General features: G+C 66.9%; 57 protein-coding genes (2 of these 57 running past the window's edge). 30 read left to right on the top strand and 27 right to left on the bottom strand.

Annotated features, from left to right (window positions below; genetic code table 11):
* From A9Z05_RS36370 to A9Z05_RS22020, 8 genes are all read right to left on the bottom strand, one after another.
* Window positions 1-628 carry the 5' portion of a hypothetical protein gene (locus A9Z05_RS36370; RefSeq protein WP_141723460.1) on the bottom strand. The gene continues 494 nt to the left of window position 1, outside the view, so 628 of the gene's 1,122 nt are visible here — the first part of the coding sequence; it begins with the start codon at window positions 626-628; its stop codon lies off the left edge, out of view.
* A 95-nt stretch (window positions 629-723) separates the two neighbouring features.
* Window positions 724-1,788 (bottom strand): TFIIB-type zinc ribbon-containing protein, encoded by a 1,065-nt coding sequence (locus A9Z05_RS36375; protein WP_141723461.1) that lies wholly within the window; start codon window positions 1,786-1,788, stop codon window positions 724-726.
* 298 nt (window positions 1,789-2,086) lie between these two features.
* Window positions 2,087-3,319, bottom strand: coding sequence for an MFS transporter (locus A9Z05_RS21995; protein WP_069619923.1), 1,233 nt, complete (start codon window positions 3,317-3,319; stop codon window positions 2,087-2,089).
* 173 nt (window positions 3,320-3,492) lie between these two features.
* Window positions 3,493-4,326, bottom strand: coding sequence for a shikimate dehydrogenase (gene aroE / locus A9Z05_RS22000; RefSeq protein ID WP_069620114.1), 834 nt, complete (start codon window positions 4,324-4,326; stop codon window positions 3,493-3,495).
* Window positions 4,326-5,546: a CaiB/BaiF CoA-transferase family protein gene (locus A9Z05_RS22005; protein ID WP_069619924.1), complete on the bottom strand. Its 1,221-nt coding sequence runs from the start codon at window positions 5,544-5,546 to the stop codon at window positions 4,326-4,328. The genes aroE and A9Z05_RS22005 overlap by 1 nt, the downstream gene beginning before the upstream one ends.
* A complete protein-coding gene (locus A9Z05_RS22010; protein WP_069619925.1) occupies window positions 5,546-6,004 on the bottom strand; it encodes a MaoC family dehydratase in 459 nt (152 codons plus the stop codon). Before A9Z05_RS22010 ends, A9Z05_RS22005 begins: the two co-directional genes overlap by 1 nt.
* 2 nt (window positions 6,005-6,006) lie before the next feature.
* Complete coding sequence (locus A9Z05_RS22015; RefSeq protein WP_050015379.1) at window positions 6,007-6,399, bottom strand: VOC family protein; 393 nt, start codon at window positions 6,397-6,399, stop codon at window positions 6,007-6,009.
* Window positions 6,396-7,346, bottom strand: coding sequence for a ketopantoate reductase family protein (locus A9Z05_RS22020; RefSeq protein ID WP_069619926.1), 951 nt, complete (start codon window positions 7,344-7,346; stop codon window positions 6,396-6,398). The genes A9Z05_RS22015 and A9Z05_RS22020 overlap by 4 nt, the downstream gene beginning before the upstream one ends.
* A gap of 81 nt (window positions 7,347-7,427) precedes the next feature.
* Here A9Z05_RS22020 and A9Z05_RS22025 point away from each other — a divergent pair, with 81 nt between their 5' ends.
* Entirely contained in the window at window positions 7,428-8,348 is a 921-nt protein-coding gene (locus A9Z05_RS22025) for a LysR family transcriptional regulator (protein ID WP_069619927.1), read from the top strand.
* A gap of 129 nt (window positions 8,349-8,477) precedes the next feature.
* Here the strand turns inward: A9Z05_RS22025 and A9Z05_RS22030 are convergent, their stop codons facing one another.
* Complete coding sequence (locus A9Z05_RS22030) at window positions 8,478-9,059, bottom strand: TetR/AcrR family transcriptional regulator (RefSeq protein WP_069619928.1); 582 nt, start codon at window positions 9,057-9,059, stop codon at window positions 8,478-8,480.
* 255 nt (window positions 9,060-9,314) lie between these two features.
* On the opposite strand from A9Z05_RS22030, the gene A9Z05_RS22035 reads away from it, so the two are divergent.
* Complete coding sequence (locus A9Z05_RS22035) at window positions 9,315-10,418, top strand: alpha/beta fold hydrolase (RefSeq protein WP_069619929.1); 1,104 nt, start codon at window positions 9,315-9,317, stop codon at window positions 10,416-10,418.
* A gap of 52 nt (window positions 10,419-10,470) precedes the next feature.
* On the opposite strand, the gene A9Z05_RS22040 is transcribed toward A9Z05_RS22035, so the two are convergent.
* Window positions 10,471-11,391, bottom strand: a complete 921-nt coding sequence (locus tag A9Z05_RS22040; protein WP_069619930.1) for a LysR family transcriptional regulator — start codon at window positions 11,389-11,391, stop codon at window positions 10,471-10,473.
* 112 nt (window positions 11,392-11,503) lie between these two features.
* On the opposite strand from A9Z05_RS22040, the gene A9Z05_RS22045 reads away from it, so the two are divergent.
* Window positions 11,504-12,118 (top strand): NIPSNAP family protein, encoded by a 615-nt coding sequence (locus tag A9Z05_RS22045; RefSeq protein WP_069619931.1) that lies wholly within the window; start codon window positions 11,504-11,506, stop codon window positions 12,116-12,118.
* A gap of 38 nt (window positions 12,119-12,156) precedes the next feature.
* Here the strand turns inward: A9Z05_RS22045 and A9Z05_RS22050 are convergent, their stop codons facing one another.
* Entirely contained in the window at window positions 12,157-13,365 is a 1,209-nt protein-coding gene (locus A9Z05_RS22050; RefSeq protein WP_069619932.1) for an acetyl-CoA carboxylase biotin carboxylase subunit family protein, read from the bottom strand.
* 37 nt (window positions 13,366-13,402) lie between these two features.
* A complete protein-coding gene (locus A9Z05_RS22055; RefSeq protein WP_069619933.1) occupies window positions 13,403-14,347 on the bottom strand; it encodes a hypothetical protein in 945 nt (314 codons plus the stop codon).
* A 164-nt stretch (window positions 14,348-14,511) separates the two neighbouring features.
* On the opposite strand from A9Z05_RS22055, the gene A9Z05_RS22060 reads away from it, so the two are divergent.
* Complete coding sequence (locus A9Z05_RS22060; protein ID WP_069619934.1) at window positions 14,512-15,387, top strand: LysR family transcriptional regulator; 876 nt, start codon at window positions 14,512-14,514, stop codon at window positions 15,385-15,387.
* An 18-nt stretch (window positions 15,388-15,405) separates the two neighbouring features.
* Here the strand turns inward: A9Z05_RS22060 and A9Z05_RS22065 are convergent, their stop codons facing one another.
* Window positions 15,406-16,674, bottom strand: a complete 1,269-nt coding sequence (locus A9Z05_RS22065; RefSeq protein WP_069619935.1) for an ATP-grasp domain-containing protein — start codon at window positions 16,672-16,674, stop codon at window positions 15,406-15,408.
* A 53-nt stretch (window positions 16,675-16,727) separates the two neighbouring features.
* Window positions 16,728-18,179, bottom strand: a complete 1,452-nt coding sequence (locus tag A9Z05_RS22070) for an MFS transporter (RefSeq protein ID WP_069619936.1) — start codon at window positions 18,177-18,179, stop codon at window positions 16,728-16,730.
* A gap of 404 nt (window positions 18,180-18,583) precedes the next feature.
* On the opposite strand from A9Z05_RS22070, the gene A9Z05_RS22075 reads away from it, so the two are divergent.
* Both A9Z05_RS22075 and A9Z05_RS22080 read left to right on the top strand, forming a co-directional pair.
* On the top strand, window positions 18,584-19,705 hold the full coding sequence (locus A9Z05_RS22075; protein ID WP_069619937.1) for a TauD/TfdA family dioxygenase: 1,122 nt from the start codon (window positions 18,584-18,586) through the stop codon (window positions 19,703-19,705).
* Between the two features lie 96 nt (window positions 19,706-19,801).
* Entirely contained in the window at window positions 19,802-20,752 is a 951-nt protein-coding gene (locus tag A9Z05_RS22080) for an ABC transporter substrate-binding protein (RefSeq protein ID WP_069619938.1), read from the top strand.
* 105 nt (window positions 20,753-20,857) lie between these two features.
* Here A9Z05_RS22080 and A9Z05_RS22085 read toward each other — a convergent pair whose 3' ends face one another.
* The 6 genes from A9Z05_RS22085 to A9Z05_RS22110 all read right to left on the bottom strand — a co-directional run bounded on the left by A9Z05_RS22085 (window position 20,858) and on the right by A9Z05_RS22110 (window position 26,334).
* A complete protein-coding gene (locus A9Z05_RS22085; RefSeq protein WP_069619939.1) occupies window positions 20,858-21,397 on the bottom strand; it encodes an AidA/PixA family protein in 540 nt (179 codons plus the stop codon).
* Between the two features lie 60 nt (window positions 21,398-21,457).
* The gene (locus tag A9Z05_RS22090) at window positions 21,458-21,961 is read right to left on the bottom strand and encodes an inclusion body family protein (RefSeq protein ID WP_069619940.1); all 504 of its coding nucleotides are present in this window, start codon (window positions 21,959-21,961) and stop codon (window positions 21,458-21,460) included.
* A gap of 294 nt (window positions 21,962-22,255) precedes the next feature.
* Entirely contained in the window at window positions 22,256-22,639 is a 384-nt protein-coding gene (locus tag A9Z05_RS22095) for a GtrA family protein (RefSeq protein ID WP_069619941.1), read from the bottom strand.
* A 12-nt stretch (window positions 22,640-22,651) separates the two neighbouring features.
* Entirely contained in the window at window positions 22,652-23,695 is a 1,044-nt protein-coding gene (locus A9Z05_RS22100; RefSeq protein WP_069619942.1) for a glycosyltransferase family 2 protein, read from the bottom strand.
* A 24-nt stretch (window positions 23,696-23,719) separates the two neighbouring features.
* Window positions 23,720-25,099, bottom strand: coding sequence for a glycosyltransferase family 87 protein (locus tag A9Z05_RS22105; RefSeq protein WP_069619943.1), 1,380 nt, complete (start codon window positions 25,097-25,099; stop codon window positions 23,720-23,722).
* Entirely contained in the window at window positions 25,096-26,334 is a 1,239-nt protein-coding gene (locus A9Z05_RS22110) for a glycosyltransferase family 87 protein (RefSeq protein WP_069619944.1), read from the bottom strand. The genes A9Z05_RS22105 and A9Z05_RS22110 overlap by 4 nt, the downstream gene beginning before the upstream one ends.
* 1,050 nt (window positions 26,335-27,384) lie before the next feature.
* Here A9Z05_RS22110 and A9Z05_RS22115 point away from each other — a divergent pair.
* From A9Z05_RS22115 to A9Z05_RS22185, 15 genes are all read left to right on the top strand, one after another.
* Complete coding sequence (locus A9Z05_RS22115) at window positions 27,385-27,576, top strand: Flp family type IVb pilin (protein ID WP_069619945.1); 192 nt, start codon at window positions 27,385-27,387, stop codon at window positions 27,574-27,576.
* A 148-nt stretch (window positions 27,577-27,724) separates the two neighbouring features.
* Complete coding sequence (locus A9Z05_RS22120; protein ID WP_050015343.1) at window positions 27,725-27,916, top strand: Flp family type IVb pilin; 192 nt, start codon at window positions 27,725-27,727, stop codon at window positions 27,914-27,916.
* An 82-nt stretch (window positions 27,917-27,998) separates the two neighbouring features.
* On the top strand, window positions 27,999-28,217 hold the full coding sequence (locus A9Z05_RS22125; RefSeq protein WP_069619946.1) for a Flp family type IVb pilin: 219 nt from the start codon (window positions 27,999-28,001) through the stop codon (window positions 28,215-28,217).
* Between the two features lie 28 nt (window positions 28,218-28,245).
* The gene (locus tag A9Z05_RS22130) at window positions 28,246-28,785 is read left to right on the top strand and encodes a prepilin peptidase (RefSeq protein WP_069619947.1); all 540 of its coding nucleotides are present in this window, start codon (window positions 28,246-28,248) and stop codon (window positions 28,783-28,785) included.
* A 43-nt stretch (window positions 28,786-28,828) separates the two neighbouring features.
* Complete coding sequence (locus tag A9Z05_RS22135; protein WP_069619948.1) at window positions 28,829-30,229, top strand: ATP-binding protein; 1,401 nt, start codon at window positions 28,829-28,831, stop codon at window positions 30,227-30,229.
* Between the two features lie 35 nt (window positions 30,230-30,264).
* Window positions 30,265-31,104, top strand: coding sequence for a Flp pilus assembly protein CpaB (cpaB, locus tag A9Z05_RS22140; RefSeq protein ID WP_069619949.1), 840 nt, complete (start codon window positions 30,265-30,267; stop codon window positions 31,102-31,104).
* A gap of 104 nt (window positions 31,105-31,208) precedes the next feature.
* On the top strand, window positions 31,209-33,128 hold the full coding sequence (locus tag A9Z05_RS22145; protein ID WP_069619950.1) for a type II and III secretion system protein family protein: 1,920 nt from the start codon (window positions 31,209-31,211) through the stop codon (window positions 33,126-33,128).
* 20 nt (window positions 33,129-33,148) lie between these two features.
* Window positions 33,149-33,445 carry a hypothetical protein gene (locus A9Z05_RS22150; protein WP_069619951.1) on the top strand — a complete coding sequence of 99 codons (297 nt, stop codon included), beginning with the start codon at window positions 33,149-33,151 and terminating at the stop codon, window positions 33,443-33,445.
* A 25-nt stretch (window positions 33,446-33,470) separates the two neighbouring features.
* On the top strand, window positions 33,471-34,742 hold the full coding sequence (locus A9Z05_RS22155; protein ID WP_069619952.1) for a pilus assembly protein TadG-related protein: 1,272 nt from the start codon (window positions 33,471-33,473) through the stop codon (window positions 34,740-34,742).
* A gap of 13 nt (window positions 34,743-34,755) precedes the next feature.
* The gene (locus A9Z05_RS22160; RefSeq protein WP_069619953.1) at window positions 34,756-35,289 is read left to right on the top strand and encodes a TadE/TadG family type IV pilus assembly protein; all 534 of its coding nucleotides are present in this window, start codon (window positions 34,756-34,758) and stop codon (window positions 35,287-35,289) included.
* Entirely contained in the window at window positions 35,286-35,729 is a 444-nt protein-coding gene (locus A9Z05_RS22165) for a TadE/TadG family type IV pilus assembly protein (protein WP_069619954.1), read from the top strand. The genes A9Z05_RS22160 and A9Z05_RS22165 overlap by 4 nt, the downstream gene beginning before the upstream one ends.
* A 22-nt stretch (window positions 35,730-35,751) precedes the next feature.
* On the top strand, window positions 35,752-36,960 hold the full coding sequence (locus A9Z05_RS22170) for an AAA family ATPase (RefSeq protein ID WP_069619955.1): 1,209 nt from the start codon (window positions 35,752-35,754) through the stop codon (window positions 36,958-36,960).
* An 18-nt stretch (window positions 36,961-36,978) separates the two neighbouring features.
* The gene (locus A9Z05_RS22175) at window positions 36,979-38,346 is read left to right on the top strand and encodes a CpaF family protein (RefSeq protein WP_069619956.1); all 1,368 of its coding nucleotides are present in this window, start codon (window positions 36,979-36,981) and stop codon (window positions 38,344-38,346) included.
* A 34-nt stretch (window positions 38,347-38,380) separates the two neighbouring features.
* The gene (locus A9Z05_RS22180) at window positions 38,381-39,358 is read left to right on the top strand and encodes a type II secretion system F family protein (RefSeq protein ID WP_069619957.1); all 978 of its coding nucleotides are present in this window, start codon (window positions 38,381-38,383) and stop codon (window positions 39,356-39,358) included.
* A gap of 36 nt (window positions 39,359-39,394) precedes the next feature.
* Entirely contained in the window at window positions 39,395-40,369 is a 975-nt protein-coding gene (locus A9Z05_RS22185) for a type II secretion system F family protein (RefSeq protein ID WP_069619958.1), read from the top strand.
* Between the two features lie 266 nt (window positions 40,370-40,635).
* On the opposite strand, the gene A9Z05_RS22190 is transcribed toward A9Z05_RS22185, so the two are convergent.
* The 5 genes from A9Z05_RS22190 to A9Z05_RS22210 form a co-directional block, all read right to left on the bottom strand.
* Complete coding sequence (locus tag A9Z05_RS22190) at window positions 40,636-41,592, bottom strand: transporter (RefSeq protein ID WP_069619959.1); 957 nt, start codon at window positions 41,590-41,592, stop codon at window positions 40,636-40,638.
* A 37-nt stretch (window positions 41,593-41,629) separates the two neighbouring features.
* The gene (locus A9Z05_RS22195) at window positions 41,630-42,157 is read right to left on the bottom strand and encodes a flavin reductase family protein (protein ID WP_069619960.1); all 528 of its coding nucleotides are present in this window, start codon (window positions 42,155-42,157) and stop codon (window positions 41,630-41,632) included.
* 5 nt (window positions 42,158-42,162) lie between these two features.
* Window positions 42,163-43,401: a styrene monooxygenase/indole monooxygenase family protein gene (locus tag A9Z05_RS22200; RefSeq protein WP_069619961.1), complete on the bottom strand. Its 1,239-nt coding sequence runs from the start codon at window positions 43,399-43,401 to the stop codon at window positions 42,163-42,165.
* A gap of 64 nt (window positions 43,402-43,465) precedes the next feature.
* Window positions 43,466-44,254, bottom strand: a complete 789-nt coding sequence (locus A9Z05_RS22205) for an SDR family oxidoreductase (protein WP_069619962.1) — start codon at window positions 44,252-44,254, stop codon at window positions 43,466-43,468.
* 40 nt (window positions 44,255-44,294) lie between these two features.
* A complete protein-coding gene (locus tag A9Z05_RS22210; protein WP_069619963.1) occupies window positions 44,295-45,542 on the bottom strand; it encodes a dienelactone hydrolase family protein in 1,248 nt (415 codons plus the stop codon).
* A gap of 350 nt (window positions 45,543-45,892) precedes the next feature.
* Between A9Z05_RS22210 and A9Z05_RS22215 the strand changes: the two genes are divergently transcribed.
* The gene (locus A9Z05_RS22215; protein ID WP_069619964.1) at window positions 45,893-46,918 is read left to right on the top strand and encodes an AraC family transcriptional regulator; all 1,026 of its coding nucleotides are present in this window, start codon (window positions 45,893-45,895) and stop codon (window positions 46,916-46,918) included.
* Window positions 46,819-47,577, top strand: a complete 759-nt coding sequence (locus A9Z05_RS22220; RefSeq protein ID WP_256122066.1) for a GNAT family N-acetyltransferase — start codon at window positions 46,819-46,821, stop codon at window positions 47,575-47,577. The genes A9Z05_RS22215 and A9Z05_RS22220 overlap by 100 nt, the downstream gene beginning before the upstream one ends.
* A gap of 24 nt (window positions 47,578-47,601) precedes the next feature.
* Here A9Z05_RS22220 and gcvA read toward each other — a convergent pair whose 3' ends face one another.
* On the bottom strand, window positions 47,602-48,480 hold the full coding sequence (gene gcvA, locus A9Z05_RS22225) for a transcriptional regulator GcvA (protein WP_069619966.1): 879 nt from the start codon (window positions 48,478-48,480) through the stop codon (window positions 47,602-47,604).
* A 127-nt stretch (window positions 48,481-48,607) separates the two neighbouring features.
* Between gcvA and argH the strand changes: the two genes are divergently transcribed.
* The 7 genes from argH (at window position 48,608) to A9Z05_RS22260 (ending at window position 55,826) form a co-directional block, all read left to right on the top strand.
* Window positions 48,608-50,041 carry an argininosuccinate lyase gene (gene argH / locus A9Z05_RS22230; protein WP_069619967.1) on the top strand — a complete coding sequence of 478 codons (1,434 nt, stop codon included), beginning with the start codon at window positions 48,608-48,610 and terminating at the stop codon, window positions 50,039-50,041.
* Window positions 50,035-50,928 carry an amino acid ABC transporter permease gene (locus tag A9Z05_RS22235; RefSeq protein ID WP_069619968.1) on the top strand — a complete coding sequence of 298 codons (894 nt, stop codon included), beginning with the start codon at window positions 50,035-50,037 and terminating at the stop codon, window positions 50,926-50,928. Before argH ends, A9Z05_RS22235 begins: the two co-directional genes overlap by 7 nt.
* Window positions 50,929-50,969: 41 nt before the next feature.
* Window positions 50,970-51,737 carry an amino acid ABC transporter ATP-binding protein gene (locus tag A9Z05_RS22240; protein ID WP_069619969.1) on the top strand — a complete coding sequence of 256 codons (768 nt, stop codon included), beginning with the start codon at window positions 50,970-50,972 and terminating at the stop codon, window positions 51,735-51,737.
* Window positions 51,738-51,828: 91 nt separating this feature from the next.
* Window positions 51,829-52,662 carry an ABC transporter substrate-binding protein gene (locus A9Z05_RS22245; RefSeq protein ID WP_084044382.1) on the top strand — a complete coding sequence of 278 codons (834 nt, stop codon included), beginning with the start codon at window positions 51,829-51,831 and terminating at the stop codon, window positions 52,660-52,662.
* Window positions 52,663-52,669: 7 nt separating this feature from the next.
* A complete protein-coding gene (locus A9Z05_RS22250) occupies window positions 52,670-53,542 on the top strand; it encodes a polysaccharide deacetylase (protein ID WP_069619970.1) in 873 nt (290 codons plus the stop codon).
* Entirely contained in the window at window positions 53,539-54,447 is a 909-nt protein-coding gene (locus A9Z05_RS22255; RefSeq protein WP_069619971.1) for a polysaccharide deacetylase, read from the top strand. The genes A9Z05_RS22250 and A9Z05_RS22255 overlap by 4 nt, the downstream gene beginning before the upstream one ends.
* Window positions 54,444-55,826, top strand: coding sequence for an MmgE/PrpD family protein (locus A9Z05_RS22260; RefSeq protein ID WP_069619972.1), 1,383 nt, complete (start codon window positions 54,444-54,446; stop codon window positions 55,824-55,826). The genes A9Z05_RS22255 and A9Z05_RS22260 overlap by 4 nt, the downstream gene beginning before the upstream one ends.
* A gap of 78 nt (window positions 55,827-55,904) precedes the next feature.
* Here the strand turns inward: A9Z05_RS22260 and A9Z05_RS37015 are convergent, their stop codons facing one another.
* On the bottom strand, window positions 55,905-55,925 hold the 3' portion of the coding sequence (locus A9Z05_RS37015; protein ID WP_006397039.1) for a hypothetical protein. It continues 150 nt past the right edge of the window; 21 of the gene's 171 nt are visible here — the last part of the coding sequence; the start codon falls outside the window, past its right edge; its stop codon occupies window positions 55,905-55,907.

Genomic DNA, 55,925 nt, shown 5'->3' on the forward strand with positions numbered 1-55,925 from the left:
GCGTCTTGGACTGACAAATAAAAGAAAGCAATTGCAGGATGAATTGCTCCCTATATTTGACTTGATGCCCGGAAAACGGGAAATAACATGCGTCTTTAAAAAACAAGTCTCTTCCGAAAAATTCCTTCCAGTAATTATAGGCATATTCGTTTGGGCTATTTGAATTAATTATCGATGAATAGTACCTGGCAAGTATATCGCGATGATTGTGAATTTTATCTTGAATTTCTCCCCAACCAAAAAAATGAACGGAAAATAGTCCCGTCTCCCTATGCTCTTCCGTTATCTTTCTCGCCACCTCTTCCAAGCCCGGATCATTGGGTGTTGTGGTCGCAAAAATGAAGGAGGCTAGCTTCGGATTAAACTTCAATGCTTTCGCGACTTCATCTCTGACCTCTTGCGCCGAGACTTGCGGTTGGGAATGGATGTCTTTCTTCTTGCATTGTATGCCACACCATCTTTCGTCTTGTGTGCGGCCATATACATCGACCCCATGCTGAGGAAAACCTGTCCTCCCATGCTTCTGTGTTGTCGGGTCGCCCCACTCGGCAGAAAACACATCCCTACAAAGAGATTCAAACACTTCCCAATTAGCAGGAGGAGGCAATTGATAGATCGCGTAGCCCATGATTTTGCCTATATTTTATGAGACTCTACTATCCAGCGGGTGGCGCCCGCAGTGTGTTGACAAATGGCTTGGCATAGATGGAAGCAAAGCTGCAATCAATCGTCGCCGAAGTATTTGCCATCGCAGTGTTCACACCCTGACGCGTAGCTATGGTCTCGCTCTTGAGTCATTGGATCATTGCAATATCCACATCTGTATAAACGATCGAATATGTTGAAGCAATTCGTGCAAAGGTACTTGCCGTTATAGCTGCAAACTGTGTGATAACCTTGACATTCGTCACAGTTCGCTGGGGTGTTGGCATCCATGTAATCGTCTGGTCCGTAAATAGCCTGTTCAAGCAGGTCGAATATATTGTCCTCGTCAACTCTGTGACCGCATTTAGTGCATGTAAAATCCGAAGCCTGCTCGAGGATTTGATCTGGCTCTTGGCAGTTTGGGCATTTTATTGCCATCACGGTTTCTTGACGAAGGCATACATGACAGTAATTCCTTCGCACCTCAGGTATCGCGCCATCGATAACTTGCCGCTCAGACGATGGCTGCTTGCAGCGAATACATACAGAGAATACAGCTCCGCCTCGCGCCTTACCGTCGATCTTCTGCCTGAGACTGGTGAATTTCACACTGGCATAGTGTTTCGTTAATGACAGCCGTCGTTCCATACGGCTGAACTCCTGAGCGAACGGAGCGAACTCATCTCGGAACAAGTCGGTTACAAACCGATGCAGTTCGAACCATGCCTCCGCCTGCTCAAGTCGAATAGCTTCCTTTTCTTTGGGGCTGCTCGCATTGTGGTAGAAGTGGACCATACGGTTTCGATGCTTCCGAACCTTATCGAAAGCATCTCTTGTGCTTTGACGCAACCCCTTGCCCAAAGCGCTACCAAGTCTCTTGCAGGCGTCGTCGAAGCCCACAGACACGAAATCACCGGACAGATACTTCTGCCGGTCCGGGTCTTGGTTCGCGATTACCAACGACCAATGATCGACTACGAGCGGAGCTTTCAGAAATATTTCAACGGCGGTGTAAAAGTTGATGACTGAATGCTTCGCGTCGGTGTCGATTTGCGAGATAGCTTTCTCAAGAAATTCGAGACCGTTTTTGACTAGGTTCTCGAAGTCGGTGTTCTTGTCGGCTTGGTTTTTTTGGGTGGCCATGTTGCACGAATCGGGCGATTCAGCGTGAGGTGGAGTAGGTTAGTTTAGCCCAAACCCACGGGTTACCGGACCTAACAGTGGTTTATATACGGAACCGACATCGATAATGCGCAGCGGGGTATTAATGGCGGCTTTGGAGTCAGAAGCTGCCGCAGTGGTCGCGCGAAGTCGAACGACGGAAACGGGTCGACAGCTGACGATCGGAAAGGCCGCGAGCATAGGAGTGCGTAGGTTTGCGTACTACACCTGTCGGATAGAGAGCAGGTGCTGCTGCATCGCCGCGTGGGCCCGCCGCACCTCACCGCCCATCCACCGCCCGCGCCGGAACCGCTGCCACCCCCAAATTCGCGTCACCAATTCTCGGCAACCACACAAACGCAATCGTAACCAGCGTGACGCCGACGCCAAGCATCGGCACCACCATCGGCCATGCGCCCGACAGATAGCGCGGATCGGTGAAAACCGCTGCCGTCTGTCCCACGCTGAAAGCGAAGAACATCATGATGAAGCCGGACCACGATACCGCGCGGCCGGCAAGATGAGGCAAGCCGCTGACCGCTCCAGCCTGCCCGCACGGCTGATGAATCCCGTGGCCGAGGCAATACACGCCATGCCCGACAAGTAGCGGCCAGATGCTGCCGGGAAGCAGCGCACACCCCAAAGCCTGGATCACCGCACCGGAGAGGCTCAACGTCGCCCCCTGGCGCACCGTTCGCAGCATGCTTTGACGTCGCAGCAACTGCCGGCAGCCAAAGGTACTCAGCACATAGACGAGCGTCCCGCTCGCCGGAATCCAGCCGTATCGCTGCGGCGAGATGCCGAACTGCCGGATGTAAATCGTTGGAGAAAGCAGAAGAAAACAGAACATGCCGGTGTACGTCGACGCGGCCAGCAGCGTCCATACCCTGAACGGGGCATTGCCGAATATCTCGCGCACGTCCCCGGTCGAATTCCGGCGCGGCGCGATTCTAGCGGCGCTTTCCTCGAAGCCGTACCAGCACATGGCGAGCAAGCCGAACGCGTAGAGGCTCATCCCCGCGAGTACCCATCGCCAGCCGGCATGCTGCGTGACATACGCACCGACGATCGGGGCGAGGAACGCCATCATCCCCATTCCCATGAAACCGCGCGCCATCACGTACGGGCCGTCGCCTGCCGAATACCGGTCGCGCACGGTCGCACGGGCGCATACCAGTATCGCGGCCATGGCAAAGCCCTGCATCGCCCGCGCGGCCACCAGCATCGCGGCGGTCGACGCGAGCGCCGCCGCCAATGCGGTCAGCGCATAGAGCGCCAGCCCGGTCAGCAAGACGGGACGACGGCCGAACCGGTCGGACAGACTGCCCATCGGCAACTGTCCGACACCGAATATCAATGCGAAAACGGTGAGGCTGACGCTGGCGGAGCCCAGCGTTGCGGCGATTTCAGGCAGTGCCGGCAGGTAACTGTCGGTCGCCACCGGCTGGGCCGCCAGCAGCAGCGGCAACATGAGCGCGAAGTTCAGGCGAGCGGGGCGCGTGGTGTCCGGCATGACGGTGTTCGGCACGGTCTCGGGCGTGGGAAGAGGGCGGCGGCAAGGCAAGGTTGCTCGGCGCAGCTCGTTCGTATGGACGCGCCGAGTCTACCCGATCGCGCCTGCCGCCTCTGTCGCGATCGATGGCATCGCGCATCGGGATCGTCTGCATGCCGATCCCCATCGCGCGTTCAGTCAAACGGCACGGCCAGCCGGTCGATCACCGAACTGGTCGCGGGGCGCACGCCGCGCCACCATGCGAACGCCTCGGCCGCCTGCTCGACCAGCATGCCGACGCCGTCGGCGATCCCGTGCACGCCGGCGTTTTTCGCGAGCCGGAGAAACGGCGTGAGCCGCTTGCCGTAGGCGAGTTCGTAAGCGGTTCCCGTCGGGCTGAACACGCTCGGCGGGACCGGCGGCAGGTCGCCGGTCAAACTGGCCGACGTCGCATTGACGACCAGGTCGAAACGTCCCATTCGCGCGAGGTCCGCGTAGCTGCCGGCCACGAGCGGGCCGCGCCCGGCGACCTGCGCGGCCAGTGCGCGCGCCTTGTCGACGTCGCGATTCGCGATCACGAGTTCCGCCGGGCCGGCTTCGAGGAACGGCAACAGCGCGCCGCGCGCCGCGCCGCCCGCACCGAGCACCAGCACGCGCTTGCCGGCCATCGGCAGATGGAGGTTCGCTTCGATATCGCGAACCAGTCCGATGCCGTCGAAGTTGTCCGCCAGGATGCGACCGCCGTCGAACTTGAGCGCGTTGGCCGCGCCCGCGAGTTGTGCACGCTCGCTGCGTTCATCCGACATCGCAAACGCGTCGAGCTTGAACGGCGCGGTGACGTTGATGCCCTTGCCGCCGCCGTCGAAAAACGCACGCACCGCGGCAGCAAAAGCGCCTGCCGGCTCGAGCGGGCCCTCGATCGCCGTATAGCGGAGGTCCTGCTTCGTCTCTTGCGCGAAGAGGCCGTGAATCAGCGGGGATTTCGTATGCCCGATCGGATTGCCGATCACCGCGTATTGATCAGTCATCATTGGCTCGCTTTCGAATAGAGGACGCCGTCGGCCTGCATCGCATCGATTTCGGCCGCATCGAACCCGAGAGAACGTGCGACTTCCGCGTTGTGCTGCCCGAGATCGGGCGCGACGTCGCGAATCGTCGTATCGCAATCGGAAAACCGGAACGGCAGGTTGGGCAGGCGCAGCGTCCCGTAGCGCGGATGCTGTTGCTCGACGACCATGCCTCGGGCCTGGATCTGCGGATCGTTCAACACCTCGTCGATGCGCTGCACTTTCGCGCAGGGCACGTCGATGCCGTCCAGCAGGTCGAGTACCGACGCGACGGAACGCGCGGCCACCCACGGCTCGACCACCGACAGGATCTCCGCGCGGTGCGCGTTGCGTCCGGTGCTGTCGTGAAACCGCGTGTCGGCGCCGAAACCCGCCGGGCCGCCGTGCGCCGCGATCAGCGCGGCGAAGCGCTTCCACGCGTCGTCCACCTGCGCGGCGATCACGAGATCGCCGTCCGCGGCGCGGAACACGCCATAGAGTGTCGACGTCGGCATGTCGTGCCCGGTCTGCTCGGGCAGCACGCCCTTCAGCGTGTAGCACTGCACCGCGTATTCGTGCATCGACACCAGCGTGTCGTACAGCGCCATGTCGACGTGCTGCCCGCGACCGCTCTTCACGCGCCCGAGCAGTGCGGCGTTGATCGCCGCGACCGCATGAATGCCGGTGTACATGTCGCCGAGCGAAATACGCAGCAGCGGCGGGCGCTCGCCCGGCGTACCGACCATCTGCATGATCCCGCTCTTGGCTTCGGCGATCAGCCCGAAGCCTGCGCGATGCGCATCGGGACCGGTATGGCCGTACGCCGAAATCGAGCAGTAGACGAGGCCCGGATTGCGCGCCGACAGTTCTTCATAGCCAAGCCCGAGCTTGTCCAGCGCGCCCGGCCGATAGTTCTCGATGAAGACGTCGGCGGAGTCGCACAGCCGCTGCATGAACGCCTTGCCGCGCGGGTCCTTCATGTTGACGCTCACGCCGCGCTTGCCCATGTTGAGCTGCAGGAAGTAGCCGCTTTGCTGGTCGTCGAGCACGGTCGCGTGCTGGCGTCCGGCATCGCCGGCGCCGGGACGCTCGACCTTGATCACTTCGGCGCCGAGCGCCGCGAGACAGCGCCCGACATACGGGCCGGCGAGGAAATGGCTGTAGTCGACGACGCGAATGCCTTCGAGGGGACGAGCCTGCATCACGGTGCCTCCGGACGGCGCGGCACCATCAGCCGATGTTCGCCGCGTTGAACGACCTGCCCGTCCTGATTGATCAGTTCCGACGGCAGCACGACGATGCCCCAGTCCGGGCGGCTCTTGCTGGCCCGCATCGACCCGACGTGGAACGTCACGTGCAGCACGTCGCCGACCTTGATCGGCAGCAGGAAATCCCAGGTCCAGCCGAGCGACATGCCCGGCAGGAAGCGGTAGTCGCTCTGGGTCTTCAGGCCGTCGGCCACGGACAGGCCGAACAGCCCGTGCGCGACAAGGCAGCCGAAATGGCTCGCGTTCGCGTATGCCTCGTCCACGTGAACGGGCGTATGGTCGCCGGTGAGGTCGGCGTACGCGAGAATGCGCTCCTTGGTCACGACGTAGGTCGGGCTCGTGCACGTGTCGCCTTCGCGGGCATCGTCCCAGTATTTCTCGACGATCGTCATGGTCATGCCTCCGCGCGCGGGTTGATCGCCAGCGCCTGCGCGACGCAGGAAGCCGGCCGGGCCTGAATCAGTTCGACGGCGAGCCCGTCGGGCAGGCGAATCCAGTTGCGCCCTTGCGGCATCTCGGTCACGTCGAATCGCTGCGCGGCGGCCAGCGCGGCCTCCAGGTCTTCGCACATCACGCCGAGATGGGCGAGCCGGCCTTCCGGGCCGTCATGTTCCGGCGCGTGGATGAACTGCAGGCCGCCGAGCGTCCAGTACTGTCGCGGCGCGTCGAGCGTGCCGTCCACTTCGCGCAGCGTCATGCCGAGCACGTCCTCGAAGAAACGGATGTGCCAGTGGATGTCCTTCACCCAGATCGCAACGTGTTCGAGATAGGCTTTCGTGGCGCTCATGCGGCTGCCTCCTCGCGTTGGCGATCGGCCATCGCGCGCTCCAGCCCCTTGATGCAGGCGACGAGCGTGGCGTTGACGGGGGTCGGCACGCCGTAGCGCTGCCCGCAGCGCACGACCGAACCGTTGATGAAGTCGATCTCGGTGATCGAGCCTTTCTCCAGGCTTTGCAGCATCGAGGTCTTGAACGCGGCCGGCAGCCCCTCGGCGGCGAGCGTCCACGCCTGTTCGGGATCGGTCATCGACAGTTTCACGCCCGCCGCCTGCGCCGCCGCGATCGCCTCGGCGACCGCCGCGAGCGACGTCGCCTTCAACAGCGGCTCGTCGTAGAGCTGCCCGTAGGTGAGGCCGGTGAGGCCCGTCAGCGCGCCCGTCGCGACATTCACCAGCAGCTTGTCCCACATCGTGCCGACGATGTTGTCGCTGATCGTCGTCGCGAGGCCGGCCGCATCGAACGCGGCGGCGATCGCCTGCACGCGCGGCGTGATGCGGCCGTCGAGTTCGCCTATGTAGGTGTATTTGCCGATCACGCCGGATTCGATATGACCCGGCCCGCGCAGCACGCCGCCGACGTAGGTCTTGCCCGCGAGTACGCGCTCGCGGCCGACGGCGTCGCTCAGGATGTCCTCGTGGCCGAGGCCGTTCTGCAGCGACAGCACGACGGTATCGGGCCCGACCAGCGACAGGGCGCCGCGGATGGCCGCGTCGGTGTGGAACGACTTGACCAGCACCACCACCAGGTCGGCCGCGCCGACTTCGGCAGCCTGCGTCGTCGCGTGCACGCGTACCTGCCGCGTGCCGCGCGCGTCGTCGACCCGCAGGCCGTCACGGCGCATCGCATCGACGTGCGCGGGCGAGCGGTCGATCAGCCAGGTCTCGTGACCGCCTTCGGTGAGGGTGGCGCCGATCGCACAGCCCAGTGCGCCAGCTCCCAGAATCGCGATTTTCAATGGTGTCTCCTTGACGTATGGCCTCACGATAGGAGCCGTCGCTCATGCCGACAATGCAATGGATACAATGACGTCATTGCCATGGACAATAATGCGACGATGCCCGCCGATCTGCCGGACCTGAAGCTGCTTCAGTTATTCGATCTCCTGTACGACGTGCGCAGCGTCACGCGCGTCGCCGAGCAACTCGGCCAGAGCCAGCCGACGGTCAGCATCTGGCTCGGCCACTTGCGGGAACACCTGCACGATCCGCTCTTCATCCGCACGCCGGGCGGCATGGCGCCGACGCCGCAAGCCGACGCGCTGATCGGGCCATGCCGGGAAATCCTCGAATCGCTGCGGCGCTTCACTGCATGGGAGATCGCGTTCGATCCCGCGACCGCTCAGCGACGCTTTCGCATCTGCATGACCGATGCGAGCCACGTCACGCTGTTGCCGCGGCTACTGGCCCATGTCCGGGCGCAGGCGCCGGGCGTCCGGCTGGAAGCTGCACGGATCGACGGCAATACGGAGCGGGCGCTCGAATCCGGCGAAGCCGATCTCGCGATCGGCTATGTGCCGTGGCTGGGCGGTGGCATTTACCAGCAGAAGCTGTATGACCAGGACTGGATTTGTCTGGTGAATCGGCACCACCCGCGGATTCGCGGCCGGCTCGGGGTCAAGCAATATCGGGCGGAAGGGCATGTCGCGATTACGGCGGGAACCGGGGCGCAACTGCTCGAACAGGCGTTGCGGCAGGCGCGCATCGAGCGAGACGTGGTGCTGGAATTGCCGGGGTTTCTCGGGTTGGGGGCGATCGTTCAGACGACCGACCTGATCACGACGCTACCTCGTCATATCGGCGAGACGCTGGCCCAGGCCAGCGATCTGGCGGTTCATGCATGCCCGATCCCGGTCGACGGCTTCGCGGTGCGGCAGCATTGGCACGCGCGCTACCACCACGAGGCCGGCAACCGGTGGCTGCGCGGCGTCGTGACTCGACTATTCGGTCATTCGCATTGATCTGTGGCTTCGGCGTTCGCGAGGGAGGCTGGAAGTCTCGTAGCTTTCGGGCGGTGCGGCATCACGACAACGGGCAATGTCCCCGGGATGGGCGGAAGGCGCGGCTCGTCACGACAACATCGGGGCGGATCACCCTTCGGAAGCCCCCCACCTTTGGCTGCTGACGTCTGCCAGCGCGTCGAATACAGCCGGCGAGCGTTCCAGGCGCGCGATCGTGCGTGCACCCTCGAGCGCGGCGACCAACGCTGCCGCGGCCGACGATGCGCGCGCGGAAGCAAAACCGCATCCCCTGAAATGCGCCGCAATCACCTCGGTTGAATCGGCAAACCCCCGCGCGACCCGCTCGGTCAGCTCGGCGTCGAGCGCGGGCAGTTCGTTGGCCAGGTTTTGCATGAGGCACCCGTACTGGAAATCGGCAGCGACCATTTCGGCCGCAAACGTGCTGAAGAGCCGACGCACGAAATCCAGCGCATGACCGGTCGTTTCGGCCGAGATGTTCTGCAAGACGGCAATTCGATTCGTGACGTACTGATCGATTGCTTCTTCCGCGAGTTGTGCCTTGCCGCGTGGAAAGTGGAAGTAGAACGATCCCTTGGGCGCACCGCTTTCTTCGAGGATCTGGGTCAGTCCGGTCGCGGTGTAGCCCTGGATGCGAAACAGCCGTTCGGCCGTGGCAATCGCGCGAGCGCGAGCGTCAGTCTTGCGTGTCATGCCGGAAAAGTATCACGTTTGCCTTGACCCGGCTATGGCGATCGCCATACTATGGTGATCACCATATTCCGGAGTGCCGCGATGCCCGTCGACAAGAGCAAGCCATCGGCGCCGAGACGAACCGTTCTGGCGATGGGCGCGGCCGGACTGATTGCGGCTTTGTTTCGACCTGCCCGCGCAAACCCGACAGGAGAAGGGGATCTGGCCATGCCAACCTACGCCGCAGGAACGCTTCCCAAAGGGGTGCGTTCGCGCATGATCCCCGGGGTGAACGGCCTCGATGTCCATATTCTCGAGGCCGGTCATGAAAGCGCCGGCCGGCCGCTCGCGTTGCTTTTGCACGGCTTTCCGGATTTGGCCTACGGCTGGCGGCATCTCATTCCCATCCTGGCCGACGCGGGATACCACGTCGTGGCGCCCGACCAGCGGGGGTTTGGCCGCACCACCGGCTGGGTGAACGACTATGACGCCCCGCGCGCGCCGTTCAGCCTGTTGAATATGACGCGCGACGCGCTCGGATTGGTTTCGGCATTGGGGTATCGGCAGACGTCGATGCTGGTAGGACACGACCTCGGCTCGCCCGTGGCGGCGTATTGTGCGCTCGCGCGACCCGACGTCTTTCCGTCGGTGGTGTTGATGAGCGCACCGTTCCCTGGCCCGCCTGCGCTTCCGTTCGACACGGCGCGAAGCGAGGCATCGTCGGCTCGACCGAACGATGACGCTCGGAAACTGGCGGCGGCGCTTGCGGCGCTCGATCCGCCGAGGGCGTATTACCAGCAATACCTCAGTACACGGAACGCCAACCGGGACATGTGGCACCCACCGCAAGGTTTATCCGCGTTTCTTCGCGCATTTTTCCATGTCAAGAGCGCCGACTGGCCGGGCAACAAGCCGCATCCGCTCAAGGCGCTCACGGCCGCGGAGCTGGCGCAAATGCCCACGTACTACGTGATGGATCTCGGCAAGACGATGCCCGAAACCGTCGCGCCATTCCAACCGTCCGCCAGCGAAACCCTTGGCTGTACATGGCTGACCGACGCGGAACTTGGCGTGTACACGGCGGAGTACGGCCGCACCGGGTTCCAAGGCGCGCTTCAGGCTTATCGTGTGTTGTCCGATCCTGACCTGAACGCCGAGTTGCGCCTGTTTTCGGGCAAGACGATCGACGTCCCCTCGCTCTTCATTGGCGGCACGAGCGATTGGGGCGCTTATGCCGCGCCGGGCGCGCTCGATCTGATGAGAACGAAGGCGACGACGAGAATGCGTGGCATCGAGCTGATCGACGGCGCAGGCCACTGGATCCAGCAGGAGCAACCGGCCAGACTTGGCGAACGCTTGCTCGCTTTCGCGAAGGCGTGAAGCGGGGCGCGGTGGAGGAGGGCGTCTTTCGCGACCGGCGGCGGTAGCCGTATCACATCCGGGAGGCCGTCTCGGCGCCGAACCGGTCGACCACGAATTCGGTAAAGCTGCGAAGCTTCGGTGATTTCTGCTTCTGTTGCGGATAAAGCAGATTCATCGATCGCTCGGGGGCGGCGAAGTCCGGCATGATCTCGACGAGGCGCGCGTCGCGAATGTCCTCGTGGATCAACATCGAAGGCAGCATCGCGATACCGAGCCCGCTCAACGTCGCCCGGCGCAACGCTTCCGCGCTGTCGATTTTCAGTCGGCCGTCCACGCAGATGCTCATCGGCCCACCCGGGCCTTCCAGCATCCAGTGGGCGTGCGCCGCGTGCCATTCCGATCGCGGCGGATACGCATACGTCAGGCAGTGATGCTCGCGCAGCGCGTGCGGCGTAGTCGGCGCGCCATGTTCGTGAACGTAAGCGGGCGACGCACAGAGCACCAGCCGGTATGGCGCCAGCGGACGCGCGACCACATCCGGACTGGCGAGCGCGCCGATGCGAATGGCGGCCTCGAAACCTTCGTCGAACAGATCGGCGAGCGAGTCGGTTGCGACGATATCGAGCTTGATCTCGGGGTAGCGCCGGTAATAGTCCGCGAGCGCGGGAATCAGGCACTCGTTCGTAAACACGACAGGCGCCGTCACGCGCAGACGCCCGCGTGGATGCTTGAGGTGATCGAGTGCAAGCTGTTCCGTGTCGTCGACCAGACCGAGGACTTCGACGCATCGCTCGTAGTAAGCCCGGCCGAACGCGCTGACTTTCTGCTTGCGCGTCGTGCGGTGAACGAGGACCGCGCCCAGCCGGCTTTCCAGCGCCTGAAGGTAGTTGCCGACCATGGTCGGCGACAGATCGGACGCCTGCGCGGCCGCCGTCAGGCTACCCGTTTCCACGATGCGGACGAATACGGCCATCGCCTTGAGGAGATCCATTGCGCAATGGTACTGGATTCTGTTTCAAGGTGCGGCGCGTTTATCCGCCGCCGGTTTGGAAATACATTGCGGTGGAAATGCATTGCGACAGGCGAGCGAAAGGAGGGCAGACATGCTGTATGAACTCACGACGTTGTCGTGTCCGCTTCTGGACCAGAATATCGTGTCCCACCGTGCGCATCACTGGGTATCGGATGCCGGCGCGCTAGGGCGGCTGCTTGGCGCATGGCGCACGGAAATTGGCGAGCTATCGCGGGTCGTCGTGCTGCGTGGCTTCGAGACGATGGAGGAATTGCAGCATGAACGCAATCGGGCATTGAGCGCCGAGCAACCTTTCGGCATTGAAAGCGCGTCCGTTCGATTGACGATGGAAAGCCATGCACTTTTTCCTTTTCTCCCCGACATCGAACCGGCGGTGTTGGGCGACTTCTATGAAATTCGCCGCTACTGGCTGAAAGCCGGCGGTGTGGCGCCGACCATTGCCGCGTGGGAACGCGCGATGGGCCCGGCCCAAGCCTATACGTCGCATCTCGTTTGCAACATGTACGCGCTCGATGGACCGCCGCGCATCACGCACATCTGGGGATTCTCGAGTCTGGAAGAACGCATGGCGTTGCGAAAGCGGCACTACGCAGAGGGTCTTTGGCCGCCGGCAGGCGGTCCGGAACAGATCGAAAGGGCGACGTCGACGATCGGCTTGCCGGAGGCGTGGTCGCCGTTGCATTGAATGCGCCGCCGGCGCAAGCAAACCGCGCTTCCCCGAAGTCAGGCCGACTCGGTAGTGGATTTCAATTCACCGCGCTCAGCGGCCAAACCCACGTCGCGCGCCGAATCGTGCCCCGTCGGCAACGCCACCCGCACATAAAGAAACGCACGCCGTTCACGATCGGGCAGCACCTGCGGCCCGTAGCTGATCCTGACCGCGCCATCATCGATCTCGCCCGCCTGCTCGAAACGCCACGCACGGGGATCGCTGTCGAGCAGGAATTCGGCGCGCGCATATGCGTGCGGCTCGAACAGCTCGGGGATCGTCACCGTCTTTCCGTCGAGCTTGTCGAGCAACGCTTCGACCACGTTGAAGCCATAGCCGTCGCGCACGATGTCGCAGATGAAGCTGCCCGCGATGCGCGGATTCAGTTCGATCACGTGCGGCACGCCGTCATGCACGATGCAGTCGAGATGCACGGGCCCCCACGCGAGCCCGGCGGCGGCCGTCGCACGCGTGCCGACGTCGATCAGCGCGCGCAGCGTGTCGGCGTCGAGATCGAGTTCCGACGTATAGCCGCGTTCGAGAAAACCCGCGCCATGCCGCTTCAGCTTGCGCAGCGCGCCGACGTAGTGACCGTCGAAATACTCGACGCAGTATTCGCTGCCGTTCAGGAATTCCTCGATGACGACGCGTTCGGTCGCAAGCGACAGTGCATCGGCCTGCGCGGCGGCGAGCGCGTCGAGCTGCGCGCGCACGGCGGCGATGTCCTCGCAGCGGCGCACGCCGTCGCTCGCGGAGCCTTCCGACGGCTTGACGACGACCGGAAAGCGCAACGGGGCCGCGGCGGCCGCGAGCGCCGCCGGCGCGGTGAGCGTACCCGCGACGAACTGCGCGGCCGGGATCCCGTGCGCGGCGAGCAGCGCCTTCTGGTTCGACTTCGATACCGCGTGCGCGACATGCCGCGCATCGGGGCCGGGCAGGCCGAGCGCATCGGCGACCCACGCGGCGGTGCGCGCATAGCTGTCGTGCGCGGTCGTCACGCGCAGCGTGTCGAGTTCGTCCGGAAAGCGCGCGCGCAGCCATTCGACGAGCTGGCCGGCGTCGGGCGCGAGATTGACCGTCTCGACGCCGTCGGGAAACACGTCGTCGATGCGATGGCCGGGCGCGGTGATGACGGTCACGGCCACCTGGCGTGCGACGGCGGCGCGCACCAGTGCGACGCTGCTGCCGGTGGCGCGTGCGCCGATCACGATGAGTCGCTTCATGATGAATCCTTGATCGAGGGCGGAAGAGGGATGCCGGCTAGCGTGCGCGCCTGCGCAGCCGCTGCGCTTCGAGGCGCGGCAGCAGATGCTGGACGACGCGCGGCAGCGTATAGATCGGCAATTGCGCACACGCGAACACGAGCGCCATGGTCGGCGTCGCGGCCAGCCCGAGCGCGGCCCACATCAGCCCGACGTTGCGATTGGCGACGATCAGCGCGACGTTCAGGCGCGTGCGGACGTCGCCGGGCGTGAGCCCGTACGCGACGATCTGGAAGCCCGCGTTGACGGCGAACGCGAGCGCGATCGCGGTCAACGCGCGGTGCGGAGCGTCGATGATCGACTGCTGCATGCCGGCCATCGTGCCGAGTGCGAATATCAGCAGCGCGACGACGACGGTTGCGTCGATCGGCGTCGCATGGCGCGCGAGCCGCGCGCCGGCAAAGCGCCGCACGAGCAGCGCGACGCCCTCGGCGCTGCCGATCAGCAGCGCGAGCCGCAGCGCGAGGCTCGACGGCGAGATCGATACCGCCGCGTCGTGGCTGAACCAGGCGGTCAGCAGCGGCGCGGTCAGCGGCACGAACACCATCGACGCGAGCGTCGCGACGAGTGCGACACTGGCGTCGAGCGACAGCATACGCGCGATCGTCGACGTGCCGCTCGACGGCGGCGCGCAGTAGGCGATCACCAGCGCGACGACCCAGTCGTACGGCAAACCCGCGAGCCGCGCGGCGATGCCGAGCGCGACCGGGCACGCGATCATCGTCACGGCGGGCAGCAGCAGCGACACGGCGGGTCGCCGCGCGACCGCGCGCACGGCGCTCGGCTCCACGCGCAGCAGCGTGCCGAGCACGAACAGGAACACGGTAACGGGCATCAGCGGCCGCGCGAGATCCGCGAGCGGCGGCGCCAGCAGACCGAGGCCGACGCCGCACGCCAGCACGGTCGGGCCGCGCCGCACCAGTGCGGCGATCACTGTGCGCACGGACGAACCTCGGGCAGGCGGCGAACGGGAGTGAAGCCGAAGCAGGCAGCGGATGGCATGCGGATTCCTTGGAGAGGCGGCCGGCAGGGAATACCCGCTAGGCTAATCCGGATGATGAGCGAAGTAAAATGATATAAGATGAATCAGTAACAAGAGAAACTGATATGAACATCCCTCTGCTCGAAACTTTCCGGGCGGTCGTGCAGGAAGGCAGCGCGTTGCGCGCGGCCGAACGGCTCGGCTGCACGCAATCGAACGTCACCGCGCGGCTGCGTCAGCTCGAGGAGTCGCTCGACGCGCCGCTGTTCGACCGGCACGGCAAGCGGCTGGTGCTGAACGATGCCGGGCGCCGGCTGATGCCGTATTGCGACCGCATCTTGCGCCTCGTCGACGAAGCAACGCAGGTGGTGCGCGAAACGCCGGTTGCCCGCAGCTTCCGGCTCGGTTCGATGGAAAGCACGGCCGCCACGCGGCTGCCGGCGCTGGCCGCCGCGCTGAAGGAGCGCGATCCGGCGCTCGGCCTCGCGGTGCAGATCGGCAGCGAGCCGGATCTGGCCGACGCGCTGCTGCGCGGCCGGATCGACGCGGCGCTGACCGCACGCGCGGTCGTGCGGCCCGGGCTGCGTTACGAGCCCGCGTTCGCGGAAGACATGGTGCTGGTGAGCGCGGCGACCGTCACGCGCCGGCAGTTGCTGGCCGACAACACGGTGCGCTTGCTCGCGTTTCACGACGGCTGCCCGTATCGCGCGGTCGCGGAGCACTGGCTGAAGGCGCGCGGCGTCGCGATCGAATCGGTGTCGTCGTTCGGTACGTTCGGCGCAATCCTCGGCTGCGTCGCGGCCGGAATGGGCGTCGCGATCCTGCCGAAACGGATCACGACCGAATACGTGGCGCGCAAGGAGCTGCGCACGCACGCATTCGACGATCTCGACAGCGTGACGACCTACCTCGTCACGCCCGACGAAGCGCCTGCGTTGCCCGAACTCGACGCGTTGCGCGCGGTGCTCGGCCGGCAGGCGGGTGCGCTGCTCGCGCGCTGACACCAGCACGCGGCGGCCCTAAGCCGGCACGACCGCACGTTCGTCCGCGAAGAAGTCGGCCTCGATTTCGCGAATGCGCGCGCAGTCCTCGAGCAGTCGCTCGAACGTCGGGCTGTACAGGCCGACCGTGCCGAGCGCCGTCTGCAGGTCGGTGGTCACGCGTAGCGTATCGCCCACCTTGATCCATTGCTTGAGCCCGACGAACGACGGTAGCGCCTGGATCGCCTGCCACGTGAAATCCTGCCGCAGCACGCCGTTGCGCGACGACAGCAGCAGCACGTGCCCGCAGTATCCGCGAAAATCCGCCGGCGTGGCGACGTCGCCGAACAGCCGCTCCGGATGCAGCACGGCTTCAACGGTGGCCGACACGTGATTCTCGCCGCTGACCGCGCTCGTCAACCGCGGGTCGAGGCTGCCGTGCAGCCGCGCGTTCAGCTCGACGATGGTCGGGCCGTCGGCCGTATCGAACAGCTCCAGATGAGTCGGCCCGAAGCGCACGTCGAGCGCGTCGAGTACGTCGGCCGCGTAGTCGAGCAGCGGCGCGTAGCGCGGGTCGGCGTGGTTCAGCACCAGCATCTTGTCGAGCCGCGGCGCGTGCGTGCGGTCGCGATGCACTTCCCACAGGCTGACCACGCGATGGCGGCCTTCGAACGACACCGAATCGACGATGTATTCCTGCCCTTCGGAATAGCTCTGGATCACGATGTCGTCGTTCGGCTGGTTGTACAGCGAACGGGTGGCGAGCACGTCGCGCGCGGCGGCCTCGACCTGCGCGAGCGTCCGGCAGATCTTCACGCCGGCCACGCCCGCGCTGCGCGCCGGCTTCACGACGAGCGGCAACGTGCCGTGCGCGCGCGCCCAGGCGAGCGCTTCATCGACCGACGTGCTGTGGAAATGCGCGGGCGCGCGCAGCCCGGCCTGACGAATGCGTTCGTTCATCGCGAACTTGTCGCGTCGAGCGGCGGAGGTCGCGAGCGGGTTGCGAAATGGCACGTCGAGCCGCTCGGCCAGCGTGTCGGCCAGCTCGAGCGCCGCGTCGAGGCCGTGCAGCACCGCGCCGATCCGCAGGTCGCTCAGCTGCGCGAGCGTCGCGTTGATGTCGCCGCGATGCTGGACCTGCCGGATGTAGTCGGACGGCACGAACTGGTTTCGGTAGATGGCCGGCAGATCGGGGTCGCTGATCACGTGCACGCAACGGATGCCGTATGCACGAAACGCGGGGGCCAGGTACGCGGCGGTCGACGCGCCGTCGACGATCAGGACGGTATCGATGAAGCGATGCTGCATGGATTCCTCGCTCGGATGGGGGATCGGTTGAAGGATGTCGTGCGGCAAGGTGTTCAGGCCCGGGTGCCGTCGCCGCGTGAGTCGCCGGGCCAGCGCACGGCCAGCACGATACAGAGCGCGACGAGCGCGGCCGCGATCGCAAACGCGCGCGCCGCGCCGGCCACGATTGCCGCGCCCTGGCCGGCAACCAGCGCGCCGAGCGCCGCGACGCCGATCGCGGCGCCGACCTGGCGTGCGGTGTTGAGAATCGCGGACGCGGTGGCCGAGCGGCCGGCCTCGACGCTGCCGAGCATCGTCGACGTCAGCGCGGGAATCGCGATGCCGCCGCCGATCGCCATCGCCGCAAGCCCCGGCGCCAGCAGCGCGTACGGCGTATGCGCGGCGAGGGTCTGCCACAGCCACACGTAGCCGGCGAGCGATACGGCGAGGCCGACGATGACGGTCGCGCGAAACCCGTAGCGGACCGCGAGCCGGGCGCTCGCGATGTTGGCGAGCATGATGATCGTGAGCGGCGCGAGCGCGAGCCCCGATTCGGTCGCCGTGAAGCCGCGCGCGTTCTGGAAATAGAGGCTGAGCGAGAAGATCAGCCCGTAGAACGCCGCATTCGTGATCGCGCCGATCGCAAGCACGCCCGGCACGCGGGCGATCCGGAGGAGCGCGAGTTGCAACATCGGCGCGGCCGCGCGCCGCTCGATCGCGACGAACAGCGCACCGAGCACGACCGACGCGATCAGCGCGGCAGCCGCATACGGGTCGCCGATTCCGTGCGCACCGGCCCGGATGATGCCGCCCGTCAGCAGCCCGAGCACGAGCACCGCGACGATCTGGCCGGCCGGGTCGAACAGCCGCGGGCGCGCGGCGGCCGAATCCCGCACGTGACGCAGCGTGAGCCATAGCCCGAGCGCGCAGATCGGCAGGTTGATGAAGAAGATCGCGCGCCAGCCGAGCGAATCGATCAGCAGGCCGCCGAGCGTCGGCCCGGCCGCGCTGATCGCGCCGCCCGTCGCGCTCCACCACGCGACGGCTTTTACGCGCGCGGCAGCATCGTTGGCGCACGCATGCGTGATGAGCGCGAGCGACGTGGGCAGGATCATCGCGGCGCCGACGCCTTGGGCGACGCGCGCGGCGACCAGCGCGGCCAGCGACGGCGCAAGCGCGCAGCCGAGCGACGCGAGCAGGAACAGCGCGAGACCGTAGGCGAACAGCCGGCGGCTGCCGAAACGGTCGGCCAGCGTGCCGGACGTCAGCAGCAGCGCGGCGAACGACAGCGTGTACGCATCGACGATCCACTGCAGCCCGTGGACGCTCGATCCGAATGCGTGGCCGAGGCTCGGAATCGCGACGTTGACGACGGTCACGTCGAGCTGGACGATCGCGAAGCCGAGGCTCGCGGCCGCGACGGTCGGGAAGATCGCGCGCAGCGACGCGCGGGGCGGAGTCGCTGCGGGGGTCGGCGCGCGGTCGACCGGGGCGACGTGGTCGAGTGCCGGGGCACGGTCGCTCATCGCGGCTCCCGCGGCATACGGAACGTGCGGGACATAGGGCGCAACAGGTGGTATCGAGTCATCTGGCGGGTTCCCGTGTGGAGATGAACGGAGCCGGCTTCTCGTCGTGAGCCGGCCGCATCGTCGAATCCGACAGAAAACTAGCATCGACCCGTTGGCGAATACAAATAATAAGCAACGATTTTTTAACAAGTATTCGTGTTAAGGAGCGGCGCACACACGGTGAACCGGTTCCGTCCGCATTGCTGAACTTATATCGATAATTTTTGTTTGCAATCGAATTAATATCATTTCGAAATGCAATGACGGTCTCCTAGTCTTGTCGAGCGCTGCGCACCGAGGACGGCGGAGCGCGGCGGCGATGCCACGCCGCTCTTCGAACCAGATCTTTATTCGAGAGACCTATGACCTATCTCGCAGATGCACGTATTGCCTTGACGGCAGCGGAATCCGCTCACATCCGCAAGACGCTCGGCACGCTGGATTACGACCCGGCCGGCGGCGCAGGCTACATCAGCGCAGTCCGCAAGCTGGCCTACAACGCGTTTCCCGACCGGATCGTCGACGCATTCGATCGGGCGAAGGCCCCGACCGCGGACGCGCACGGCTCGATCGAACTCGACAACCTGCCGATCGACGACGGCGTGACGGGCAGCCCGCGGTTCGAGGAAACCGGCCGCTCGTTCAAGGCCGGCGTGCTGAGCGAGAACGTGCTGGTCGCGTTGAGCACGCTGGCCGGCGAACCGTACTCGATCGCGCACGAAGGCCGCGAGCTGGTGAACAACCTGACGCCGCACAAGGCGACCGCGCGCGACTACACGGGCCTCGGCTCCGAGGTCGAGCTCGACTTCCATATCGAGAACGCCGCGCAGGCGCACATGCCGGAAGGCGACACGTCGCCGTTCGCGCTGCTGCTGCTCGGCGTGCGCAGCGAGGCCGGCGGCGGCCCGTACACGCGCGTCGCCGATGCGCGCCGCGCACTGCAACTGCTGTCGGCGGACGATATCGCGCAACTCTACGGCGAGCACTACATCATTCGCGTGCCGTACCGGTGGCGCGGCGCCGCGCCCACGCCGCGCGACAACACCGACCTGAGCGCCGTGCTGTCGGGGCCGCTCGATGCGCCGCGCGTGACGGTCGCGTTCTATCCGGACATGGTGCTGGCGGTCAACACGCGTGCGCAGGAAGCGCTGGCCAACCTGTATCGCGCGGTGCGCGAGGTGTCGTTCGGCGTGCAGGTATCGCCGGGCAAGCTGGTGCTGATCAACAACCACTTCACGCTGCACTCGCGCGACCGCTTCGATCCGCAGTACGACGAGAACGACCGCGCGTTCCGCTGGGTGCAGCGCGTGTTCGTCGCGCGCAGCCTGTGGAACTTCCGTGCGTTCACGCCGCTGCAGGCGCGCGTGTTCGACCCGAAGGCGGTGTATGCGGGCGAGTCGGCGCACACGAGGCGTCCGTCGCCCGTCGTGCAACCGGCGACGCAGCGTGCGGCCGCGGTCGAACTCGAAGCGACGCCTGCGTGATCGACTCGATAGGGCAGCGACTGGCGCCGAACGTTGCCAGCCTGCTGCCCGAGCTCGCTCCGAGCATCCGCGAATAAAAACAGGAATCCACAAGACATGAGAAGAACCGCCTTTCCCGTTGGGCGCATCGCCCGCGTGCTGGCCGTCGCGCTGATCGCGGCGAGTGCCGGAAGCGCCGTCACCGCGCACGCTGCATCGTTCGACCTGAGCCCCGAGCAGCCGGCCCGACAGCGCGGCACGCTGAACCCGGCGGTCGAGCAGGCGCTGCCGGCCGGTTTCCGGTTTGCCGAAGCGAATACGCTGACGATCGGCATCGCGCCGAACCTGCCGCCGCTCAGCACCTATGCGACCGACGCGCGCACGGTGGTCGGGTTCGATCCCGATCTCGCGCAGCTGATCGCGGACAGCATCGGCCGCAAGCTGAAGATCGTGCCGCTCGCATGGGCCGACTGGCCGCTCGCGCTGCAGTCCGGCAAGGTCGACGCGGTGATCTCGAACGTGACGGTGACCGAGCAGCGCAAGGAGAAGTTCGACTTCTCGACCTACCGGAAGGACCAGCTCGGTTTCTACGTGAAAACCAACAGCAAGCTTGCCGCGATCCGCGAACCAAAGGATGTCGCCGGGCTGCGGGTCGTGACCGATTCGGGCACGAACCAGGAAAAGATCCTGCTCGAATGGAACCGGCAGAACGTCGCGCGCGGCCTCGCGCCGGTCGAGATCCAGTACTACGCGGATGCGGCCGAGCGCTGGGTCGCGCTGCAGTCGGGCCGCGTCGACACGATCTTCAGCGTGAATTCGATGCTCGCGTACCAGGCATCGCTGCGCGGCGATGCGAAGCTGATCGGCACCGTCAGCGGCGGCTGGCCGCGCACCGCCGATATCGCGATCACGACCCGCAAGGGCAGCGGCCTCGCCGATCCGCTGACGCTCGCGATCAATGCGCTGATCGCGAACGGCAGCTATCGGAAGGCGCTCGATCACTGGCGGCTGGACGCCGAAGCGATCGACCGGTCGCAGACCAATCCGCCGGGGCTGCCGCGCACCTGAGTACGGCGCGCGGCGGGGCTCGAGTGCGCATCGTCGTAGTCGTCCTCCGCCCGGTCGCGTTGAAGCTGCCGCCGTCGGCTGCTTGAAATAGTCGTCGCGATCCGGCTACGGCTTGGCGCCGGGCGGTTTCGTGTCCGGCCGGCGGTCGGCGATCTCGATCGTCGTTTCCCAACGGAAATAGCCCGACACGGCGCCGTCGCGATCGAGCACCGCGAAATCGGCCGTGCACGAGGTGGCGCCCGCCGCCAGCACCTCGCTGCGCCAGAAATGGTCTTTCATCGGCTGGCACGACGGATGCAGCAGATCGTCGCCGTCCGGCACCGGCATGGCGGCGTCGCGGATTTCCGCTTCGATCGGCGCGACGATGCCCGCGTCCTTCAACGCGAACCGGACGAACAGCACGGTCACCTCCGCACGCAGCGCGAGCGCGGTTTCGCGCAGATGAAGCTGGTCGCCCGGCGACAGGCCGGCGAAGAGCCGGTTGTCGTTGTGGCCGGCCTGCCCGGCGTCGCCGGGGCTCAACACGTAGATGTGCCGGCCATCGATCACGGTCGGCGCGTCGGCGTCCCGGCTCGCATCGGGGTAGGCCGACAGCAGCGTGACGGCGTCGACGATCGCCAGGACATCGTAACGAACACCAGACATGAGCACGCCCTCCGCAACAAGGGAGCGGCCGGACGGCCTGCGGCCGCCCGTGTGCCGCGATCAGTTATGGATCGAGATGAACGGATCCCACGAGAAGCAGCCCTGGCTCTGGCAATTGCGATCGATGATCTGGAACTGGAAGTGGTAGGTCACACGGCCGACCTTCAGGCATTCGGACGACCAGTAGTAGTTCGCGACCTTCTGGCACGTCGGCACTTCCGGTTTGCTCGTGTTCGGCACCGGGATCGATGCTTCCGCGACGCGCGGCGTCGGCGTCGAGATCAGGTCGTTGCCGGCGTTGGCGACGAACTTGTAGAACACCACCTGGTTTTCGAAGCCCAGCGACAGGCTCGTTTCGCGCCAACGGATCAGGTCGCCGACCTGCGCCTTCAGGTCGAGCTCGCCGCCCGCCTGCCCGGAGATGACGTTGTCCTGGTTCGTCACCATATAGACGTAATGCCAGTCGATCAGCGTCGGCGCGGCCGGATTCTTGCTGGGATTCGGATATTTCTTGAGAATGGTTTCGGTATCGAACGAGACGAGCACATCGGTAACGCGTGACATAGAAGCTCCCGTTTCAAGTAATGGAACTTATCGTTGCGCGAATTGCTTCGTGCGGCCGCCATCGCGTTGTGCTGCAAGGGTTTTCGCCGGGTTCGACGCATGCAGAAGCGACGGCGAATGCAGATTATCCCGTTTGGTTAATCGTGGAAGCTGTAAAAGTAAACAGGTTTGCAAATGATTTGTCGGGTTAATTTTGAAATCGGAATCAATCGAATCGATGCGTTACATAAATATCACGACATTGAATCTGTTAATTGATTGACCGATTATTGGCAGAACTGGGAAGCGGGCCGCTTACCGGTACGTCCAGAGCCGGTGCAGCACGAACGTCGTCGGCGGGATCAGCAGCGCGATCGCGACGACGCTCGTCGCGCGTGACGCATCCAGCGCCTCGGCGGCGCGCGCAAGCAGCATCGTTTCGACGAACCCGGCAAGCGTGACCGCGAGAAAGCGCGTCGCGTTGCGGGTGCGCACCGTCGACGAGAAGCTCCATAGCGTATTCGCCAGATACGAGAACGCGGTCGCGCAGAGGAACGCGACCGCATTCGCGGTCACCGGCGTCGCATCGAGCAGCGTGAACAGGGCCGCCGCGACCAGCGAGTGGATCGCGGTCGAGCAGAGCCCGGACACGCCGAAGCGCACGAGCCGCGTGCGCTCGGCCTGGAGCAGCGCGATCATGGCGCCTGCACGTCAGCGCGCGCCGATGCGCGCCCGGACCGGCTGCGCGCGCCGGCGTGCGGGCTGGCGGCGTGCGTCGCGCGCGACCGGCAGTTCGATCACCTTGCCGTGCGTCTGGTAGCGGCGGCGGATCAGGTACACGGGCCGTTGCTTCGATTCGTCGTAGATCCGCCCGACGTATTCGCCGACGACGCCGATCCCGATCAGCTCGATCCCGCCGATGAACAGCGTGACCGAGATCAGCGACGCGTAGCCGAGCACCGGATTGCCGAACAGCAGCGTGCGCAGGATGATGAACGCGCCGTACACGAACGCGAGCGCCGCGATGCCGATGCCGATGTAGGTCCAGCTGCGCAGCGGCACGGTGCTGAAGCTGGTGATGCCCTCCAGCGCGAAATTCCACAGCTTCCAGCCGGAGAATTTCGAGTGTCCGGCGCTGCGCGGGTCGCGCTGGTACTCGACGATCACGGTCTTGTAGCCGACCCACGCGAACAGGCCCTTCATGAAGCGGTGCCGCTCGGGCAGGTTGCGCAGCGCGTTCACGACCTTGCGATCCATCAACCGGAAATCGCCGACGTTTTCCGGCAGCTTCACGTCCGACAGCAGGTTGTGCACGCGATAGTAGATCGCGGCGGCGGTGCGCTTTGCGAACGAATCGCAGGCGCGATTGCTGCGCTTGGCCGCGACGACCTCCGCGCCGTCGCGCCAGTGCTCGATCAGCACCGGAATCAGGCTCGGCGGATCCTGCAGGTCGGCGTCGAGCGGGATCACCGCATCGCCGGCGGCTTCGTCGAGGCCGGCCGTCAGCGCGGCTTCCTTGCCGAAATTGCGGGTGAGATCGATGACGCGCACGCGCCGCTCGGCGGCGCCGATCCGGACCAGGCGTTCCAGCGTGTCGTCGCGGCTGCCGTCGTTCACGCAGACGATCTCGAAGCGGATCGCATCGATCGCGCTCATCAGCGGAATCACGACGTCGAAGAAGCGCTCGACGGCTTCGCCTTCGTTGTAGAACGGCACGACCAGCGAAACGAGCGGCGTGTAGATGGACTCCCGCATGATGATTCCCCTTGTGATGTCGTTTTACCCGTGGGCGCCGAGCGTCAGGCGGCCGGTGCGGCGCATGCCGTGCGCCGGGCGGTGGTGCGGTCGGACCGGGTGTGCGAATTCGGTCTCGGTCGAGATGTCGCGCGCGTCCGGCATCGACGGCACGTCGCGTCTTTCCTGGGCGATCCGGCTGACGAGCAGCGCGAGCGACGCGAGCGTCACGAGCGGCATGAACTGGAACGACAGATGCGGCACGATCGCGAGGCTCGCGAGCGGCATCGGCCACAGCAGCATCAGCCATTCGCGATCGAAGCGCCGCCAGCCGTGCGTCCACGCATAACGTGCGTACCACGCGATCACGATGCCGTACCACGTCAGGTCGTAGTCGTACAGATAGGGGCTGACGAGCAGGCATGCGCATGCGAGGGTCGCGGCGCGCAGCGCGTACGAACACGCGCCGCGCCACGCGTAGACGACGGCAATCGCCGCGGCCGCCGCCGACAGCAGTTGAAGGCCGCGCGCGACGAGCGCGGGCCAGCCGGCCATCGTCGCGAGCGCGAACAGGGTGGGCATGCGCGCGAGCTTGGCGTGGCCGGTGCCGACGATCGTATAGACGTGGGCGATCAAGTGCATGAACGCGATCCACGGGCCGACGCCGAACGCGAGCGTCGCGAGCAGGGCGCTGACAGCGATCGTCGCGGCCCATGCGCCCAGTGCGCGCCATTGCCCGGCACACAGCAGCGCGAGCGGGAACAGCACCGCGAGCTGCGGCTTCATCGTCAGTAACCCGAAACAGATGCCGGCGGTGACGGGGCGGCGGTTCAGCGCGAGCAGGCCGAAGGCGGCGAGCGTCGCGGTGAAGAGACTCGTCTGCCCGACGATCACCGTGAGGAACGCACCGGGGAACGCAAGCGCGCACAGCCACGCGGCGTCGCGCTGCACGGTCGCGCGCATCGCCGCGGCGAACAGCGCGTACGTGATCGCGAGCCACAGCACGAGCGCCAGCGTGTACGGCAGCCAGCCGAGCGGCAGCACGAGCAGCAGCATCGTCGGCGGATAGAGCCACGGCAGTGTGCCGTCCGCGAGGGTCATCGTCGGGATGGCGAGCCGCTGGACCGCGAATAGCGTGGAGTAATGCCACGCGTCGCCACCGTGCCCGTGCGCGGCAAGCCATGCGGCGCTCCAGACCGGCGAGAAATCCTGCGACAGCGGGTCCAGCGCGCCGTCGTGCGACAGGTGCACGCGGATCAGGTAAATGACGATGAACAGCAGCTCCGTCAACAGCACGCCGGCGGCATAGAGCCGCACGCGATCGCGGTTGAGCCAGTGCGGATGGCGGCGCGGGCCGGCGATCGGGAGTTCCGGATGCACGCGGGCGGCAGGGTGCGCGTGGCGGGCGAACGACGGCGTTTTCATCGTGCGCTCCGGGAGGCGAGCGCCGTGCGGCGCACCACGACGAACAGCATCGCAAGCAGCACGAGCGGCCCGATTTGCGGCAGCTTCATCAGCCGGTTCAGCATTTCGAAAATCGGCAGCAGCCACGCGAGCACGAGGATGCCCTGGTCGCCGGGCAGCCAGCCTTCGTCGAGACCGTGCGCGATCAGGCAGAACACCGCGATGCCGAGCCACGTCAGTTCGTAGTTCCACAGGTACGGCGTCGTCAGCAGCGTGGCAACCGCCAGCACCGCGCCGCGCAGCCGCATGTCACGCGTGCGGCGCCATACGTCGACGGCCGCGGCGAGTGCGACGAGCGCGACCGCCGCCTGGGCGGCCAGCGCGGCTGCCACCGGCGCGCCCGCGAGCCGCAGCGCGGCGAACGGCGTCGGCGACGCGAGCCAGTACGACGCGAGCATGAAGTGCTGCTCGCGTACCGTCGACATCGCATGACTCAACCCGTGCAGCGCGGCGGGGCCGGCCAGTGCGACGCCGGCGGCCGCGAACAGCGTCGCGCTGAGCGCGGCCGCCGCGAAGGTGCGCCAAGCGCGCGTCGCAATCAGCACGAACGGGAACACGATCGCGAGTTGCGGCTTGATCGCGAGCAGCCCGATCAGTACGCCCGCCACGACCGGGCGCTTGCCGAGCAGATGCAGTGCGAGCGCGGCGAGGCCGGCGGTCAGGATGCTGTTCTGGCCGAACAGCGCGGACATGCACACCGCCGAATACGCGACGATGACGAGCGCCGCGGCGCGCGGCACGGGAAGATGCGCGCGCAGCCCCGACAACCGCGAGACGGCGAACGCGTAGCATAAAAGACTGCCCGCGAAAAAGAGGAAGTAAGCGGGCAGGAAAGGCACGAGGGCAACCGGGGCGATGAACAGCAGCATCGTCGGCGGATAGAGCCAGGGAAGCGGCCGGTTTTGCAGATACGCACCGAAGTGCGCGAACTCGGCCTGCAGGAATGACGACGTGTCGTAGGCCGCCGCGGCATGGCCTTGCAACACGAGATGCGATGCGGTCCAGAAGACCGAGAAGTCGGTACCGGGTCGGGCGGTGGCGTTCGACGTGAAGCCGTCGGTCACGACACCCCACACGATCAGCAGCGCAACGAAGAGCATCAGCATGATGCAGCTGTACGGAATGATCCGGTCGGCCGTCAGCCATTGAGCACAGCGTATTGCGCGATCGCGCGTTTCACGATTGGCTGTGTACATGATGCCCCGTCTGTGGTGTGGCCGCGTGGTCTGTCGCAGCCGTTTGATGTTGTCGTGCCTGCGGATCGATCGCTCTGAAATGGCGTTGTCCGGTGAATTCATTGTTGAAGAAAAAAACGCGTGATGCAAACCAGGCACGGCCGGACGGCATTGAATGTGTTCAGCGATTCGGGCGAAAACCGCCATTTCTGGTATGAAAAAACGCCGCCGCCCGGATTCGTGTTTCTGACCTGAAACATTCCGCGATTCTTGCCGGCTGTGCATGCCGCCGAACCCGTCTCGCGCGAACGCCTCGCCGCGTTCGGGAAAATCCCGAGAAAATTTTTTTGGCCCTTTGTGCAGCGCGGCGACGAACGTCCGGGCGGGCGGCGCTCGCCCGGACCGCATATATCAAAGTTGAAACATTTCGGTAGCCGGGCGTTTGACGGGCACGCGTGCGAATCGCCGGAACCCTTGGTACGCCTCGATTCCGCCCGGGATGGTCCGCTCTTTGCGTAAGCGTTGGCACGGCAGTCGACGACGGGGCGACCGGGCGGTTCAGGCAACAGGCAGTGGAACCGGCTCGCGAATCGCCTGCGGAAACGATGGTCCGGAGCGCGTCGGGGAACACGCCGCTCCCGTCCGATCAACCGCGGGAACCGTCGTCGAACGACCCACCAGACCTGGCAGCTTCCGGGCAATAAGAAATCGGCATGGCAGTACATGGGGAATAAAAATGAATGACCACAGCACATCGCGGATCGCAAGCCGCGTTAAAGACACATTGCAGCTTTGCCGGGAGTTCCTCTCCCGTTCAACCGGATTCCATGCGTCGAATGGCCGCCGTGCCGTTCCGGTCGCTCGAGCCGCCCGATTCGTCCGGCCGGTCGCACCGTACACGCGTTTCTCATGTTCCGTCTCGCCGATACCCGTTCGCACGGACCGCGGTAGTCCGCCCCGTTTCCGCGACTGATCGTCGGCTTCCGATTTCTAGCGTAGTGCCGGTGGTGCCCACCCCCGACGTCTTGATCGACGAAGGGTATTTCATAGCAGTCCGAAAGGAGAATGCTCATGTCAAGAATCATCGAAAAGGTCGCGTGGTTCGTCCAGGATCAGGACGGCGTGACGGCCATTGAATACGGCCTCATCGCCGCGCTGATCGCGATCGGCATCGTCGCCGCGCTGGCGACGGTCGGTACGGATCTGAAGACCGTGTTCAGCACGATCGCCGCGGATCTGGACTCGGCGGTAGCAGGCCTCTGATGGATGGTACGACGAACGGTTTGTCCGATCGTTCGAATCGTTCGTCGGCGCCACACGGCATCAACGATATTCCTCGACGTATCGATGCACGGTCATCCGACCAGCCGGTGCGCGAGGGTTTTGAAAGTCACCACGCAAGGAGAACATCATGTCCAAGTTCATTCAACAAGCCGGCCGTTTCATTCGCGACGAAGACGGCGTGACCGCCATCGAATACGGCCTGATCGCCGCGCTGATCGCCATCGGCATCATCGCCGCGCTGTCGACCATCGGGAAGGACCTCAAGACCGTGTTCAGCACGATCGCGGCCGACCTCGATTCGGCGGTTGCAGGCATCTGATGCACCGCGCCGCGGGCGGCTCGGCTGGTGCAGTGTTCGAGCCGTCCCCGGCGATTCCGTCACCCGGAAACCGGAGACCATCATGCAAGCCATCACGCGTGTCGCCCGTCGCTGGATCGCCGACGAACGGGGTGTGACGTCGATCGAGTATGCATTGCTCGCGTCGATGTTCGCCATCGCGGTGCTGGGCACCGTCGTCACGCTGAAGGGCTCGCTCGCCGATGCCTACGAGATGATCGCCGCGGCCGTGACGGCCGCCGTGGCCACCGCCGTGACCACCGCGTTGTCCATGGTTTCCTGATCCACCGATTCGATACGCGAGGTTCGCCATGCTTCCCGTTGCGCCGCCTTATCCGGTTCCGTTGTGCGTGACGCTGCTCGCGGTCGCCGCGGCCAGCACGGACATCGCGAGCCGTCGCATTCCGAATCGCCTCGTGTTGCTCGGCCTGGCCGGCGCACTGGTTGCGCAGTGCCTGTTGCACGGCGTACTGGCAGGCGTGCTCGGATGGCTCGCCGGGGCCGCGACCGGTTTCGGCCTGCTGCTGCCGTTCTACCTGTTGCGCGGGATGGCGGCGGGCGACGTGAAGCTGATGCTGGCGATCGGCGCATGGGTCGGCGCGGAAATGACGTTTTACATCGTGCTGGCCACGTTCCTGGCCGGCGGGATCGGCGCCATCGCCTACGCGCTGCTGCGCGGGCGGGTGCGCCAGATGTGGGCGAACGTGCGCACGCTGATCGTGCGGCGCTCGCAAGCGGCGCGCGCCGAGGCCGACGACGGCCCCGCCGAGATCGCGTCGGTCGGCACGCTGCCGTACGGCGTGGCGATCGCGGTCGGCACGCTGGGCATGCTGTTCGCGTCGTGCGCATAGCGCGACGGATCCGCAACGAGGACGCAACGAGGACGCAACGATCATGAACACGAACCACACCGAACGGGGACGCGACGCGCAGGTGGCACGCCTGCCCGATCCGCCGCCGTCGCGGGAGATCCATACGAAGCTGGGCGCGCAGCTGCCGCCGGCGCCGCGCTCGCTCGCCGACACCGGGCTGAGCATGGCGTTCGTCGCCGGGCTCGTGCTGAAGTCGACGCTGGTGCTCGGCCGCCCGTCGTACGGCGACCTGATCGAGCGGCATTGCCTGCCGCTCGCGGTGCTCGACGACGTCTTTGCGTTCCTGGTGCGCGAGCATCTCGTCGAGCTGACCCATCGCGGCGCGACCGATCTCGACGTGACGTTCCGACTGACCGATGCGGGCCGCGTGCTCGCGCTCGAGGAGCGGGAACGCAGCGGCTACAGCGGGCCCGCGCCGGTGACACTCGACACGTATCTGGCGAGTGTGGCCGCGCATTCGGTGCGCAAGCTGCACATCGGCCAGAGCGACGTGTGGGCGGCATTCGAAGGCATCGTGATCGACACGGCGGTGCTCGATGCGGCGGCCGCCGCGCTGAACGCGGGCCGGCCGCTGCTGATCTACGGCCCGGCCGGCAGCGGCAAGACCTTTCTCGCCGAGCGGCTCGGCGCGCTGATGCACGGCCGCGTGCCGGTGCCGCACGCGATCTGCGCGGCCGGCGAAGTGATCCAGGTCTACGACCCGCTCGTGCACGTCGACGCGGAGGCGCCGGGCGGCGGCCAGTCGGTCGATCGCCGCTGGCGCCTGTGCCGCCGGCCGGTCGTGATGTCGGGCGGCGAGCTGACGCTCGACGAACTCGACCTGCGTCGCGACGAAGCGGCCGGCTTCTACCAGGCGCCGCCGCACATGAAGGCGAACATGGGCATGTACGTGATCGACGATCTCGGCCGCCAGCGTGTCGAGCCGCGCGACCTGCTCAATCGCTGGCTGCGTCCGCTCGATCGCGGCGTCGATTTCATGACGCTCGAATCCGGCAATCGCTTCGTGCTGCCGTTCGACGTATGGCCGGTGTTCTCGAGCAACCTGGCGCCGGAGCAGTTCTGCGACGACGCTTTCCTGCGCCGTCTCGGTTCGAAGCTGCACGTCGGCGCGATGTCGATCGACGACTACCGCTCGGTGTACGACGCGGCTTGCACGTCGCTCGGGCTCGTATCGGCGAGCGATGCGTTCGACTTCCTGCTGCATCGGCTGCATCTGCCGACCGGCAAGGCGTTTCTCGCGTGCTTTCCGGCGGACCTGCTGCGCCTCGTGGCCGCCGGCGCGCGTTACCGCGGCGATCCGCCCGAGGTGACGCACGACGCGCTGTACGACGCGTGGGCGAGTTACTTCGGCGCGGCGCCTGAACGGGACGGCAGCCACCCGCCGCCCGTCGAGCGCGGGGGCCGTACGTTCATCACCGGTTGAGCGGTTTCTTTCACGATTCGTCGAGGAGCATTGCCATGAAAAACAGTCGAGCAGTCATGATGCTGGTCGTCGCGATGATCGCGGGTCTCGCCGCGGTCGTGTTCGCGTCCCGCTGGCTGATGCAGACATCCACGAGCTCGGTCACGTCCGTCGCGGTGGCCACCACCGACCTGAACCTGGGCGAGCCGCTCGGGCCGAACCAGATCCACATGGTGAGCTGGCCGTCGGGCAGCGTGCCGACGGGCGCGTTCACCGACACGAAAGCGCTCGAAGGGCGCGTCGTGCGCACCAGCCTCGCGCGCGGCGAGCCGGTGATCGAGTCGAAGCTCGCGCCGGTCGGCACGAAGGGCGGGTTGTCCGCGGTGATCGCCGACGGCAGCCGCGCGATCACGGTGCGCGTGAACGATGTGGTCGGCGTCGCGGGTTTCGCGCTGCCGGGCAACTACGTCGATGTGATCGTCAACACGCAGGAACAACAGGGCAAGACCGACGGGCAGAGCATCTCGAAGATCGTGCTCGAGCACATCCTCGTGCTCGCCGTCGCGCAGCAGGTCAGCCGCGACGACACGGCGCCGAAGGTGGTCAACGCGGTGACGCTGGAAGTCACGCCCGACCAGGCCGAACGGCTCGACCTCGCGCGCAGCGTCGGCACGCTGTCGCTCGTGCTGCGCAACCAGGTCGACCAGAAGACGCTGACCACCGGCGGCGCGACCAAGATGACGCTGCTAGGCAAGGAGCCCGCACCGGCCGCGCCGCCGGCGCCCGTCCAGGTGCGGCCGGTCCGTGTGCACGTCGCGTCGCACGCGGCGCCGGAAGTCCGGCGCGACTGCGTCGGCGTGCTGACGGGCGTGAAGGGCAGCGTCGAGTGTTTCTGAAGCCAAACCAACCAGCCATACAAACAAACCGGCCGCCGGCAACGCGCGGCGGCCTTGGAAGTCGATAACCGGCACGGCGCCGGTCTCTCGGGGGATCAGACGAAATGAAGATCAAACCGCAACGCACAGGTACCGGCCCACTGCGCACACGCGTCGCACGGGGCACGATGATGGCCGCGATCCTCTGTTCGGGATGGCTGACCGTATATGGCGCACTCGCGCAGGAAGGCATCGAATCGGCGGTGCTGACCAAGGGCGGCGCCAGCGCACCGGCCGCGGTCGGCAAGGGGCCGATGCAGATGACGATCAGCATGACGCCGGCGCCGGCCGCCGCGCCCGCCGCGTCGGCGGGGCCGCTGCGCGGGCCGAACTGCGTCGGCGCCGTGCGCGAATCGACCAGCGTCGCGGTGCCGCTCGGCAAGTCGCTGCTGGTGCCGATGCCGGAGCCGGTACGCAACCGGACGATCGGCAATCCGGCCGTCGCGCAGGCGACGATGGTGTCGCCGCAGACGCTGTACATTCTCGGGCTCGCGGTCGGCACGACCAACATGATCGTGCAAGGCAGGAGCGGCGCATGCCGGGTGATCGACGTCGCGGTCGGCGCGGACGCCGGCGGGCTGCAGGCGTCGCTGCTGCAACTGATGCCGAACGAGCGCGACATCCACGTGTCGACCGCGGCCGGCACGATCGTGCTGGCCGGCACCGTGTCGAGCTCGCAGGCCGCGCAGCAGGCCGTGCAGATCGCCCATGCGTACGGCGACAGCGCGGGTGACGGCAAGCAGGGCGGCGGCGTGCTCAACATGCTGAACGTCACGTCGCCGCAGCAGGTGATGCTCGAGGTGAAGGTGGCCGAGGTGTCGAAGACGCTGATCAACCAGATGGGCAGCGCGTTCAACATCCAGGGCGGGTTCGGTTCGTGGAGCGGCGCGCTGGTCAGCAACCTGCTTGCCGGCGTCGCGAGCGGCGCGGTGTTCAACAAGGCGAACAACAAGCCGTTCAGCATCGCGGCCGACGCGCAGAACACCGACAACCTCGTGAAGATCCTCGCCGAGCCGAACCTCGTGACGATCAGCGGCCAGGAAGCGACATTCCTCGCGGGCGGCAAGATCTTCATCCCGATCCCGCAGAGCAGCGGCAACGGCACGTCGTCGATCACGCTGCAGGAAGAGGAATTCGGCGTCGCGCTGAAGTTCACGCCGACGGTGCTGGCCAACGGCCGGATCAGCCTGAGGGTCGCGCCGGAAGTGTCGGAGCTGTCGCAGACGGGCGTCACGCTGAGCGCGACCAACATCGGCGGCACGTCGATCCTGCCGCTGATCACGACGCGGCGCGCATCGACGACGGTGCAGATGAGCGACGGCGAATCGTTCGCGATCGGCGGGCTGATCAAGGACAACGCGACCGGCGCGCTGAAGGCGATCCCCGGTGTCGGCGAAGTGCCGGTGCTCGGCGCGCTGTTTCGCAGCACGTCGTTCCAGCAGGACCGCACCGAGCTGATCTTCCTGATCACGCCGCACCTGGTGAAGCCGCTGCAGACGGCGGACGTCGCGCTGCCGACCGACAGCTTCTCGAAGCCGAACGAAATCGACGTGTATGCGACCGGCAACATGGAAGGCCGCCGCGGCGTACGCAAGGCAGGCGCCCAGCCGATGCAACCCGCGAACGGTGCAGCCGCGGCGCCGCAGACGCCGGCCCAGGCGCCGGCGCCCGCTCCGACGCCGAAATCGGAAGCACCGGTCGTGCCGGCCGCGCTGCCCGCGCCGCGCGCGCCGCAAGCCGACGTGCAGCCGTCGATGCCGGCCGAGCCGCCGAAGGCGCCGGCGCCGGTCGCGGCCGCCGCTCCGCAGCCCGATGCGGCCACCGCGGCGCGCGTCGCACGCATCGAAGCCGCGGCCGCGCGTCTTGCGGCCGCCGGCGCCGAACCGTCGGCCCAGCCGTCGACGCGCACCAAGCACCGGATCGCGGCGGCGCCCAACGCGCAGATCGCGCGTACGGGCGCGGAACCCCAGTCCACCGATCGTTGAAGCCATCCAAGGGGAAGCTCATGAAATCCGCCTACCTCGTATTCGTGCGCCGCGCGGCGCTCGCCGTCCCGCTCGCGTTCGCGCTTGCCGGCTGCATGTCGTCGACTCCGGTGTGGGACAGCCGCTTCGGCGACTCGGTCCGCACCGTGATGCACGCCCAGATCATCGATCCGCATGCCGGCGAACATCCGGCCTCGGCGGCCGGGGTCGACGGCGCCGCCGCCGCGGCCGCGCTCGACAACTACGACAAGTCGTTCAAGCAGACCGTGCCGCCCGCCAACGCGTTCGTGATCGGCATCGGCAAGGCCACCCAATAACGACGGCATGCTCAGGGAGAACGCCATGAACCGCGCAGCCCGCTATCCGAAACTCACGCGTCGCAGCCTGCATCGCCAGCGCGGTGCCGTCGCGATCATCGTCGGCCTCTCGCTGGCGGTGATGATCGGGTTCGTCGGGCTCGCGCTGGATCTTGGCAAGCTGTACGTCACGCGCAGCGAACTACAGAACAGCGCCGATGCCTGCGCGCTGTCGGCCGCGCGCGACCTGACCTCGGCCATCAGCCTGTCGGTGGCCGAGGCCGACGGCATCGCCGCCGGCCACCTGAATTTCGTGTTTTTCCAGAAGACGTCGGTGCAGATGTCGACGAACGCGAACGTCACGTTCAGCGATTCGCTGACCAATCCGTTCCTGACCAAGGACGCGGTCACGAAGCCGGCGAGCATCAAGTACGTGCAGTGCACCGCGACGCTGAGCAACATCGCGCACTGGTTCATCGAGGTGCTGAACGTGCTGCCGGGCACGAAGCTCGCGAATGCGGCGGAAGTGTCGGCGAGCGCGATCGCGACCGTCGGCGGCGGGCAGACGACCTGCGCGATTCCCGTGTTCGTGTGCCGCGGCCCGTCCGATCCGCCCTACAAGGTCGGCGACTGGATTTCGTCGCCGTCCGGGTCGTCGTCGACCTACGGGCCCGGCAACTTCGGCTGGGCGGCGCTCGACGGCTCGACGAACGAGACGACGCTCGCGAGCGAGCTGTCGGGCAATACCTGCAACATCACGAGCCCGCCGGACCTGGCCACCACGGGCCTGAAGTCGGCGGCGCTGCGGGCCTGGAACACGCGCTTCGGCATCTATACGAACGGCGCGAACGGGTCGAGCGGCCAGCCCGACTTCACCGGCTACGCGTATGTCGGCCCGAACTACGGGCCGCCCGGAACGCCGGGCATCAAGGGCGACGCGTACACGCAGTTCGTGGCCGACCGCGCGAGCTTCAAGCCTTACCAGGGCGACGGCGCACCGCCGTCGGGCAGCGGCATCTCGACCAACGGCGCGGCGACGGCGAGCAACTACGCGACCTACGGCAGCGACCGGCGCCTCGCGCTCGCGCCGGAGGGCGACTGCTCGACGCTGTCCGGGAGCAGCGGCAAGGTGCACGTCACGCAATGGGATTGCGTGCTGATGCTCGATCCGCTCCCGTTCAGCGCCGGCAGCGGCGCCATCGTCGCGCACCTGGAATACCTCGGCTCGTCGGTGTCCGGCAACAACCCGTGCGCGACGCACGGCCTGCCCGGCAGCGGCAGCGCGTCCGGAACCCAGGTTCCGATGCTCGTTCAATAGCGGAGAGACGATCATGAAGAAGCCGTCGATTCGTCGTTCGCGCACCCGCGGCGCCGTCGCCGTCGAGTTCGCGCTCGTGCTGATGCCGATGATCATGCTGGCGACCGGCGTGGCCGAATTCGGCCGGGCGATCTACCAGTACGAGACGCTGACCAAGGCAACCCGCGACGCGGCGCGCTACCTGTCGGTCTGGTTGCCGACCGACAGTGCGTATCCGGTGGCGCAGGCGCAGTGCCTGGTCGTCTACGGCAGCACGACGTGCGGCACGTCGGGCACCGAGCTGGTGCCCGGGCTCACGACGTCGATGGTCACGATCTGCGACGCGCAGCACACGACCGGCTGCAGCGATGCGTCCGATCCGGCGCAGTTCGCGAACCTGCCGACCTACGATTCGAACAACAACGCGGCAAGCGGCACGGCCACGGGCGCGATCAACGTCGTCGAAGTGAAGATCAGCGGCTACAAGTACCAGCCGATCCCCGCGTACCCGGGGCTGCCGTCGATCACCTTCGGCAACATCGTCACCGTGATGAGGCAAGTATCATGAACGCGCGCCATGTTCCGCTGTCCCGCCGGCGCGCCCAGCGCGGCGCGGCGATCGTCGAATTCGCCCTCGTCGCGATGGTGCTGATCATGCTGCTGATCGGCATCTTCGAGTTCGGCCGCGTGCTGTTCTACTGGAACACCGCGAGCGAAGCCGTGCGCCTCGGCGCACGCACGGCGGTGGTCTGCGACGTGAACGCCGCGGGCGTCGTGAAGCGCGTGCGATCGCTGCTGCCGCTGCTGTCGAACGCGAACGTGTCGGTCAACTACACGCCGTCGAGTTGCGACATCAACACGTGTTCGTTCGTGACGGTGAGCGTCACGAACGTCACCGTCAAGACCATGATCCCGTTCATGAACGTCACGCTGAAAATGCCGCCGTTCACGACGACGCTGCCGCGCGAAAGCCTGAATTCCGCGACGGGCGGCTCCGCCTGCAACTAATCGACAAGACGAGGCACACGACATGATCAATATCCTCGTAGCTTCCGACGATACCGCGCGGCTTTCGCAGATCGCGCGTCTCGTGGCCGACTGCGGACGCTATCGCACGACGCGCGCCACCGGCCGCCCGTCGCAGATCGAACATCGCACCGACGGGCTCGACGCGTTCGACATCCTGCTGGTCGACGGCACGTCGCTCGAGCCGTTCGAGCTGTCGGCGATCGAGCGCATCTGCCGCGCGCATGCGGGCCTGACCTGCATCCTCGTGACGTCCGACGCATCGCCGCACGTGCTGCTCGATGCGATGCGTGCGGGCGCGCGCGATGTGCTGCAATGGCCGCTCGATCCGCAGGCGCTCGGCCACGCGCTCGGCCGGGCCGCCGCGCAGAGCACGCGGCGCGATACCGACGACACGCGCATCGTGTCGTTCATGTCGTGCAAGGGCGGCGCCGGCACGAGCTTCGCGGCCAGCAACGTCGCGTTCGAGATCGCCGAGGGCTTCAAACGCCGCGTGCTGCTGATCGACGTGAACCAGCAGTTCGCCGACGCGGCGTTCCTCGTCAGCGACGAAACCCCGCCGTCGACGCTGCCGCAGCTGTGCGCGCAGATCGAGCGGCTCGACAGCGCGTTTCTCGATGCGAGCGTCGCGCACGTGACGGAAAACTTCCACGTGCTGGCCGGCGCCGGCGACCCGGTCAAGGCCGCCGAGATGCGCGAGGACGCGCTCGAATGGATTCTCGGCGTGGCCGCGCCGCGCTACGACTTCGTGATCTTCGACGTCGGCGTCGGCATCAACCCGCTGTCGATGGTCGCGCTCGATCGCAGCGACCAGATCCAGCTCGTGCTGCAGCCCGCGATGCCGCACGTGCGCGCCGGCCGCCGGCTGCTGGAGATCCTCGTGTCGCTCGGCTATTCGACCGACCAGTTGCGGCTGATCGTGAACCGCGCGACGCGCGCGAGCGAGCGGACCCGCACCGCGCTCGAGGAAGTGCTCGGGCTGCAGGCGGCCTGCACGATTCCCGACGACGCCGACACGGTGCTCGAAGCGATCAACCAGGGCCACCCGGTGTCGCGGCTCGCACGCGGCTCGGCGGTCGCACGGGCGTTGCAGGGCTATGCGAAACAACTCGTCGACGGCGAGGTGCGCGCGGGACGCAGCGCGACGCACAGCGAGCCGTTGATGTCCCGGCTGTTCGGCCGCAAGGCCACGCCGAAGCTCAAGTCGATGTAATTCTCACGGGGAACCATCATGTCATTGCGCGAACAGATGTCCTTGCACCGGGCCCAGCCGGTGGCGACAGGCAGCGAGACGGCCGGCCCGGCGCATTCGTCGGTGCGCGACGCATACCAGAAGCTGCGCCGCGAAATTCACCTGGCCGTGCTCGAGCGCGTGGAACTCGAGCGCCTGTCGCGGCTGCATCCGGACCAGGTCCGCATGGAGATCGGCTCGCTGATCGCGCGGATCCTCGACGAGGAGCGGATGCCGGCGAACGACATCGAGCGGCGCCAGCTCGCGATCGACGTGTACGACGAGATGTTCGGCTTCGGCCCGCTCGAAGCGCTGCTGCGCGACCCCGGCATTTCCGACATCCTCGTGAACACGTACCGGCAGGTCTACGTCGAGCGCTGCGGGCAGCTCGAACTGACCGACGTGACGTTCTACGACGATGCGCACCTGATGAAGGTGATCGAGAAGATCGTGTCGCGCGTCGGGCGCCGCATCGACGAATCGAGCCCGATGGTCGACGCGCGGCTGCCGGACGGTTCGCGCGTGAACGCGATCATCCCGCCGTCCGCGATCGACGGGCCCCTGATGTCGATCCGTCGTTTCGCGGTCAACCCGCTGAAGATGGACGACCTGGTGCGCTACCACAGCCTGACGCCGCCGATGGCCGAGCTGCTCGACGCGCTGTCGCGCGCGAAGGTGAACGTGCTGGTGTCGGGCGGCACCGGCAGCGGCAAGACGACGCTGCTCAACATCCTGTCCGGCTTCATTCCGCGCAACGAGCGGATCGTGACGATCGAGGACGCCGCCGAGCTGCAACTGCAGCAGCCGCACGTGCTGCGGCTCGAAACGCGCCCGCCGAACATCGAGGGCAAGGGCGAGATCACGCAACGCACGCTGGTGCGCAACGCGCTGCGGATGCGCCCGGACCGGATCATCCTCGGCGAAGTACGCGGCGCCGAAGCGCTCGACATGCTCAACGCGATGAATACCGGCCACGAAGGCTCGCTCGCGACGATCCACGCGAACACGCCGCGCGACGCGCTGACGCGGCTCGAGAACATGGTCAGCGTGTCCGGCCTGACGCTGCCGCCGAAGACGATGCGCCAGCAGATCGCGTCGGCGATCTCGGTGGTCGTGCAGGCGGCGCGGCTCACGGACGGCAAGCGCAAGATCATCAGCATCCAGGAACTGACCGGGATGGAGGGCGACATCATCAACATGCAGGAGATCTTCACGTTCAAGCGTACGGGCGTGGACCGCGACGGCTCGGTGCGCGGCCACTTCTGCGCGACCGGCGTGCGGCCGAAGTTCGTCGAGCGGCTGCAGGCGTTCGGCATCAACCTGCCGGATTCGCTGTACGACCCGTCCACGCGGTACGAGGCGGACTGACGCCAGGGCGTCGTGTGCTGCCGGGGAGAGGCTCATGAATGCGATCTTTTACGGTTTTGTGATTCTTACCTTCGTCGCGGTCGTGCTGTCGATCGAAGGCATCTATCAATGGTGGAACGCGCGGCACGGCGCCGCCGCGCGCCGGATCGAATCGCGCATTCGCGCGATGTCGGCCGGCGGTAACGTGCAGCAGGAGCGGCTGTCGATCCTGAAGAAGCGCATGCTCGACGAGTCGAAGCCGTTCGACCGGCTGCTGCTGCGCCTGCCGCGCGTGCATGCGCTCGATCTCGTGATCCAGCAGTCGGGCCTCGACTGGACGCTGCCGAAGCTGATCACGCTCAGCGCGACGTTCGCGGCGCTCACGTGGTTCGCGGCGAGTTTCGCGCGGGCGCCGCAGCTCGCCGCCGTGCCGATCGCGCTGTTCGTGGGGTGGGGGCCGATGATGTACGTGTTGCGCCGCCGCGCCCGGCGGATGCGCAAGCTCGAGCGGCAGCTGCCGGAGATCTGCGACATGATCGCGCGCGCGCTGCGCTCCGGTCATTCGTTCACGAGCACGCTGGGAATGGTCGGCGACGAGTTTTCCGAACCGATGGGCGGCGAGTTCCGCGTCACGTTCGACGAGGTCAACTACGGCGTGTCGCTGCACGACGCGCTGATGAATCTCGCGACGCGCGTGCCGGTGCAGGACCTGCGCTACTTCGTGATCGCGGTGCTGATCCAGCGCGAGACGGGCGGCAACCTGGCCGAACTGCTCGACAGCATCGCCGGGCTGATCCGCGAGCGCTTCAAGCTGTTCGACAAGGTGCGCGTGCTGTCGGCGGAAGGGCGGCTGTCGGCGTGGATTCTCGGGCTTTTGCCGTTCGGCACCGCGGCGGTGATGGCGCTGCTGAACCGCGAATTCCTGTCGGTGCTCTGGGAGGATCCGGCCGGGATCCGGATGGTCGGCACGATGCTGGTGTCGATGCTGTTCGGCCTGTTCTGGATCCGCCGAATCGTGCGCATTCGCGTCTGACGCGCGAGCCGAATAACGAACCGTTGCGAGGTTGTCATGCAAAACCTGAGCGTGGTCCAGGCCGTGATGCTGGGCGGCTTGTTCATCTTCGTGGCCGGCGGCGTGCTCGTCGCGATGCTGCTGTTCGCGCCGCGTGGGATCCAGCGCCGGCTGCAGCAGGCCGGCGGGACCGGGGCGGGCGCCGTCGCCGGTCCGGGCGACGCCGACGACATGGCGTCGCGCTGGGTCGCGAAGCTGGTCGAGCTGTCCACCCCGATCTCGAAGCTGTCGGTGCCGAAGGAGGGTTGGGAGAATTCGCCGCTGCGCATCCGGCTGATGAATGCCGGCTGGCGTAACCAGAGCGCGGCCGCGCTGTATTTCACCGCGAAGACGGTGCTCGCGCTCGGTCTGCCGTGCGCGGCGCTGCTGGCGCTGATCACGACGTCGCTCGGCGACGAGCGCGCGCTGCTGTCGCTGATCCTCGTGGCGCTCGCCGGCATCGGCTACTACATCCCGAACGTCGTGCTGTCGCAGCGGGTCAAGGTGCGCCAGCAGAAGATCTTCGAGGATTTCCCGGACGCGCTCGACCTGCTGACGGTGTGCGTCGAGGCGGGGCTCGGGCTCGACGCGGCGCTGATGAAGGTGAGCGAGGAGCTGCGGTTTCGCAGCGAGGTGGTCGCGAGCGAACTCGATCTGCTGCTGCTCGAGATGCGCTCCGGCTTCACGAAGGAGACGGCGCTGCGCAACCTCGCATTGCGCACCGGCGTGGAGGACATCGAATCGTTCTGCGCGATGCTGATCCAGGCGGACCGGTTCGGCACGAGCATCGGCGAATCGCTGCGCGTGCTGTCGGACATGCTGCGCACGCGGCGCCGGATGCGCGCGGAGGAACGCGCGGCGAAGATCGCGCTGAAGCTGCTGTTTCCGCTGATCTTCTGCATCTTCCCCGCGCTGATGATGGTGCTGCTCGGCCCGGCGATGATTCACGTCTATCGCGTGCTGCTGCCCACGTTCGTCGGCGTCGCGCCGTGAGCGGCGCGCGGACGCGGCTTCGCGCGCATCGATTCAGACTCGACGTGCCGGCCCCGGGGCGATTCGGCGGCCGGCGCGGCAACAGGCTTCATGGAGGCTCCCTCCCCAGGCGGCGCCGCGAGACAGGTCGACCATAGCGGCGTCAATGCATCCTGGACCCATGGTCGATCATGGAACGAGCCGTAGTCCACCGCCTTCACGGCTGCCCCCTGCGGCTAACCCTCGAAGCGGCGTGCGCCGGATCGGGACGGCCGGCGCGCCGTGCGTCACTGAAAGTGATGCACGTAGCGCAGCACCATCCGCGTCCCTTGCGGCCGGTTGCGCGCATGGGTTTCGAAATACGTGTTGAACAACAGGTGATCGTGCGGCGAGAAGCTGACCATCGCCCCCGGCCCGATCGCGAACACGGCTTCCCGCGTGCCCGGCACGTCCTGGCCGTTGACCTTCATGTCGGTGGTCTGACGCAGCCAGTAGCCGTTGAGCCCCAGCCGCAGGCCGGGTCGCACTTCGTACTCGGTCGCGAAGTTCACGTGGACCGCCTGGCCGGCCTGCGTCGACGCCACGTCCGGGCCGAGTGCCGTGGCCGGCTGATGGTTGGTCGCGTTCCACAGATAGTGCAGCCGCCACGATACGGTCCATTTCGGCGTGAGCCACAGCGTCGCGGCCCAGTACGGATCGAACGACCAGAAATGGCTGCCCGGATTGATCGCGCGCGACGGATCGTACGCGCCGGTCGGCACGATGAACTGGAATTCGACGCGCTGCGCGAAGCGTGGGCCCTGCGCGCCCATCACCGGCTCGAACTGGACGAATGGGCCAATCAGCAGATCGCCGAAGCCGGCGCGCGCGTTCAGCGCGACGTTGCCGATGCCGTCGTCGGTCCGCGCGGAAGCGATCCACGGCAGGATCACGTCGAGGCCCGGATGCATGCCCGCGAACGCCAGCGGCGACTGGTAGACGAGCTGGCTCAAGCCCGCGAACAGGTCGATGTCCTGCTTCGGCAACCCGACCTTGTTGCCCGCATTGTCGTTGACGCGGCCGGCCGTGTAGTACTGCAGGTACTGCGTGCCGTACCAGCCGGCGCCGGCCGGCGGCATGCCGTCGAGGAAACTGGTCATGCCGAGGTTGACCGCAGGCAGGTCGGCCGCATGGGCCGGCGCATGGCCGGCGAGGCCGGCGATCGTGAGGCCCGCGGCGACGAGCAGGCGAGAGCCGAATTTCATGTTCACCACCTCCTGAAGTTTTACTTGTATGTACTAATCAAATAGTGCGTGAAAGATCGGGATGATCGGCGATCGCACGATACTGGCCGGCATGGAACACGAGCGGCGCCTTGCCGAATGTGTCGAACTGCTCGATCTCGCCGATGAAGAGCAGGTGGTCGCCGCCTTCGTAATGGCCGACGTTGCGGCAGACGAAGCGCGCGCTCGCGCCGTCGAGGCACGGCACGCCGCCGCTGCCCGAATCCGCGTGCGGCACGCCGTCGAACTTGTCGGCGCTGGGCGTCGCGAAGCGGCGCGACAGGTCGATCTGGTCGTGCGCGAGGATGTTGATCGCGAAGTGGGTCGCCGCGACGAAATCCGGGCGGCTCGGCGCGAGCTTGCGCAGGCTCCACAGCACGAGCGGCGGATCGAGCGACAGCGACGAGAACGAATTTGCGGTGAGGCCCACCTTGCGCCCGTCGGCCGCGCACGTGGTGATCACGGTGACGCCGGTCGGGAACTGCCCGAACGCGGCGCGCAACTGCATCGGGTCGAGGGCCGTGCGTTCGGTAACGATGGTTTCCATGACGATTACTCCACCCGCACGCTGTGTTCGCGGATCAGCGCCGCGCACGCCGACGGCTCGAACCACCACGGCGCGAACCGGCGCGGATCGTCGAAACCGTCGACGATCGTCTTCGCGAGCGACGGCAACTGGCCGGCCGCGCCGAGCAGTTCGAGGATGTGCGGCGGTGGCGGGGTGAGCAGCGAGTTGGTCCAGCGCACGACATGCTGCGCATACGCCCAGTAGCGTTCGAACGTCTGGTGCATCCAGTCTTCGCCGAACGGTGCGGCGTCGCGCGCGACGATCGCGTCGAAATACGCGCTCGCGCATTTCGCGGCGTTGTTCGAACCCTGGCCGGTGATCGGATCGTTGACCACTACCGCATCGGCCATCCCGAACACGGTGCGGCCGGACGGCAGCCGGAAGAACGGCTTGCGCACGGTCGGCGCGAAGCGCCCGGCCAGCGTGCCGTTCGGATCGGTGAGCGCGACGTCGCGACACCGCTCGAACTCCCACGGTACGTACTGCTGCAGGAACGACAGGCTGCGGTCCAGATGCTGCTCGGGCGTCTTCACGTCGGCCCAGCAGTCGAGCGGGCCCCCCGGGATGCCTTCGAACACCATGATTTCGCACGGGCCGGTGGTGGTCAGCGCCGGAAACACGAAGTACTCGCCGATGCCCGGCAGCAGGTTGAAGCGCACGCGCGAATACGGCTCGCTCGGCGTCATCCCTTTCACGTAGGTCAGCGCCAGCGCGCGCTGCGGGCGATCGAACGGGCTGCGCGCCTCGTCGCGGCCGAGCAGGTTCACGATGTCGCCCTTGCCGGCCGCGAGCAGCACGAGGTCGTGGCTGCGCGCGAGTTCCTCGAGTTCGGGCACGCCGATGTCGCCGATGCGTACGTCCGCGCCGCGGCGGCGCACGCCGTCGAGCCAGTCGGCCATCTTCACGCGCTGGTCGACCGACTGCGCGTAGCGGGTCAGCCGCGACGACCAGTCGATCGCCTTGCGGCCGTGGCCGTCCGGGTGCGGCACCGCGATGCCGATGCCTTCGATGGACGGGCACGCTTCCTCCCACGTATTCAGGCCGAGATCGCGCTCGATCTGCAACGACGTGTGGAACATGCACTGGCTCGACATGACCTTGCCCGAGCGGATCTGCTCCGCGTCGCGGTTGGTCGCGAGCGTGACGTGGTAGCCCTGGCCGAGCAGGGCGAAGGCGAGTTGCAGGCCGGACTGGCCGGCGCCGACGATAGCGATGCGTCTCATGGGAATGTCCTTGGTTGGCCGCGCGACGGCCGGAATGATCGAGGGAAACAGTGCGGCAGCGCGGTCACTCCGCGAGCCGCGGAATCGCCGGCACCGCCTGTTCGGGGCCCATCGCGGCGTAGCCGCCGTCCACCGCGTAGTCGGCGCCCGTCACGAAGCTCGCCGCGTCGCTGCACAGGAACGTGACGACCTGCGCGACTTCCGACGGATCGCCGACGCGGCCAAGCAGATGAAACGGCGCGGCGACGCGATCGGTCTTCGCGCGGTCGCCGTGCGTCAGCTCGTCCATCACGCGCGACCAGGTCCACCCGGGCGACACCGAGTTGACGCGAATCCGGTCGGGCGCGAGATCCATCGCCATGCTGCGCGTGAGCTGGCGGATCGCGGCCTTGGAGGTCGGATACAGCCAGCGGCCGGTTTGCGCGCACTGCGCGGAGATCGAGCTGAAGTTCACGATCGCGCCGCCGCCGCGCCGGGCCATGTGCGGATGCACGGCCTTCGCGAGCATCGCCGCCGACACGACGTTGACGTCCATCGCCGCGAGCCAGTCATTGCGGGTCGCTTGGATGCCGTTGTCGACATAGCTGCACGCGAGGTTGACGAGTACGTCGATCGCGCCGAACCGTTCGACGATCGTCGCGATCGCACGCTCGATCGCGCGGTCGTCGGTGATGTCGAGCGCGATGAACAGCGCCCGTTCGCCGAGCGATGCGGCCACGCGTGCGCCGTTGTCCGCATCGAGATCGAGGATCGCGACGCACGCACCGGCGCGGCTCAGGTCCTGCGCGACCGCGGCGCCGATCAGCGTGGCGCCGCCGGTGACGAGCGCGACTTTGCCAGCAAGGGCATTCATGGGGTGTCTCCGTGAATCGTGGGGTGAGGGTGGGGCCGCGTCAGCGCGCACCGGTGGACGGCGCGCTGTCGCGCCAGCGGCGCATCAGGCCGTTCGACGGCACGGTGACGTCGAGCAGCTTGCGGGCCGTGTCGACGCCCGCGACCGGCAGGCCGGACGGGTCGAGCAGGCCGATCTGCACGAACACGCTCGCCTGATCCCAGTAGATGTGCTCGTGATAGAGCTTGTCGCCGCGAAACTTGACGATCGCGACGAGCGGAATCTCGACGCGCTTGCCGGTCGGCGCGACGCCCGGCAGCATCCAGTCGATCTCGGTGGTATGCGTGAAGCAGAACAGCAGCTCGTCGACGATCTGGCTCGCGCCGATCGTGCGCGAGATCGGCGTGATCGTCGTGTCGGGCGGGTTCGCATGCACGAAGTGATGCGTGTAGAAGCGCTTGAGCTCGTCGTGGCCGACGCCGCCCGTCAGCGTCGGAATATGGTTGACGTACGGCTCGGCGACCATCGTGGCCATCGTTGCGTCGACGTTGCGCGTGTCGAACTCGTGCTTCAGATGCGTTTCCCACAGCGCGGACAGGTCGTAGTGCGGGCCGAGCGCGGCGCGGAACGCGGCGATCGCGCGCTGGTGGGCCATGACCGCGGCGGCTTGGTCGTAATGATCGCCACCGGCGCGGGCGAACGCGTGGTCGACGCCGGGGTAGACGTAGACTTCGACGCCGTCGCGGCCGGACAGCGTATCCGCGATGCGCTGCTGCGCGTCGGGCGGGCAGAAGCGGTCCTGCGCCGCGATCTGCAGCACGAGCCGCCCATGCAGGTGCGCGGCTTCGTCCAGCGCATGCTCGATGCCCACGCCGTAGTAACTGACCGCCGCGGCCGCGCCCGGCAGCCGGCACGCGGCGAGGTACGCGAGCTTGCCGCCGAGGCAGTAGCCGAGCACGCCGGCCTTGCCCGTGCATTCCGGCCGCTGGCGGAGCGCGTCCAGCGCGGCGCCGACGTCCTCGACACCCTTGTTTTCGTCGAATTGTCGATAAAGGGCCATCGCGCGCTCGAAATCGGCCGCCGCATACCCGAGCTCGATGCCCGGCGACTGGCGCCAGAACAGGTCCGGCACGAGCACCGTATAGCCTTCCTCGGCGTAGTAGTCGGCCACGTCCCGCATCGTCGCGTTCGCGCCGAAGATCTCGTGACAGAGCACGATGCCCGGCCCGGTGCCGCCGGCCGGCGTGCTCAGGTACGCGCGGAACGCGCCGCCGTCCGGCGATGGAATCTCGATGTGACGTCCGTTCATGTGTCCCTCCGTGCGGTTGGTTTCGGTGACGGCCCAGTATTGGCGGCCGAAAAGCACGCTTCTATCCGCTTTCTTCGGCCGGTATCCGCGAATTCCGGAAACCTGCGGCAGCGGCCGCCGCGGGCCGGCGTGCCGCGGGCGACCGCGGGTATGTGCGGATGCGAACAGCCCGCACAGTTTTCTACGATGCGCGAACGGTCCGCTTCTTGCATGGCTTGCGCGGGACTTGCGTGTTTCGCAGGACGGACTATCCGGATACTCCGGGCGCTGTCCGGATCGTGCGACGCCTTCCCCGATATCGGGAATGCATGCACGGCGCGAGTGCGATCGAGCACGACGGGAGAACTTCGATGGCGCAATTTTCCGAAACCGGCTGGCTGGCCGACGCCGCCTGTTTCAATCACGACACGCTGCTGCTGCAGTCGAACGACATCGACGAGGTGCGCGCGCGCGTCGCCGACGTGTTCAAGCCGCACCGGCTCACGCCGACCGGCGAATCGCGTGCGCTGCACAGCTGCATGCATCATGCGCGCTGGGGCAACCTGTCGTTGAACCTGCTCGATTACGGCGGCGAGGTGTCGATCGAACCGGGGCCGCTCGAACATTTCTATCTGTTGCAGATTCCGCTGCGCGGCGACGCAGAGATCGAATGCGGCGCGACGCGCTTCCTGTCGTCGCCCGACACGGCGTCGCTGCTGTCGCCCACGCTGCCGCTCCGGATGCGATGGGGCGAAGCGTGTCCGCAAGTCATCCTGCGCATCGAGCGCGACGTGATGGAGCGCCACGCGCAGCGGCATTTCGGCGACGACCGGCGCATGCCCGTGGAATTCGAACCGGAATTCAGCCTGTCGTCGCCGCAGGGCGCCTGTCTCGCGCAGATGCTGCCGGTGCTCGCCGGCGCGATCGCGACGGACGCGCATCCGCTGCGTCATCCGCTCGCGTTCGAGCAGCTCGAATCGACGTTGCTGAACCTGCTGCTGTACGGCCACCCGAACACCGCGCGCAACGGCACCCGTTCCGCGCCGGCACCGCTCGCGCCGTTCTACGTGCGACGTGTCGAGGAATACATCCGCGCGCATCTCGACGAGCCGCTGACGATCGAACGGCTCGCCGATCTCGCCGGCGTCAGCCCGAGCACGCTGTTCGCCGGCTTCCGCAATCGCCACGGGATCACGCCGATGGGCTTCGTACGGCAGTTGCGTCTGCAACATGTGCGCGACGAACTGCTGGCCGACGACACGCCAGGGCTCGCGTCGGTCACCGACGTGGCGCTGAAATGGGGCTTCGCGCACCTTGGGCGGTTCGCGATCGAGTACAAGCGGGCGTTCGGCGAATCGCCGTCGGCGACGCTCAGGATGCGCCGCGGGCGGGGGTAAAAGACGCCGCGACGGATCGACCGCTGGATCGCGCGGCCGCGAAGGTCGTTCGACAGCGTTGCACGGATCGTCCACAATCCGTCGTGCACATCGCGCCCGTCGGCGCGATGCCTCCGGGAGCGTCCTCAATGACTGGCCTATCCATCCGGTCCGCAACGATCGGCGATGCGCAGGCGATCGCCGATTTTCATGTCAAGGTCTGGCGGCATACCTACCGGGATCTCGCGCCGGCCGAAGCGCACGCCGTTCTCGACGAACACTATCGCCACAAGCAATGGAATGAAAAGCTGTCGTCGAACGACGGGAACCGGCTTGTGCTGGTGGCGGAGATCGACGGCAGGATCGTCGGCATCGGCGCCGCCGGCGCACCGTCCGATCCGATATTCAACGGCCGTGGCGAGATCAAGTTCCTGTATGTCGATCCCGGATTCAAGCGTCGCGGCATCGGCCGCCAGCTGCTCGCCCGGCTCGCGACGCATCTGGGCCGATTGCGGTATCGAGGCGCCGCGTTGAGCGTCGTCGACGGCAACGACGCGGCGATTGCGTTCTATGCGGCGCTGCATGGCCGGCCCGCCGGCGAATACATCGATCCGGGGCCGGTCTGGCGATCGCGCAACATCGTCATCGTGTGGGACGACCTCGCGAGCCTCGGTGCGTGAGCACGCCGCGTGCGGCGACGCGCATCACGCGAGGCGTGCCCGCAGCCACGACGTGAACGCGGTCACGAGCGGCGACTCGGCCAGTTCATGACGCGTGACGAGATAGTATGCGTGGCGTGACGGCACCGTGGCGCTGAATGGCCGCACGAGCGTGCCGTCGATCAGGTCGTCGCGCACCGACAGGCTGTCGCCGAGCGCGACGCCTTGCCCGTGTACCGCGGCTTCGACGCCGATATGCGCGTTGCCGATTTCGAGAATGCGGATGCCCGGCAGCTTGTCGGCGTTCGCTTGCGCCAGCCACCGCGTCCACGAGCCCGCATGCTCGCAGAACAGCGTCCGCCCCGCGAGATCCTGCACCTTGCGGATCGCATCGGGCCCGTTCATCAACGCCGGGCTCACGACCGGGAACAGCGCCGGATGCGCGAGCAGCTCGACGCGCCGGTTGCGCCAGTTGCCTTCCCCGTAGCGAATGCAGACGTCGACGTCCGCCGAATAGGTTTCGCGATCGTCGTTCGACGGAATCACTTTCAGATGGATACCCGGATAACGCTCCAGAAAATCGCCGATGTGCCGGGCGAGCCAGCGCGACGTCAGCGACAGCGGCGTCGACACGACGAGATCGCCGGCGGCGGCCGGCGAATCGAGCCTGACGGTGGCGTTCGCGATCATGTCGAACGCGGTACCGACCGGTTCCAGCAGCGCCTCGCCTTCGGGCGTGAGCTTCACGCGGGCCTTTGATCGGACGAATAGCGCGATGCCGAGCGTGTTTTCGAGAATGCGGATCTGGTGGCTGACCGCGCTCGCGGTCACGTGCAGCTCGTCGGCGGCGGCCGACACGCTGCCGCACCGGGCGGCGGCTTCGAATGCGCGAAGCGGGTTGAGCGGGGGCAGGCGGTTGCGCATCGGCGGGGCGCGTCGCGGGCGACGATACTGAGAAAAATTTCATTAAAACGGATTCAATTTCTCGCTACAACAAAAAAAATTGAATGCCTACAGTAGGGCTAATCCAACCGAGTCGAGGTCGACCGCAATGAGCCTTACCGAACCGATCGAACGCCTGTGGGGCGGCCGCTTCCAGTCGGAGCCGTCTGACGCGCTGCAGAATCTGTCCCGCTCGGATCCGAGTTTCTTCCGTCTCGTGCCGTACGATCTGGCAGGCTCCCGGGCCCATGCGCGCGAACTGAACCGCGCGGGTATCCTGAACGACGACGACCTCGCGCAACTGCTGGACGCGATGGACGGCATCGCGCGCGACTATGCGGCCGGCGCGATCGCGCCATCGCTCGCCGACGAGGACGTGCACACGTTCCTCGAGCGCGTGCTCACGCAGCGGCTGCCGGCGCTCGGCGGCAAGCTGCGCGCCGGGCGCTCGCGCAACGACCAGGCGGCGAACGACCTGCGCCTGTACCTGCGCGACAAGGCGCGCCAGCTCGTGCGCGGCGTGCTCGACCTGCAGGATGCGCTGATCGGCCAGGCGAGCCGGCACGTCGACACGGTGACGGCCGGATTCACACACCTGCAGCCCGCGCAGCCGATCGTGTTCGGCCATCAATTGCTCGCCCACGCGCAGTCGCTGTATCGCGACGCCGATCGCCTGGTCGACTGGGACCGTCGCACCGCGCGTTCGCCGCTCGGCGCGGCCGCGCTCGCGGGCTCGGCGATCTGCGTGCGGCCCGAGCTGTCGGCGCGGGAGCTGGGTTACGACGCGCCGTGCGAGAACTCGATCGACGCGGTGGCCGCGCGCGACCACGTCGCCGAATTCGTGTTCGTCACGAGCATGCTCGCCGTGAACCTGTCTCGCCTGTCGGAAGAAGTGATCCTGTGGACGTCGCGACAATTCCGCTGGGTGGAACTCGACGACGGCTACGCGACCGGTAGCTCGATCATGCCGCAGAAGAAGAATCCGGACATCGCGGAACTCACGCGGGGCAAGGCGGGGCGCCTGATCGGCAACCTGACGGGGCTGCTCGCGACGCTGAAGTCGCTGCCGCTCGCGTACAACCGCGATCTCGCGGAAGACAAGATCGCCGCGTTCGATTCGATCGACACGCTCGAACTCGTGCTGCCGGCGATGGCGGGGATGATCCGCACGATGCGCGTGAACGTCGACGAGATGCGCCGCCAGGCACCCCTCGGCTTTACGCTCGCCACCGAGGTCGCCGACTGGCTCGCGCTGACGGGCGTGCCGTTCAGCGAGGCGCACGAGATCACCGGCACGCTCGTGCGCGCGTGCGAGCGGGACGGCATCGAGCTGGCCGACGCGAGCGCCGAACAGTTGCAGGCCGTCGACACGCGCCTCGCACCGGCGGTACGCGCGCATCTGACGCTCGACGCGGCCGTCGCCGCACGCGGCGGCGCGGGCGGCACCTCGCCTGCACGGGTGCGAGAACAGATCGAGCGCCTGAGCGAGGCAATCGGGCGCCAGGTCGCGTGGGCAGCCGATTACCGGGGGCCGTCATGCTGAGCGCATCCGATTCTCGTCGCCTCGACGGCGCACCGGCGGCGGCCGACGCGGCTGCGGACGACACGGCCGCGCTCGTGCGCGTGCGCCGGCGCTACTGGGGCCGCTACGTCGCATCGGTCGCGATCGTTGCCGCGCTCGCCTATATCGCCGCCGCGTTCGCGCGCGGACAGATCGAGTGGCGTGTCGTCGGCCAGTTCCTGACCGCGCGCTCAATCCTGACGGGGCTCGCCAACACGATCGTGATGACCGTCCTCGCGATGACGCTCGGTGTCGTGCTCGGGGTCGTCACCGCGGTGATGCGGCTGTCGTCGAACCCGGTGCTCGGGGCGATCGCGCAGGGCTACATCTGGCTGTTCCGCGGCACGCCGGTGATTCTGCAGTTGCTGCTGTGGTTCAACCTGGCGCTGGTGTTTCCGACGCTCGGCATTCCGGGCATCGCCGAATACCGGACCGTCGACGTGATGACGCCGTTCCTCGCGGCGGTGCTCGGACTCGGCATCAATCAAGGCGCGTACACGTCGGAAGTCGTGCGTGCGGGGCTGCTGTCGGTCGACGTCGGCCAGTACGAGGCGGCGAAATCGATCGGCATGCCGCGCCTGCAGGCGCTGCGCCGGATCATCCTGCCGCAGGCGATGCGCGTGATCGTGCCGCCGATCGGCAACGAACTGATCGGCATGGTCAAGCTGACGTCGCTCGCGAGCGTCGTGCAGTACGCGGAGATGCTGCACAACGCGCAGAACATCTACTACGCGAATGCCCGCGTGATCGAGTTGCTGATCGTCGCCGGCATCTGGTATCTCGCCGTCGTCACCGTGCTGTCGCTGGCGCAGGCCCGCGTCGAACGGCGCTTCGCACGCGGCGCGGGGCGCGCGGCGGGCCGCAAATGAACCTCACGACCCTCACGACCCTTACCCATCGGGAGAACGTCATGCCGAATGCAGTCGTTCGCGCGGTCGACGTGCGCAAATCCTACGGCGATTTCCAGGCGCTGCACGGCATCACGCTCGACGTCGAACAGGGCGAAGTGCTGTGCATCATCGGGCCGTCGGGTTCGGGCAAAAGCACGTTCCTGCGCTGCATCAACCAGCTCGAGACGATCAGCGCGGGCGCGCTGTGGGTCAACGGCGAACTGGCTGGCTATCGCCGCGCCGGCAACCGGCTCCACGAGTTGTCCGAGCGCCAGGTCGCGCGCCAGCGGCTGGCGACGAGCATGGTGTTCCAGCGCTTCAACCTGTTCCCGCACAAGACCGCGCTCGAAAACGTGATCGAGGGGCCCGTGCAGGTGCTCAAGCGCCGCCGTGCGCAAGCGGAGGAGGAGGCGCGCGCGCTGCTCGCCCGCGTCGGGCTCGCTCACAAATGCGACGCGTTTCCGGTCGAGCTGTCGGGCGGCCAGCAGCAGCGCGTCGCGATCGCGCGGGCGCTCGCGATGCATCCGCAGCTGATCCTGTTCGACGAACCGACGTCGGCGCTCGATCCCGAACTCGTCGGCGAAGTGCTGGCCGTGATGCGCGATCTCGCGAAGAGCGGGATGACGATGATCGTCGTCACGCACGAGCTCGGCTTCGCGCGCGAGGTGGCCGACCGCATCGTGTTCATGGATGGCGGCCGGATCGTCGAAAGCGGGCCGCCGGACCAGGTGCTGTCCGCACCGACACATGCGCGCACGCGCGACTTCATTTCGGCCGTGATTGCATGAGCGGGCGGGTCCGTTGCGCAGGGCCCGAACGACCGCGCCGCCGATACGAGCGGCGCAGCCCACCATTACTCCACCAAGAAGGCGACATCCCATGAAAGCATCCGTCCTGACCCGCACGCTGGCCGCCGTCGCATTCGGCGCGCTCGTGCTTCATGCACCGTACGCCACCGCACAGGCCGCGAGCGCGAAACGCACGCTGAACGTCGCGATCGTGCCGAACTATCCGCCGTTCGAATACAAGGATCCGGCGACCGACAAGCTCGCGGGCTTCGACGTCGATCTCGGCGAGGCGCTTGCCGCGAAGATGGGCGCGAAACTCAACTGGGTCGAGACGAGCTTCGACCAGATGATGAGCGCGGTCGCGACGCAACGCGTGGACATGATCCTGTCCGGGATGACCGACCTGCCGACGCGCCGCGATGCGGTGACGTTCGTCGACTACATCGAGACGGGCCCGCAGTTCTACGTGCTGAAGGCACGCGCCGGCGAGTTCGCGCAGATGAGCGCACTGTGCGGCAAGCGCGTGGGGTCGAGCCGGCGCACGTCGTTCCCGGACAATACGACCGCGTGGAGCGCGGAGAACTGTGTGAGGGCCGGCAAGCCGGCGATCGTCGTGGTGGGCACCGACGGCTCGTCGGATGCGCGGATGCAGCTGCGCCAGAACCGCATCGACGCGGCGGTGCAGGGCGGCGAGACGCTGCCGTACCAGAACAGCCTCGAGCAGAACGCGTATGCGCCGGTCGGCAAGCCGTTCCTGTCGCAATACACGGGCATCGGCGTCGCGAAGAGCAACACGGCGCTGAGCAGCGCGCTGACGACCGCGCTCGACCAGCTGATCGCGGACGGCTCGTACCGGAAGCTGCTCGCGAAATGGGGGCTGCAGGAACACGCGGTGGCGAAGGCGATGATCAACGGCACCCGCTGAGCGCGCGATGACGGACCTGGCGCCCCGCTGGCCCGACGCGAAGCGCGCATGCGTCGCGCTCGCGTTCGATCTCGACGGCCCGACCGGCGACGCGATGCTGAACGGGTCGATCTGGCGCAACCCCGCGTATTTCACGCTCGGCAGCTACGGGCCGTGGCGCGCGCTCGGCCGGCTGCTCGACATGCTCGCGTCCTTCGCGCTGCCCGCGACGTTTTTCGTGCCCGCCTGGGTCGCGCGAACGTGGCCCGCGCAATGCGCGGCGATCGTCGAGCGCGGCCACGAGATCGGCTATCACGGCTACCGGCACGAAGCGTTCTGGACGCTCGAACCCGATCGGCAGCGCGAGATCATGGCGCAATCGGCCGATATCTTCGCGCGCACGCTCGGCGTGCGGCCGGTCGGGTTCCGCACGCCGTCCGGCGACTGGAGCGCCGCGACGGTGGCCGTATTGCGCGAAGCGGGCGTGCGCTATTCGAGCTCGATGCGCGGCGACGACCGGCCGTACCTGCTGCACGGCGAGAACGGCGAGCCGCCGCTCGTCGAGATTCCCGGTCGCTGGGAAACCGACGACTACGCGTCGCTCGCGTATCACCGCAATCCCGACTACCCGGCCGGACTCGACCGGATCGCGGGCTACGGCGCGACGCTCGACAACTGGACGCGCGAATTCGACGGCGTATATCGTGAAGGGCTGTGCCTGACGACGCTTCTTCATCCAAAGGTATGCGGCAAACCGGGACGCATCGCGCTGCTGGAGGCCTGGCTCGACCACATGTGCGCGCAGGACGGCGTATGGTTCGCGCGTTGCCGCGATGTCGCCGACTGGTGGCTCGCACAGGCCGCGCGGGATGCGGCGCCCACGCAACGGAGCGGTACGTGACCCACCTTCCTGCATGGCCGGGCGGCGCGCGATACGCGGTCGCGATCACGGTCGACTTCAACGACGTTCATGGCATCCAGACGCGCGAACCGCGTATCGTCGGCCGCGAGAAATCGCTGTCGGTCTGGCGTTACGGCGCGAAGCGCGGTGTCGACCGGCTGCTTGCGGCGTTCGATGCGTTCGGCGTGCCGACGAGCTGGTTCGTGCCCGGCGCCGTCGCCGACACGCATCGCGGCACGGTATGCGAGATTGCCGCAGCGGGCCACGAACTCGGCGTGAGCGGTTATCGCTGTGAAGATTTCGATGCGTTGCCGCTTGCCGCGCAGGTCGACGCGTGCCGCGCGGGGCGTGCGGCGCTCGCGGATGTGACCGGTCGCGACGCGCACGGCTTTCGCTCGTTCACCGGCAACTGGGCCGACGGCTTCGCCGAATTTCTCGTCGCGGACGGTTTCACGTGGTCGTCGTCCTGGCGCGGCGACGATCTGCCTTACGTGCATCCGCGTAGCGGCGGCGACGCGAACGGCGCACGGCTCGTCGAACTGCCGTTGCACTACGAACTCGAGGACGAACCGTATTTCGAGTTCAACCTGTCGCCGCCCGTGCCGGCAGGCCAGCCGCGCATCGCCGCGTATCGCGACGTGCTCGACAACTGGCGGCGCGACGTCGACGGGTTCAGGCGTTTCGGGTTGTGCTGCGTGTTGCGCCTGCATCCCGAGATCATCGGCACGGCCGGGCGAATCGATCTGCTGCGCGCGTTGCTCGCGCACCTGCGCGGCACCGGCGATGCGTGGTTCGCGACGGGGCACGACATCGCGCGCTGGTGGCGTGCGCAGGCACCCGTCAACGCCCCGGGCCATCCGGTCGACGTGTTCGCACGCTGCGTGGCGGAGGAGGCGGCACGATGACGACGGACACGCACGCGCGCGCGACGCGGCTCGCGGCATTCGTTGCGCGGACTTCCGCCGATGCATTACCGGACGACGTCGTCGCGAAAGCCAAGCGCCATGTCCTGGACACGTTCGGTGCCGCCCTGGCGGGCACGTCGGCCGTCGAGACGCGCAGCGCCCGTGCGCTGACCGGCGCCGTCGGACGCGGTGCGTCGCTATGGGGCACGCGACGGCGTGCGAGTGCGCGGGACGCGGCGTTCGTCAACGGCATTGCCGCGCACGCGCTCGAGCTCGACGATTCCGGCGGCTGCGATCATTCGGGCACGGTCGTGCTGCCCGCCGTGCTGGCCGCGCTGTCGTGCGCCAGTCAACCCGTCGCGGGCCGGGAATGCGTGCTGGCAATCGCGCTCGGTTACGACGTCGGTCGGCGCGTGCTCGAGGCGGCGGGCGGCTACTCGGCCCATAACGGCGCGGGCTGGCATTCGACGCTCAGTTGCGGCGTGTTCGGCGCGGCCGCCGCGAGCGCGCGCGTGCTCGGGCTCGACGCCGTGCGCACGCGTCACGCATTGGGCCACGCGGCGAGCTTCGCCGGTGGCCTCTGGAGCTTCATTCACGACGGATCGCAAACCAAGCGGCTGCACGCCGGGCGGGCGGCCGAAGGCGGCGTGCTGGCGGCATTGCTTGCTCGGGAAGGCGTGAGCGGGCCCGCCCGCGTGTTCGACGACGTGTGGGGCGGCTTCTTCAACACGTTCGCCGCGCCATCGCATGCGCCCGACGCGTTGACCGACGGCCTGGGCACGCACTGGAAGCTGATGCGCTGCTCGATCAAGCCGCACGCGTCGTGCCGCAGCGCGCATGCGGCGGTCGACGCGGCGCTGCAGCTCGCGGACGGCCGCACGTTCGCGGCGGGCGAGATCGAACGGGTGACGGTGCGTGCAAGCGCGTTCGTTGCGCGGATGTGCGGCGGCCGGGACCTGTCGACGCTGTCGTCCGCGCAGATGAGCCTGCCGTACGCGGTTGCGGCGGCGCTCGCGTTCGGCGACACCGGGATCGACGCTTATCGTGCGGACCGGCGCACCGACCCAAGCGTGACTGCGCTGCTCGCGCGCATCACGGTCGAAGTCGACCCGGCGCTCGGCGATCTCGACGAGCCGACCGTGATCCTGCAGCGCGCGGACGGGACGCAGGAATCGCGGCACGTTCCGATCGCCCTCGGCGATCCGCGCAATCCGCTGCCGGATGCGGCGCTGCTGGCGAAATATCGTGCGCTGGCAAGCACGGCGTTCGACGGTGCGCGCGTCGACGCGTTGAGCGACATGTGCCTGTCGCTGGACCGGCAGGCCGACGCGCGCGTGCTGAACGAGCGGCTCGCGGGCGATTCGGCACACCTCGATTGACGGTGCCGATGGGCTCCGGCGTACCGATCGCATCCGGGCGCACGCTGCTGTCGGCACGATCGCGGCATTCGCGCCGCGCTACGACCGGTCGCGATTTCG

The organism is Burkholderia sp. A2 (assembly GCF_001729305.1).
Lineage (GTDB): Bacteria > Pseudomonadota > Gammaproteobacteria > Burkholderiales > Burkholderiaceae > Burkholderia > Burkholderia sola.

Coding starts and splice junctions, on each gene's coding strand:
- A9Z05_RS22120 (WP_050015343.1), top strand. CDS start 27,725: ATGTCCAAGTTCATTCAACAAGCCGGCCGTTTCATTCGCGACGAAGAC.
- A9Z05_RS22050 (WP_069619932.1), bottom strand. CDS start 13,365: ATGAAGCGACTCATCGTGATCGGCGCACGCGCCACCGGCAGCAGCGTC.
- A9Z05_RS22105 (WP_069619943.1), bottom strand. CDS start 25,099: ATGAAAACGCCGTCGTTCGCCCGCCACGCGCACCCTGCCGCCCGCGTG.
- A9Z05_RS22110 (WP_069619944.1), bottom strand. CDS start 26,334: ATGTACACAGCCAATCGTGAAACGCGCGATCGCGCAATACGCTGTGCT.
- A9Z05_RS22035 (WP_069619929.1), top strand. CDS start 9,315: ATGATCCCCGGGGTGAACGGCCTCGATGTCCATATTCTCGAGGCCGGT.
- A9Z05_RS22010 (WP_069619925.1), bottom strand. CDS start 6,004: ATGACGATCGTCGAGAAATACTGGGACGATGCCCGCGAAGGCGACACG.
- A9Z05_RS22150 (WP_069619951.1), top strand. CDS start 33,149: ATGAAATCCGCCTACCTCGTATTCGTGCGCCGCGCGGCGCTCGCCGTC.
- A9Z05_RS22100 (WP_069619942.1), bottom strand. CDS start 23,695: ATGCGGGAGTCCATCTACACGCCGCTCGTTTCGCTGGTCGTGCCGTTC.
- A9Z05_RS22155 (WP_069619952.1), top strand. CDS start 33,471: ATGAACCGCGCAGCCCGCTATCCGAAACTCACGCGTCGCAGCCTGCAT.
- A9Z05_RS22070 (WP_069619936.1), bottom strand. CDS start 18,179: ATGAGCGACCGTGCCCCGGCACTCGACCACGTCGCCCCGGTCGACCGC.
- A9Z05_RS22215 (WP_069619964.1), top strand. CDS start 45,893: ATGGCGCAATTTTCCGAAACCGGCTGGCTGGCCGACGCCGCCTGTTTC.
- gcvA (WP_069619966.1), bottom strand. CDS start 48,480: ATGCGCAACCGCCTGCCCCCGCTCAACCCGCTTCGCGCATTCGAAGCC.
- A9Z05_RS22095 (WP_069619941.1), bottom strand. CDS start 22,639: ATGATCGCGCTGCTCCAGGCCGAGCGCACGCGGCTCGTGCGCTTCGGC.
- A9Z05_RS22185 (WP_069619958.1), top strand. CDS start 39,395: ATGCAAAACCTGAGCGTGGTCCAGGCCGTGATGCTGGGCGGCTTGTTC.
- A9Z05_RS22030 (WP_069619928.1), bottom strand. CDS start 9,059: ATGACACGCAAGACTGACGCTCGCGCTCGCGCGATTGCCACGGCCGAA.
- A9Z05_RS22015 (WP_050015379.1), bottom strand. CDS start 6,399: ATGAGCGCCACGAAAGCCTATCTCGAACACGTTGCGATCTGGGTGAAG.
- A9Z05_RS22060 (WP_069619934.1), top strand. CDS start 14,512: ATGAACATCCCTCTGCTCGAAACTTTCCGGGCGGTCGTGCAGGAAGGC.
- A9Z05_RS22065 (WP_069619935.1), bottom strand. CDS start 16,674: ATGCAGCATCGCTTCATCGATACCGTCCTGATCGTCGACGGCGCGTCG.
- A9Z05_RS22220 (WP_256122066.1), top strand. CDS start 46,819: ATGGGGCTTCGCGCACCTTGGGCGGTTCGCGATCGAGTACAAGCGGGC.
- A9Z05_RS36375 (WP_141723461.1), bottom strand. CDS start 1,788: ATGGCCACCCAAAAAAACCAAGCCGACAAGAACACCGACTTCGAGAAC.
- argH (WP_069619967.1), top strand. CDS start 48,608: ATGAGCCTTACCGAACCGATCGAACGCCTGTGGGGCGGCCGCTTCCAG.
- A9Z05_RS22085 (WP_069619939.1), bottom strand. CDS start 21,397: ATGTCTGGTGTTCGTTACGATGTCCTGGCGATCGTCGACGCCGTCACG.
- A9Z05_RS22175 (WP_069619956.1), top strand. CDS start 36,979: ATGTCATTGCGCGAACAGATGTCCTTGCACCGGGCCCAGCCGGTGGCG.
- A9Z05_RS22160 (WP_069619953.1), top strand. CDS start 34,756: ATGAAGAAGCCGTCGATTCGTCGTTCGCGCACCCGCGGCGCCGTCGCC.
- A9Z05_RS22180 (WP_069619957.1), top strand. CDS start 38,381: ATGAATGCGATCTTTTACGGTTTTGTGATTCTTACCTTCGTCGCGGTC.
- A9Z05_RS22045 (WP_069619931.1), top strand. CDS start 11,504: ATGCTGTATGAACTCACGACGTTGTCGTGTCCGCTTCTGGACCAGAAT.
- A9Z05_RS22165 (WP_069619954.1), top strand. CDS start 35,286: ATGAACGCGCGCCATGTTCCGCTGTCCCGCCGGCGCGCCCAGCGCGGC.
- A9Z05_RS22125 (WP_069619946.1), top strand. CDS start 27,999: ATGCAAGCCATCACGCGTGTCGCCCGTCGCTGGATCGCCGACGAACGG.
- A9Z05_RS21995 (WP_069619923.1), bottom strand. CDS start 3,319: ATGCCGGACACCACGCGCCCCGCTCGCCTGAACTTCGCGCTCATGTTG.
- A9Z05_RS22090 (WP_069619940.1), bottom strand. CDS start 21,961: ATGTCACGCGTTACCGATGTGCTCGTCTCGTTCGATACCGAAACCATT.
- A9Z05_RS22210 (WP_069619963.1), bottom strand. CDS start 45,542: ATGAACGGACGTCACATCGAGATTCCATCGCCGGACGGCGGCGCGTTC.
- A9Z05_RS22260 (WP_069619972.1), top strand. CDS start 54,444: ATGACGACGGACACGCACGCGCGCGCGACGCGGCTCGCGGCATTCGTT.
- A9Z05_RS22040 (WP_069619930.1), bottom strand. CDS start 11,391: ATGGATCTCCTCAAGGCGATGGCCGTATTCGTCCGCATCGTGGAAACG.
- A9Z05_RS22245 (WP_084044382.1), top strand. CDS start 51,829: ATGAAAGCATCCGTCCTGACCCGCACGCTGGCCGCCGTCGCATTCGGC.
- A9Z05_RS22200 (WP_069619961.1), bottom strand. CDS start 43,401: ATGAGACGCATCGCTATCGTCGGCGCCGGCCAGTCCGGCCTGCAACTC.
- A9Z05_RS22205 (WP_069619962.1), bottom strand. CDS start 44,254: ATGAATGCCCTTGCTGGCAAAGTCGCGCTCGTCACCGGCGGCGCCACG.
- A9Z05_RS22240 (WP_069619969.1), top strand. CDS start 50,970: ATGCCGAATGCAGTCGTTCGCGCGGTCGACGTGCGCAAATCCTACGGC.
- A9Z05_RS22130 (WP_069619947.1), top strand. CDS start 28,246: ATGCTTCCCGTTGCGCCGCCTTATCCGGTTCCGTTGTGCGTGACGCTG.
- A9Z05_RS22190 (WP_069619959.1), bottom strand. CDS start 41,592: ATGAAATTCGGCTCTCGCCTGCTCGTCGCCGCGGGCCTCACGATCGCC.
- A9Z05_RS22080 (WP_069619938.1), top strand. CDS start 19,802: ATGAGAAGAACCGCCTTTCCCGTTGGGCGCATCGCCCGCGTGCTGGCC.
- cpaB (WP_069619949.1), top strand. CDS start 30,265: ATGAAAAACAGTCGAGCAGTCATGATGCTGGTCGTCGCGATGATCGCG.
- A9Z05_RS22235 (WP_069619968.1), top strand. CDS start 50,035: ATGCTGAGCGCATCCGATTCTCGTCGCCTCGACGGCGCACCGGCGGCG.
- A9Z05_RS22135 (WP_069619948.1), top strand. CDS start 28,829: ATGAACACGAACCACACCGAACGGGGACGCGACGCGCAGGTGGCACGC.
- A9Z05_RS22250 (WP_069619970.1), top strand. CDS start 52,670: ATGACGGACCTGGCGCCCCGCTGGCCCGACGCGAAGCGCGCATGCGTC.
- aroE (WP_069620114.1), bottom strand. CDS start 4,326: ATGACTGATCAATACGCGGTGATCGGCAATCCGATCGGGCATACGAAA.
- A9Z05_RS22195 (WP_069619960.1), bottom strand. CDS start 42,157: ATGGAAACCATCGTTACCGAACGCACGGCCCTCGACCCGATGCAGTTG.
- A9Z05_RS22075 (WP_069619937.1), top strand. CDS start 18,584: ATGACCTATCTCGCAGATGCACGTATTGCCTTGACGGCAGCGGAATCC.
- A9Z05_RS22145 (WP_069619950.1), top strand. CDS start 31,209: ATGAAGATCAAACCGCAACGCACAGGTACCGGCCCACTGCGCACACGC.
- A9Z05_RS22025 (WP_069619927.1), top strand. CDS start 7,428: ATGGACAATAATGCGACGATGCCCGCCGATCTGCCGGACCTGAAGCTG.
- A9Z05_RS22170 (WP_069619955.1), top strand. CDS start 35,752: ATGATCAATATCCTCGTAGCTTCCGACGATACCGCGCGGCTTTCGCAG.
- A9Z05_RS22115 (WP_069619945.1), top strand. CDS start 27,385: ATGTCAAGAATCATCGAAAAGGTCGCGTGGTTCGTCCAGGATCAGGAC.
- A9Z05_RS22005 (WP_069619924.1), bottom strand. CDS start 5,546: ATGCAGGCTCGTCCCCTCGAAGGCATTCGCGTCGTCGACTACAGCCAT.